Consider the following 57,203-nt stretch of genomic DNA (forward strand, 5'->3'; position numbering starts at 1 on the left):
TTCTTATTGATTGGTGTAGGAACCTCAATAATACACGATTTCGCGTACGATGTTTTTATTTTTCTAAAGTGTTCAACTTGATTCTACTATTCGCCAAAACTTATTTTTAAATAATAATAGTAATAATAATCTGCAGCCTATATTACCTAATTTTAACAGCTCGAGTTGGGGTATCTTGCCAAAGGGGAAATTTAACATTAAATTTAAAGAGATATGGAATGAAGTAATATATATAAATGTGCAAAATCAATATTACGATAGTAATGGGGTTTTGGAAAATGATGGTTCATTATACCGGCAACTGTTTGATAGAAATGTAAATGGAGAGTTTGGATTTTCAGAAAGTGTTAAATTATTTTTATCTTGGTGGAATGGATTCTATGGGAAAATAGCTATAGAAAGATTATTTGAAAGTGAAGGCGGACAAGAAATATATAATGAGTTATCAAAGTCTCTAATATTGTATAATCTTAATAATAGTCAATTTAAGATAAATATTATTTACGATAAACAACAATTATTTTCTACAACTTCCTCTTTATCTTATGCAGTTTTACCGATTCAAGAACTTTTTTTAAATAGAACAGAAATTGTGTCGAATTTATTAGAAGGGTTTGAAAACCCATAATAATACAAAAAAAGGTATTGAGGGAAATTAATTCCCAATACCTTTTTTGTTTATTCCAATAAGGTAGGAAGAGATTTGATGTGGTTGGAATCTAGACTATGCTTTAAGATTCAATATTTAGAGAAAACTGCATCAGGGCCTTTAAGAATTGTATCGTTTAAAGGTTTCGATTTTAATAAAATTCCTGAAAGCAATAACCTATGAATCAGGCGCTAATAAAAAATGTGAGTACCTGGTATTTTTTGTTTAGGTAGGGGGAAAGAAGTACCGACAATTAAATTAGGATAGATAAAGATGAGCCAAATATCCAAGGAGAATAAATGTATCAATCGAAACAAAAGAGGTCGTAAACAGTTTTAAATACACAATGAAAATTCACTCAAATAAAAACCTGAGTGACATTTGTTGTAATTTATACTTTTACATAAAATTATTATGTCACATGATAATATGTAGCCATCTCTTTTAAGTCAGTTGTTTTGAAATTAGCTAAATCAATTTTGTCAAAGTCCTTCTCTTTAAACAGCACAGTCATAGCAGATCCAGGGTTAGTGTTAATAAAGTTAGCTTGCCAATTGATTTGGATATTGTTTAAATCCTCTACATCTTTTAATACTTTAAGTAATTCAACTGTATTTCGTTGAGCATAATCTAGAGCATTCTTTTTTGTTGCTGCTTCGTCATTCATCATCTTTAAATAATAGCTATCTCCCATGCTTTCAACAGTGATATTTCGATCATTTCCATCAGTAGTAGTAGTTCCGAATAAATCAGTAGCTATTTTGGCGATACGTTTTTCTAGAGGGATGCTTTTATCATTTGCAAGTGCCATATCGATATCAATTGCTTTAGCAGAAACAGGTTGTTGCGTATCCTCTGTTTTTGGTTCTTCTTTTGTCTTATCTTCTTCGCAAGCAGCCAGTCCGAGAGATAGAACTAGAGCAGCGCTGAAAATTAGTTTTTTCTTCATTTGTAACATAGTCTCCTTTATGTATAAGTTCTATTAAATTGTATTAATAATGGGAAGTATTGTCAGTGTTTTTAGTGCATAAAGATTAGGATTTATGGAACCCACAATTGCTAAAGAACTAAACGCACTGTGGTTTGTCACACTATGGTGTCATGTATACAGCTTTACTCGATTTAATCATTGTTTTAATGCTTGGCTTTGTTATTATTGACTCGTCGATTATAAAAGTAAATCACAATCCGCTTCGATCGTAATAAAGACCATTGAAAAAGCCTTCTCCATAACGGAGAAGGCTTAATTTTATTTTTGAGTAATGCGCTCGAAAAACGCTTTTGTTTTTTCTATATCCGTTACATGTCGATTGCATGTTTGGCTATCTGCGCAAATGTAATTACTATAGTTCGTGAACGTTCCAACGACTTGCCCTTTTACAGAAGTAGTAAATAGGCCAACTTCAGAATGGCGGTTACATAGTGCACATATTCCTTTAATTGTATTGTTAGAGAAAGTACCTTTAATCGCTTTTAGCTGTTCATCTTGTTCCAATACGACATATTTTCGATGTGTACTGGGATCATCCCAAGCTAAATAACAAATCTGCTGAAAGTCCATTTCTTCAAGCTTCGGTAGCTTGAGCTTTTTTTCCTTTTTAAATAGGCTCTTCAGTGTGCTAGCAGTGACTGCTTTAAAAGGGATGACATATGGTTTTAAGCGCTCTAAATACGCTTCGCCATGAGCGCGATCTGTCACATTAAAAAGCTGTTCAATTAGCTGAGTTTCCGCAGTGGATAGCGCTAATTTTGCTGTAATTTCGCTTTCAACAATACCATGTACGGCTAAGATAACGTTTTTATCCTTTGTCGTTGCAAGTGTTTGTATAATTTTATTCATTTGTTGCTCAAGTAAATGATAGTTTGCGACCGTTAAGAACGGCTGAATTGTTTGTTTTTCCATTTGAATTCACTCCTAAATAGTAGGCTTTTAATAAAGTTTACTGGCCTAAAGAGATCATTCAATTTATGTTAATTGCGTTAACTTTTCTAGACCTCTTTGACCTGTAAAGTGTTTGGTCTAGAGCAAGCATTACAAAAGAATGCGTCCATTTCGATTCCTCCTTGAAAAGAAATTCACCATTATTATAACATTTTTTAGGAATTATATAAAGTTAGAAAATTTAATTTATTTAATGAGAAAAAATGGTATAATAGTTTAATATTTGTTCATTGCTAATAGTTTTGGATGACATTTTAAAAGACGCATGTCGTGTGTATAGGTTGATTGGAGTGGAGATTGGACGCCTACAAAAAAGTGCCCAGTGAAACGGAAAATACCCTACACAGTAAGGTGATGAACTTGAAATTGAAAGGGGGAGTTTTTATGAAACAGGTTATAGGTCATGAAAATTTATATGTATGGAGAGGGATTGTTAGTAACTAACATGGGATATATAGTGCTAATAGACCTTCCGAATTCTTATACTATTGAAACTCTAGGAGGACTATTATGCTAAGTCAACAAGGATTTAATTTATGGGCTGATGGTTACGATCAAACGGTTCAGCTAAGTGAAGAAAGCAACCAATATCCATTTGCAGGATATAAAGAAGTATTAAATACGATTTTTAATGAGGTCATGCACATTCCAAAGTCCACTGTATTAGACATTGGATTTGGCACAGGGGTGTTAACGGCAAAGCTATATGACAATGGGCATATGATCAATGGATTCGATTTTTCCTCAAAAATGATGGAAATTGCCAAAGAAAAAATGCCTGATGCAAACTTAATGGAGTGGGATTTGTCAAAAGGGCTGCCAACGGCACTTCTTCATCAAAAATATGACGCTATTATCAGCACCTATGCGTTGCATCATTTTACTGATGAAATGAAGGTGCAATACATTAAAGAATTATTGCAACATCTAACACCTGAAGGCAAAATTTTTATCGGTGATATCGCGTTTCATACAAGAGCGGACCTTGAAAAATGCCGTGAAGAAAGTATTTGCTACTGGGATGATGATGAAATTTACTTTGTCCATGAGGAAATGAGCTCCTTATTAAAAGGAATATGCCAATTAGAATTTTATCCGATCTCGCATTGTGGTGGGGTTTTTGTTCTTGCAAATTTTGCGTAGGAGATGCGATAGAATTAATTTCATAAGGGTGTATTTGTGAAGATACTTTAATTTTAGGATCTCTATATAACTAGTAAATGGGCTGCCAATAGACAGCCCATTTATTTAGCATGTGGAAAACTTCCTTAATGTTGAATTGCTTTTAAATGGCTACCAAACTATTCGCGCGTTAAAAAAGTTAGAAAATTTCAACTTTTTAAGTTTAGGGGTAATTCTCTTTTAATATATCGTTCATTACGATATAATCGGTTTCGACGATATAATAAAGGAGCAAATTTGATGATTAAAGATATAAATAACTATTTTACATCTATTTTCTACCATCTACATTCAACGCATGAAGATTCAATTTCGCATCAGAGTGTGCGTATTTTACAGATGATTCAAAAGGAAGATGAAGTAGCAGTGCGTGATATTGCAGAGTTACTGAATATTTCCCATAATACAGCTTCTGAGCATATCAAAAAGCTGGAGCGAAATCGTTGGGTGAAAAAGGAGCGGGACATCGATGATCAACGTAAAGTACATATTCATTTAACAACTGAAGGGCTTCATGTTTTAAAGAAAAACACAGAATTAGATGATCAGAAACTGCAACATGCACTAAATCAGCTTTCAGAAGAAGATCAACAAATGGTTTTACAGGCATTTCGATTATTAAGCGAGGTGGCTAAATAATGTACACCTTTTTAAAAATTTTATGCTCGGCTGCCGTAATTGGTATTGTGACGGAGATTGCTAGAAGATTTCCTAGCTATGGTGGCATTATCGCAGCGCTGCCACTTGTCAGTATTTTAAGCATCATTTGGCTTACTGTGCAAAGTGAACCGAGTGAGCATATTCAGCGATTTACGATTGGTGTAATTGTTGGACTACCAGCAACTATGGTGATGCTATTTGTTATTTATATGGCGATGAAATCATCGATCCATATCGTGTTTGCCATTGGACTAGGCGTTGTTTCGTGGGCAGTATTTCTAGGTGTGCAAAAAGTCATAGCTAGTATGTTTAATTTTTCTATTTAGGAGAATGATAAATGACAATAATTCCTATTAAACAATTACCCCAACGTGATGTTTTGCAATTTTTTAAAGAGCATTGGGGAAGTACAGAGATGGTTATTTCCAGTGGGATTTATGACTGTAGTAAATTAGAGGGGTTCGTCTATGTAGATGAACACAACATGATTTTAGGTCTTGTAACGTATATTATGCGTGAGGAAGAATGTGAAATTATATCCCTTGATAGTATTGAAGAAGGAAGAGGGATAGGTTCATTGCTAGTACAAGCAGTTGAAGAAATTGCTTTCGAACAAGGCTGTACGAAAATTACTCTTCTAACGACAAATGATAATTTACACGCATTAAAATTTTATCAAAAAAGAGGTTATCACTTAGTGGGAATTATACAAAACGCGGTCGAACAAGCAAGAGCATATAAACCTGAAATCCCTTTAATAGGCAATGATGGAATTCCAATACGTGATGAAATACGATTAGCAAAGCAATCTGGCTTATAATGAGTCAGGTTGTTTTTAGTTGATTTAAAGAAGTTAGGAGGAGATGAAGAAAAATCCTGATTCTATTTTTCGAGGTTTCATCACCTACGATTTCTCGCTATACTTGATAGGTAGCAAGAAAGTGAGGAATGACATGAAAAAATTACTATTTGTTTTATTGTTTAGTGTTCTAGTAGTGGGAGCTGCCTTCATCATTTATTTAAAAAGCAATCCACCACTCGTCATGAACAGCTATACGAATCCTACAGATGATTCTACTAATAGAATCGTAGAAATAGAAAATAAAGGACTGCATGAGATAGAGCTTCAACAAATACTTGTCAATGATAAAGTGCCTGAAAGTGCCGAGCTTGTCGTGAGTAAATCTGAACCGTTCGAAGCGGAGACGAAGCTGGTTGGTAATCCGAATATTACTTATCATAAATTAAGGCAAATCACCATTTTTCCTAGTCAATACATAGATCGCCAGGCCGTTGGAAAGCAGCCTCAGCATTATGCAGTAAAGGTTGAAGCGCCTTCTATTAAAAAAATAACGATTAAGTACAAATATTTAAAAATACCATTTACTTTAACAGCCGAGTTACAAGAGAAAAAGTGAAGTGAAATTATCATCAGTGGGGTTTTCTTACCCACTGATTTTTTTGTCTTCACCAATGGCTCAGTCTGGATATACTCGTTATTTGTCTTATCCTTTATGCCTATGTCATTTCATAAGATTGTTTGGTGAAAAAATACTGAAACTCCTAAAACATGGTAATCTAATAGTAATAGCTATTGCGATGTCGGGAGGGACTAAATGGGAGTTATAATCGTTAGTATAGTACTTGTTATCTGTATTTTCACTGTGACTTTAGTGGTTATTCAGAAGCATTCGAAGGAGGATATTAAGTTAGAAGTAACAGCTGTATGTGAAGGGGTAAATGAATTAGGTCAAGCTATTATGAAAATATATTTTACATTTTCAATTGGCAAACTAGCACATCGTAAAAAAGAAATAATAGGCAGTATTGATTGGTCACAAGGATGGATGCCTGTTTGCTATAATTTAAAGGGAAATGGGGTCTATCAGGAGCAAAGATTACTCAGTGCTGCAAATGAGACAACCTATACAACCTTCGAAATAAACGCTACAAATGATATTGATCATCTGGGACGGGGTGAGGGATATGTTGTGTTAGTGCTAGAGGACCCAATTGCTACTGATAAGTCTAGAGCAGGTGTGATTCTCGCTGTTACTGCTAATATGGTGACCTATCAGCTATCGGATTCAACTAGCTGGAAAAATGACTTTGCAGTAAATCAATAGATACAGAATAAGCTATTCGTTAGGAGGAAAAGCCTGATGAATAGCTTTTCTATTTGGTAGGAAATAACGGAACCTATTAAAGGGAATTTCGTAAAATATTAAAGGGAAGAGGTGTCTCGGTTGTATTCATTACGATAGGAGATCAACCTTGGATCAAACGATGCTAAATCAATAATCGAAAAGAAGGTACAAGACTTTGGATATTTTAACAAATAAATTGATCATGATTGCTTTATTTATTCTTATCATTCATTCGATAGAAACACTTGCGTATGCAGTTCGATTATCAGGCGCACGTGTAAAATTACTAGCCTCTGCACTATCCTTGTTCAATGTGATGGTTATGGTTTCAAGGTTGGCAAATATGATGCAGCAGCCTTTTACTGGGAGTTTAGCTGACACAGCACCGAAAGAAAACACATTAGTATTTGTGGAGCAGCAATTCCGAGTGCTTATTGGGGCCGCTTCCATAGGTACTTTAGTCGGCATTCTACTATTGCCGACTTTTATAGCGATATTTTCAAGAGCCATTATCCATTTATCTGAGGAAAAAGGTTCTATTCCAGCATTATTTAAAAAAGGTTTTAGTTTAGAGTATGTTAAACGTGGAATAAAACATATCCATTTGCCAAGCTTTTCATACTTAAAGGGAATTAACTGGCGTGATATCCCCGTTAAATTATTTATCGTCAATGTCGTGATAACGGCCATCTATACAATTGGTGTCCTGTCAGCACTTTACGCCTCTTTATTAGTTCCAGAAAGAGGAACAACTGCTGTGATGGCATCAGGACTTATTAATGGGGTAGCAACGATGTTACTAATAATATTTATTGACCCTAAAATTTCTGTTCTTGCAGACGATGTTATTAATCAAAGAGGTAGTTATTTAAGTCTGAAACAAGCATCTGTGATGATGATGGGTTCAAGGCTACTAGGTACATGTTTAGCACAGCTTTTATTTATTCCAGGGGCAAAATATATTGCCTGGTTTACACAATATATGACATAAGGAGGGTTTACACGGATCGTCACAATTGAAGCCGAGTAACAGTTTTCAAAAAGGGGAGCTTGAAGTAGATAACTTTCTAGGGAAGGAAAAACGATATTTAATGAAAAAGTTATGTTTCCTAATTTTGATGATGTTTGTGTTAGTTGCTTGTAGTACGAAGGAGGTACATTATATAGCGAAAAGCGAGCACTGGAAGGCTGTATATCATAGTGAGGGATTACGAATTTTCTATCTAGGGGAAGAGAAAGACTTAGGTGATTTACAAATAATGATAGAAGGGTCAAAAGAATCAATAACTTTCAATGACGTTCGAGTAAATACCGATAAACAGTTTATTTTAACCAAAAAAGAAAGTACGAAAATTTTTAAAAAGGATGCTGCCCCAATTATTCATATTCAGTGGCATTCTGACAATGAGACTTTAGAAGTACGAAGTGGATGAAAACTTAGCTTAGGGATTACGATTATATCGCAACTTTCCTGCAAAAAGTGGAATGTGTAGGTAAGGACATATTTCGATGAGAAATCAAAATAGTTTCATAAAAATTAATATTCAAATTTGACAAGTATTGGAGCATTTGTTACAGTAAATAACAATTTCACAAAGCAATGGAATTGGCGATGAGAAGGACACGAGTTTTGATAAGCGATTTACAGAGAGGGAGGCATGTGCTGAAAGCTTCCTAATGCAGCTAGTGAAACTTACTACCTTTGAGCAGTGCTTGGAAACTTGCACCGTACTTGCAACGTTACTGCATAACAATGAGCCACTAGAGCATCTAGTGGGAATTTGGGTGGAACCACGGGTAATCAACACATGCTCGTCCCTTTATGGGGCGCGAGCATGTGTTTTTTTATTTGTCACTTCTTTCAGTAGAGGACACCAGCCTTTATAGGTTAGAGATGAGTGCGGTTTTAAGTCACTTTTCAGCGTCTTTCGAAACATCAGCTGAAAGAAGTTACAGCCTCCGGCGGATGCCACGGAATCGGTAAGGAGTTCTTTGTGCTAGCACAGAGCCGATTCCGGACGCAATTATGCCGAGGTAGAATTTATAATAAAGGAGTAGAAAACATGTCAAATCAAGTTATTAACATTCAATTTCCAGATGGTAAACAACAAGTATTTTCAAAAGGTGTTACATTAACCGACATTGCACAAGCGATTAGTCCCGCTTTACGTAAAAAGGCAATTGTAGGGAGTGTGAACGGAACCATCATTGATTTGACGCGCCCGATAGTGGAGGATTCACAAATTTCCCTGTACGATGCTTGCACAAAAGAAGGAATTCAGGTGATTCGTCATTCAACAGCCCATTTATTAGCGCAAGCTATTAAGCGTTTATATCCTGATGCTCAATTTGGGGTCGGGCCAGTTATAGAAAATGGGTTTTATTATGATATCGACATTGCGCATTCCTTAGCGCCTAGTGATTTACAACAAATTGAAAAAATGATGAAGCAAATTGTTCAAGAAAATATACAAATACAGCGCAAAGAAGTAACGAGGGCAGAGGCACAACAGTTATTTGCTCATGATGCGCTAAAGCTAGAGTTATTACAGGATATATCTGAGCATGAAGTGGTGACGGTTTATGAGCAAGGAGATTTTTATGATCTTTGTCGTGGACCTCATGTACCTTCCACAGGAAAATTACAACACTTTAAATTAATGAATATGTCAGGTGCTTACTGGCGAGGAGATAGTAATAATCAAATGCTTCAGCGTATATACGGTGTAGCGTTTGCCTCAAAAAAAGAGCTTGAGGAACATTTTGTTTTCCTAGAAGAGGCGGAGAAGCGCAATCACCGAAAGCTAGGAAAAGAACTAGAGTTATTTATGTTTTCAGAGGAAGCACCAGGGATGCCGTTTTATTTAGCAAATGGTCAAATTATTCGCAATGAATTAGAGTCTTATTTACGTCAATTACAAGCAAAATTTGATTACCAAGAAGTACGGACACCATCGATGATGAACCAGCGTTTATGGGAACAGTCAGGGCATTCGGATCACTATAAAGAAAATATGTACTATACTCATGTAGACGACCAAAGCTTTGCATTAAAACCTATGAATTGCCCTGGACATATGCTGATTTTTAAAAATGACTTACATTCATATAGAGATTTACCGATTCGTATGGCTGAATTTGGGCAAGTTCATCGACATGAATTTAGTGGCGCATTAAATGGTCTTTTACGAGTTCGTACTTTTTGCCAGGATGATGCACATATTTTTGTTACGCCACAGCAAATTGAAGATGAGATTGCGCTTGCACTAAAGATTATTGATGAGGTTTACCAGGTTTTTGGCTTCCAATACGATATTGAATTATCAACACGTCCCGCTGATTATATGGGGGAACTTGAACTTTGGAACAAAGCCGAAGCGGCGTTAGAAAACGTACTAACGAATCTAGGATTCCCTTATACAATAAATGAAGGTGACGGAGCGTTTTATGGACCAAAAATTGATATTCATATTAAAGATGCCATTCATCGCAGTCATCAATGTGCAACAGTGCAGCTTGATTTCCAACTACCTGAGAAATTCGACTTAACATATGTCAATGAACAGAATGAAAAAGTAAGACCTGTCGTTATTCATCGAGCGGTATTCGGTTCAATTGATCGCTTTTTAGGCATATTGATTGAGCATTTTGGAGGGGCGTTCCCAACGTGGCTTGCACCTCAACAAGTAAAAGTTATTGGGGTGGCAAATAAGCATCGAGCATATGTACAGCAAGTTGTTGATGCTTTAAAAAACGAACAAATCCGTGTAAGCATTGACGATCGACAAGAAAAGCTAGGTAAAAAAATTCGAGAAGCACAAATGAAAAAAATACCTTATATTGTAGTGATCGGTGATCAAGAAATGGATACTCAACATGTTACTGTTCGTAAATATGGCGAGCAAGCATTAATTGAAAAAACATTACAGCAGTTTATTGAGGAAATAAAGCAAGAAATACAGCAAAAAGCTTTAACTATTAAATGAATTCTATAAAATAATTTAGCTCGACTCTAGGGGAAGTCACTCCCAAGAGTCGAGCTATAACAGTGATGAAATAAATGGTGATTTCAGAATTTGCTTAAAAATGTTAATTTTTTCTTTGAATTTGCTACTATTAATCAATTTTCAAGCATACAATAAATTAAACAACAAACGAAATACAATTATTTAATGGTATTACTTTGGTAATTACTATTTCCTAAAAGGATAGTTTGTGTCTCAGCGTCAATGACCAGGTATTTATGATAAGTCTCCTGATCCAATTGCTTAAAGGATGCTAAAAAATATACTTGTCGATTGGGATGAATAAAAGTATGTTGAGAGAGGTCTGTCTTTTTACGTATAAAATTTGTTTTTAGATTAAATGTTTCCTCAGCCTTCGATACGTCCTTAAAGGCTATTCTTTGACGAATGTTCAAGGTAGCATTGTTATATTCCTCATAGATTGTCCTATTTAATATATAATAAAAATCATTCTCAGTACGAAATGCTTGATATTGATTATTTGGGTATTTATAAGATGTAGTTCTAGAAGGTATGCAAAGAACCGGTGTTGTGTTTTCTACTGAATCTTGAGGTTGCTGTAGTAAAAAGCTTGAAGCGACCAGTGATAAAATAAATACCTGCATTATTTGGCCTCCTTTTTCCTGTCATAAAGAAGATAGCCCATTTCTATGTTATTTATACGTATTTTAACAACAACAATAGGTTTTATAACCAAAAACTAATACAGGGTAAAACTAGACGACTCATCGAAAATAATTTTAGCTAGCTTTATTGATCGTTTTTGAATATTTATTTAGTAGGACATCTAATTCTTGGCTACAATCTACCACACTTGGATGGGTGAAACCTAAATCCATTGCCTTTCTATACATAATTTTTCTTTTAATTTCAATCTCCATCTTCAAGAATTGTTTATGCGTTAAATAATTAACCAAAATCTTTTCCCCCTATTATTTTTTCTCCATATATTCTTGAAATACATTGACCTCGATTCAACTTTTTCATTGTATCTCACCTAAAATGAAAAATATGTCACATTGTGTATAGGTTGAGAAATTCGTAATTTAGTCATAGGAAAATTTTTTTATTCTTATATTGGGAAGTAAATGAAAAATAGTGATGGTGATTATTTTAGACTATTTAAATTACTTTTATTGTATTATTTATATACTTCATTACCCTTCATGCTAAAATATTAGTGTTTTTTTTTGGCTAGATTTTAGAAAAGGGGCAGGGTGATGTTTAATAGATTTGCATCTTTTTTACTATAAAAATATTTGGTGTCATAGACTGAAAATTTCATAGGCTTCATATCTTGTCACAATTTATCAAATAAACTTCTTTGTTGTTTGTAATTGAAGGGATTTTACTTTGGTTGAAAATGTTGAGAATTTTCGAAATATATTGAATGGTGGAAATGCGGGTTTTGAATCTATTGAATAATAGGGGGGATACATTGTTGAAGTTAAGGTCACTATTATTAAGTGTTATGATCGTTTCTTGTTTAATGTTAATCGCATGTTCAGAAGTGAAAACAAAAACAGAAGAGTCTCCAAAATCAACGGTAGTCACTAACCATTCCATTCAACATGAAGAAGAATCTAAACAGAAACCTCCTATTATTGATAGGGACTATGATTTTACATATTTAGAGGAATTGCCAGAGGAAAAAAGAGTTTTATATGATGAATTTTTAAGCAATGGGAATATGAATAGTATAAAGACTTTTACACCAGAGGAAATGGTGTTAATTATGATGAATTTAATATTTGAAAATAAGTTCGATAAATTATATGCAATTACCTACAACAACAATGAACTTCCAGATAAAGAAACCTTTATAGCAGAGTATATAGATTATTTATTAGATGAGGATAAACAAAATTATTTAATGTACAGGTACTACGATAGTATTTCATTGGATAAGGAAACAAGCACAGAAAGTATAGCTGTTGTACAATTGGATATAATTTTTGGAAGCTCTCACTACCTTAAGGTATTTTCTTTACTAAAAGAGGATGATATATGGAAGGTAGATATATATAATTATGTGAAAGAAAAGAAGGCAAAATCTGAAGAAAAATAGAGGAAACGATTATGACTGTACTATACTTTGTAAGACACGCGCATTCTCACTATACAGCTGATGAGTACAATCGTCCGCTTTCTGATAACGGTTTGAAGGATCGGGATCGTGTTACTAGATTATTTATCAATAAAATAATCCATGCTATATATTCAAGTCCATATAAGAGAGCCGTACAGACGGTAGAAGGAATAGCACAAGGGCATAAGTTAGAAATAAGTAAGGTAGATTCTTTAAAAGAAAGAACACTATCTAATGGAAATATAATTGATTTTGACACGGCCATGCAACAAGTATGGAGTCATCCGAATTTCGCATTTGAAGGTGGAGAATCAAATGAAGCCGCCAAGGAAAGAGCTATTACTACGTTGAAAAAAATTATCCTTGCCCATCCAAATGACAATATAGTGATTGGTACACACGGCAATATAATGGTCTTAATGATACAATATTTTGATGTACAATATGATTACTCATTTTGGAATCGACTTTCAATGCCTGATGTTTATCAACTTACATTTCAGCATTTCGTGTTAAGTGATGTTCGAAGAGTTTGGGTAGAATAAGAGAAGGGGCTATCTACTGGCAGCCCCTTGGTTCATTTTATCGAGAAGAAGTATCTGCCTGACGACACCTAGGAAATCATTGAGGCTATGAATGCAATGTTTGTTCTTGACTTATAGTATAAACATTTAGTCATAGGGATACAGTTCACTCGGACAATATTGGTAGGTAGGTTTCCAACGACCATTTCTACAATAATACCTAATATCTCCAATACAAGCTGCGGACCCTTCTTGTTGACATGGTCCCATATCTCCAATAGAACGATATTGTGGCCATGTTGGTGTATTATCACTCGGACAATATTGGTAGGTAGGTTTCCAACGACCATTTCTACAATAATACCTTATATCACCAATACAAGCTGTGGACCCCTCTTGTTGACATGGTCCCATATCTTCAATAGAACGATATTGTGGTGAGAGCTGTGGACCATAACGATATTGTGGCCATGTTGGTGTATTATCACTCTGACAATATTCGTAGGTAGGTCTCCAACGACCATTTCTACATACAAAATACATATCACCAACACAAGTTCTGGACCCTTCTTGTTGACATGGGCCTATATCATCAGGAAAAGAACCATATTGCCAAGTCATCAAAGTCACTTCCTTTTATTTTTTTTAAAACATATATAACCATCAGATAACTTTGAACACTTTACAAAAAAATAATGTTCAGTCTTATTCAGCATTTTCAGGTAAGAAAGTGTTCATTTCACCTTGGAGGTTACATCATATTCTAAGTTATGAAATGGAAATGATTACTATTGGGCCATCCTTTTCGTATTGGCATAATTAGGCCTGATGGCACTCAGGAAGGAGATGGGAGGCTAAATGTCTTTTGTAGGGGAATTGAACGTATAAACAACACTTTTTTAAGAATGAGATGGAAGAATATTTTTTCTTTGATGTTGAGGAGCTTTACATGCCACGAACAATCATAGTGAATAACACGTTTGATCATCACTCAACTGCTGATGATCATTTGTTTTACCCACGAGCTACAATTTATCGACGAAAAATTGTAGCTCGTGGGTTTATCGAGAATGCTGAATTATTTCTACACGGAGGAAAAAGCTTATTTTATTTGATTCCATTCTTCTCGTAAAAGGCCAAATAAAACTACATCATGAAATTGACCGAAACGGAAAAGTTCATTTCGTAAAATACCTTCTTTTGTAAAGCCACATTTTTCATAAGAACGAATAGCTCCTTTATTAAAGCTGAAAACCTGAAGCTTGATTTTATTAATGGAAATATAATTAAAAATAAAGTGAATAAGAGTTTTCATTGCATCCGTTCCAAGCCCTTTACCATGCCATTGTTCTCCAATTGAAATGCCTACAGAGCAAGTACTGTTCTTCCAGTTGATTCCATAGACAGCACAGGAACCGATAAGCTCATTTGACGACTTTTCGAATATGCCGAAGAAAAACTCCTCTTTTTTTCCACTAATACTTTGAAAGAATGAGGAATGATCCTCAAAGGTATTTGGAAAGGGAATGTCGTCATTAGCCAGTAACAACGTCTTCAGTTCACTTTCAATTTTTACAAATGCTTCTTGGTCGGAGGAAGTCATTTGCTGTAATGTAATAGCTTGCCCTGTAAGAAATTCTTTAAAATAGTTTTCCATTTGTTTTCTCCCTTGTTCAAGAGCTGCAGTTAGAGTTTACAACTCTTGGATTATTTGTTGTTTAAACAAAACATCTACTGCACTTTTCGCACTCATTCACTCAACTCCATATGTATAGATAACTTTATAGTAGCATTTTTGGTTATTAGTGGAAATGATATTTTTGTTCAAGTCTGTTGAATAGGGAAATAAAAGGTTATCTGTGACTGGAAGAATGATATTTGTTGATATTATCACCTGGACGATATGGTGATCGTTTTAAAAATGTTTAAGGAAACACTTGATTTTATTTATTATTTTGAAGGGCGCCAATTTGTCTGAATGTCTACATCTTGTTGCTCCATCCAGTTAAGAAATTCCTCTGTACATTGAATATCGTAGTCTAACACTGCTTCATACACATAAATTGAAGGAAGTACTAGGGTTTTCTTAAGAAGTTCTTCTTTAATCGTTAAAATATACTTTCGACTTTCATTTGTTAAGGAATCGTTCATTAACGATACTAAATCTCTTGATAGAGGGCCCTCTCGTGTTTCAGAAAACAGCCACATATCAATATTCCAAATTTCTGATGGCATTTGCTCATATTGTATTTTAAAATAGATACCATTAAATGGTGTTTTCAAATAATTACGATACTTTAATTCTAAAACTTTCGGATTGCTAGTTAAATCAGCTAATATCGCCATAGCTTCTGCTGCATTAGGGTGAGTACAAAATGTTTCGATATCGATATCGTGATCCACTAGTAAATTATATGCTGTAGCGCCGACCACATAAGCTTGTCCAATGGTATTCCATTTTTCTAGCAGCTTCAATTCTTCTAAAATGAGCATGGCAGTTTCTTTTCGTTTTTGAGCTCTCTCTAATAGTTTCAATTTGAACACCTTTTCTAAAACCTAAATTATGTTAGAGTACATCATATTTTCTTTTTTTCAATATATTTTAATAGAAATATACGATATGAAATGTATACTATTGATTCGTCAGTGGCGATTATTTTGTGTGGCAAAAGTAATGTGACAGTTACAATTACGCCAAGGTAGAACGACGACTTAAGATGAAAGGGGAGCTTTGATGAGATTGAAATTTTATGAAAAAAAAGATGATTTCTTAATTGAACGATATACGATCACAGAGGAGCAGCTTCGCTATACGATGTCTCCGAAAGAGAGTATTGAACTAGTAAAGCAGGACAAAAATCGCCATGCCGTTCTTGTTTTTGATGAAGATAAGCTCGTGACATTCTTTGTGTTACATGAAAAAGAGGGCGTTACGCCATATTCCTCAAATGAACAGGCTATTTTAATCCGTGCCTTTTCAACAGACTTTTATGAACAGGGGAAAGGCTATGCGAAAGCGGCATTAAAGCTTTTGCCAGACTTTGTTTTAGAGCATTTTCCAACTATTAATGAGCTTGTGTTAGGGGTTAATCTACCGAATACTGCCGCGCAGTCACTTTATAAAAAATGCGGATTTGTTGATGAAGGAAAGATGGCAAAAGGGTTTAGGGCTGAGATTAAAGTGATGAGTTATTACATAAGTAAAATTAACAGCTAAATGCTTGATAGAAAAACATTGATGAAGCTACTTAATTTTGAACAAAAGTCTTCTCGCATCTAAAGAATGAGGTGAACAAAATGACGCAATTGGTGGAAGCACGTATGGAGCATCTCGATGAAATATGTGCGATTGATCAAGAAGTAATTGGAGATTATTTAAGAAGCGGATATTTGCGTACAGCCATTAACGAAAAACGTTGTATCATTCAACAAACAGAAAAAGGGATTGGTGGTTTTCTTATTTTTACGAATGATTTCTTTGAGAACTGTTTCATCTCATTAGTTATTGTGAAGCCCTCTGAGAGAAGAATGGGCATTGCCACAGCGTTACTAGCTTTTTATGTAGAAATGGCAGCAACTCCAAAAATCTTTTCTTCTACTAACCAATCCAATACTAGTATGCATAAGGTATTTGAAACGGCAGGCTTTGTAAAAAGTGGGTGTATAGAAAACTTAGATGAAGGAGATCCGGAAATTATTTATGTGAAATATAAATAGGGGCAAGGCGTGTCTCGTGATAAGGTTTCTTTAGCCTTATCGAAATGAAGAGCTTATTTAAAAGTATTGTAAATGAAATCTTAACTATAAATAGGATTTCTTTATTCAACAAACGGGCCAGATTATTGAATAACAATCTTTTATGAAATATTACTAAAAGGCGTTTTGGGTACATTTACAAAAAATAAAATGCATCAATTTTTATTTTTCAATTTGTTTTCAATACGTTTAAAGAAATAAGTTAATACATTAATAGAAAAAATAGTCATCATAAAACCGGTAATTGCTCGCATTAAATATGTATCATTTGGATATCCAAAGACAATGTACCCTAAAGAATATATTGCTGCTATCCATTTAATTATAGTAAAAATTTTTTCTTCATAAGTTTCTCAATACCTCTTTATTCTTACTACTTAATCTTTCAGAATTTATAAACTTACTTATAACATAAATTATTTTACAAATATTCCTATATATTTTCAATCAAATATCTTAAACAAAAAGCTTAAAATCTTCGCTAAAGAAAAAATGTCACTAAACGACGCTTTAGGTGTATTCATACTCAATTAATTATCCTAATTTTTTGATATAATTTCATTTAATGCGTTAAATCGTATCGTTTATTCCATTAAAGGGCGCGATTGTGAAACTTAAAATAAAAGGGATGCTACATATTTAGCATATATAATATGTAGCATCCCTGATTTTTAACGATCTAGACCTTGATAAGGTATGATAACCACGATTATCTATGGGGCCCCATTAATAAAGTTTAAGCTTTAGAAACAAATTTTGATAAAACTAGTACACAAGGATTAAAACCGTTGAAATTAGGCTCCGCACTTTTGGTTGTATTGAAAGGACCGACGCCACAATATACCCAAAGGAGCAACTATTCTTCAGACCCACCCTGGTGACCTGCATAGTTGCCCTCACCGGGATCAAGATCAATGACTATGCGGTGCGGAACAGCCATTGCATATTGATGCTCGCAGCGCCAACGCATCTCCTCTGTAAAACCAATCGTTTCTCCATCAGTAATAATATCACCTTGATTAAACAAATAATAAGCAAAGTTAGTCAAGCAGCCTGCAACCTCATTGGTATCCATATCATAGAAGTGGCATTGCACATCAGGGATGCCTAGTGCAGCAAGCCCAATGGAATCCATGAGACCTTCCTGGCGTTCACTGCCAGTACCCTCAACATTGTAGAACCGAATGTTCAATGCTCCATACAACATTTCGCCCTCATCAACAGCAGCCAAAAACACGGATGGCTCGACCAACTTATTGCTTTCTCTAAAATAAATCGCAGCGCAAGGGACCGTTTCCACTATTGCACGAAGAACATTCGTATGTAGCTCCAATCTTTTTTTTGGCTCCAGTCCAGATGCCATCATATCGACAAGTAACAACGCGTGACTACACTCTTGCAACGTTTGCCCTGCTTCATTCCAATGCCAACTTTGCTGCAAAGCGGCTTCGTAATCAGATATCGGACCTACATTCATGCCAGTAAGCGTTGTTTGTGCAGGCATTTCGCCTTCTGCATATTTCACCATATAATTCAAATGAAAGAAGTGAAGCATTTCGCCTTTCTCATGTTGCTCATAGGGCTCCCATACTGCCAGCGACCCACTCTTTTCATTTTGTGGTCGATCTGTTTTCCCCATGTATTGTTCTATCTTGCTGTAGAGTAGTTCGCGGTCCACAACTGGCTTTTCTTTAAACAGCAGTTCAATAGCATAAACTCTAGCAAATCCGAAGTCTTTCTCTTGCTCTATGATTTCATTCATAAGGCACTCTCCTTCAATCTGTATTGTTTTCTTAATCAGATATTGATGTGTTCATCAACTTCATCAAGAATACACGAAAGATTACCAACCGCCCATCATACTTTTTCCCTATCATTGCCAATTGTGAGTGTCTATATGTTTTACATCTTTAAAAAAATGATTGAGTTTAACATATGGTTTTGAAATGATTTGTATTATGCAATCGGACGAGATTGTTGGCGATTCTAGAGAAGATGAAATTTTATTGAAAAGGAGCGAACTTCAATGTTACCAATTGAGTATCGTATTGAAAATGAAGATGATTTAAAAACATAGGAAGAAACCGTATTTGATACCAATAGTATGGTAAATAATTCTGTATGTGCGGAATTTCGTATTCCACAATCGGGCGCTTTTCTTGAATAAGAGGGCGTCTTTTGGAATGCTTCAACTTATAACCTGGCCCAAAAAAGTTAGACATATTTAGTAAAGCCACTTTTAAGACCTTATTCCGGAACTCCACCGGGTATAGGTCTTTTAATTTGTCCCTCAAGATTTAGTTTAGAAATAATTTTTAAAATAGACTTTTATTTCATATTTTAGTAGGATGTAGTTAGAGTTGTGCCATCTATTTGCCTTTATAGATGGTTTATTTTTTTGATATGAGGGCATTTTTTAGAGATTTGTTCTCTACTCTACGCCACAGAATTGTAACAATTCTGAAAAAACAAAACTATTTAAAGGGAAATGATGGCACTTACTTTGATGAATGACGTTGATTTTATTGGAAGCTACTATAAAGTTTCCTCAAAAAATGGTTCATCACAACAGGGAGGGAAGGGTAATACCATTGATATAAGTTGGAGTGGAGGGTGGAAAATCTCAGGAAGCTTTGCTCTGTGCGAAAGCGGCAAATGTTTTATCTGTGCGAAAGCGAAGCGACAGCAACAACAAATGTTTTCTGTAGCGAAAGCAAAGCGGCAGCTACAAATGTTTTAACTGCGCGAAAGCGAAGCGTCAGCGGCAAAGCGTCCAGTAGGAACGAAAATCAACCTCACATTATGGAGATGAGCAAAAAAATACTTTGGAGGATGTTATATTGAGTAACGAAACATTATTAAGTTTAAGTAGTAATTCATTTTTCGTGGCATTTATTTTACTTCTGATCGCCATTATACCGATTGGACTTGCCGTGAAATCAAAAGGAAAGATATTTGGAAAAATCGGGCTTCTACTTACATATATTGCATTTGCTTTACAGTTAGTTTATTTCATTTTAAGGTGGATTGCTGTTGATCATGCACCTGTAAGTAATATGTATGAGTTTATGACGTTCTTTGGCATTATGCTTACTGGTAGTTATTTGATCATTCATTTTTTATATAAGCAAATCGTTGTAGGTTTGTTTACTATCCCTGTGTCATTAATTATTCTCGGTTATGGAAGCGTTTTTACAAAAACAGTGTCACCACTTGTTCCATCACTACAAAGTAATTGGTTAACGATTCATGTTATGACTGTTGCCTTTTCAAGTGCTGTTTTATCGGTTTCATTTGCAACGGGTATTATTTATTTGTTACGAACATTAGATGTTTCTAAATTTTCGATGAGTACAGTTGCTTTGGAATTTGTTATGTATTGCTTAATTGTCGTGATTGGCTTTATTGGAGTGGCAACCTACTTTAACTTAGCAGGAGATAAAATCGAGGTTCAATTTGAAAATAAGCTAGAGAAGAAAGAAACAGCCGAGTATACGATGACGCCTCTAATTGTCAATAAAGGTGCAGTAACAGCTAGTGGGGATCAGGTTGGTGTTTTACAGATTACGAATAAGCTAGATGCGAAGAAATTGAATACGATTGTATGGTCATTTATCGTTGGAACGATTTTATATGGGGTGATTGTGCTCATCACGCGAAGACGATTAATTGTGTTATTAAAGCCATTAACAAACCGTGTACAGCCAGTATTAATAGATGAAATTACATATAGAGCAGTTGTCATAGGTTTCCCGTTATTTGCTCTTGGAGGCTTGTTGTTTGCTATGATTTGGGCACAGATTGCTTGGAGTAGGTATTGGGGTTGGGACCCTAAGGAAGTGTGGGCACTAATCACATTTTTATTTTATGCGGCTTTCCTTCATTTCCGCCTTTCAAAAGGCTGGGAAGGGGAAAAGACAGCTTGGTTAGCGATTATTGGATTTGGAATTATTGTGTTTAATCAAGTATTTGTAAATTTAGTTATTGCAGGTTTACATTCATACGCATAAGGATGTTGTGAATGAATTATTTTTTTAAACTGAATGTAGTGAGTATGTTATATGGGTTAATATTCTTTATTTCTCTTGAAATGCAAGTAAATTATTATCGCATTGTGAGACTCACAGGATGGGAAGGACAATATTTCGATACCGTAGTATTAGTTATACATGCGGTTGGTTTTGTTGTAGCAACTAATGCGTTATACATGCTTACATATAAATGGATAGCGCATCGTCGATTAGTATATTGGACAACAATTTTTTGGATGCCTTATACAGCGTTCTTTATTTTTATATGTGTAAATGTGTATCCAATCACTTATCGGGGGGATATACCAGGGCCAGCTCAAGGGTTCATTCTTTTTGCGATGCTCTTGTTCTATCCGTTTTATATAGGAATTTTGAATATTATATGCTATCATTCAAAATCTGAAGCTGTACAAATTAAATAACCGTAAAAAAGAGACATCCATTAATTTGGATGTCTCTTGTATTTTGCATCTACATGTTAAAGCTATAAATTAAAGCTTTACAACATTAGTAGCCTGAGGTCCGCGGTTACCTTCTTCAACGCCGAACTCTACTTTTTGGCCTTCTTCTAAAGTTTTAAAGCCATCTGATTGAATAGCAGAGAAATGTACAAATACATCATTTCCACCTTCTACCTCGATAAATCCAAAACCTTTTTCTGCGTTAAACCATTTTACTGTACCTTGTGTCATGTGAACAACCTCCCAAAAAAATTAAACAATCATATTGCTTCGATCGCTTGCGAAAATATCACATTTTCAAAAGCTCGTATTACTTTTGAATACGTGATTTTAGCGGATAAGATGAAGTAATGTAATTATTGTTCTGATTATATAACAATTCCGAATATTTATCCAGTATATTCCGATTTTGTCATGTAAAATTTACATTTCCATTATTTTAACCATTCTTTCTCTTTAGCGACAATGACGGCCTCTGCACGAGATTCTACGTTTAGTTTGACAAAAAGCTTGGATAAATAATTTTCAACAGTGCGTTGCGTGACCCCGATGGCTGAAGCAATTGCTTTATTTGTACATCCTTGTGCGACAAGCTGTAAAATTTCTTGCTCCTTTTGACTTAATAATACATCTTGCTGCGCGTTTGGAAGATTGGTACGTTGCTGTACAAAATCTAAAAAATCAGCTGCTAGTAAGATTTCGCCCCTAAGTGCGGCTTCAATGGTTTGAATCACTTGCTGTTTCGTAGCGAGCTTTGATAATAGTCCATCGACCTTCTTCTCAATCAGTAGTTCGTAATAATCGGAAAGTTCATATCCTGTATAGAGTAAAATAAGTGCTTCCGGTTGCTTTTTCTTAATCATTTCAGAAAGTTGGATGCCATTGATTGGCTTCATATTAATATCAATTAAAAATAATTGAAAAGATTGAGCATCCATTCTCGACAGAACAACGGAGCTATCTTGTTCCGTATCTATATGGGCATTTGCTAAATCCTGTAATAATGTTTTCGTACCATCTAAAACGACAGGATGGTCATCTATAATAAGAATATTAATCATCTGAATCCACGTCCTCTTGTATTTGAATAACTATATGCATTCCTTCATTTAAATTGGAGGTTATTGTGATGTCTCCATTAAAAGCACGGACTCGTTCTCGAATACCATTAATGCCCATAGAATTTGAAGATTGCATTAAACTTTCAATATTACAGCCAATACCATTATCATCGTATTGGAGAATGAAACCGCTATTTATCGCTTGTAGTCTTAGTGAAACTTCGGTTGCCTCAGCATGCTTAATGGCATTATTTAAGAGCTCTTGCACAAGGCGATAGACGACTAAATGTAAAGTGGCATCTTGAAATTGTACACGTTCTATTTGTGCTTTTAACAAAAAGTCTGCTCGAATTTTCACCTTTTGAATTAGTTTTTTTAAGGCGATTTGTAGCCCAAATGTGTCCAGTAAAGGAGGGCTTAAATTCTCACAATACTCACGTAAGTCCTTCGATGCATTTAGTAACTGCTCACGAATATCTAATACCTTTTCTTTATCAATAATAGGAGAGCTAGTAAGTACATCTAACTCTCTCGCTAAATGAAGTTGCTCTTGCAAAATAGTGTCATGTAATTCCTGTGCTAAAATACTTTTCTCCTTCTCAATGATATTCCATAATAATTTGTCGAGCCAAGGAAGCTGTGTATCATTGTGATCCTTCATAAGCTTTATTTCATACACTAAATCTTCAATGAGCTTTAAATTCTCAATAAACATAGAGACATAGAGGGCTAGTAACTCTAGCCAAAGAAGCTCTTCTTTTTGTAATACATGTCTAATGTGTAACATGATTTTTTCTTCACCTGTATCATGTAATAGTAGGTGATTCCCCATAATAACTTCATCACGAGTGCTTTCCGTTATTGTTGTAATTGTAAAGGCAGTAGTACCAAGCTTTTCTGTTATTTCATACTTGAATTGATCCAGTAATTCTTGCTGGTTTTTTGCTTTCCCCATACGATTAACCGCAGCATATAAATTATGTACATAATCGCCGGTAGATGAAAATATAATCTTTCGATATTTAAAATCAAGCTGCTCTTTTATATAGAAACTAGCAATGATGACAAGGAAAACTAGTGTAAAGACACCAATAATTTTAACAATTGATAATTTGTCTATAAACAGGAGGGTAATACCCGCAGTTGATAGTAATGCACAAAAAAAGGCAAGTGTTGAATAATAACGTAAACGAGATAATTGATATTCAATATCGAATAATCGTTCATTCACTTGGATGAAAATAAAAGAAAAAGGAATAAACAATAAAAATAATGCAGCTACTTCACTATGTAAAATAGGGTTCCGCCCGAATAATTCAGGAATGACGAAAAACAGTAAAAACGGCAAGAACGGCGTAATAAATGCAATAGTGATTAAACGGATTTTTTCCAGTTTCGTTCGTAAATAACTCGTTAGTAAAATATAAATCGCATAGAGAACAAGTACAGCAAACATTCCTAATTTAATTAAGGTTGTGATCGTCTTAAAGTCAGAATTAACTATTCTTATGAAATCCAAGCAAGGTATAAATAGTAGTGTTAAATAAAGCCATTTTGTATTGAGGTATGGCCATTCTATACATAGGTAACGGTAATAAAATTGTAAGAAGTGAATAAAAAGCACTATGCATAAAATTATACCAATACTTATTACAAATCCGCCAATTAGATTTCCTCTAGCTGAGGCTCCTGTACTTATATAAGCTAAAGAACAGGTTAATAAAAATAAAGTTAGTAGACTAGTTAGTAGATTATCAGTATTTCTTCGCCATAAATAGATAGCAACACCAAATGATAGAACGAAATAAAAAAGTGGAAAAATGATTTGTAAATAAAATTCTTCCGGAATATCTTTATGCTTAATTGAAACAGTTTGAACATCCCCATTAGGCTTCATAATTGTCAGTTTTTTTGCACAACGTACAAAAGAATCGATTTGATTAGAACGAACGGGTTTGTCATCAATTGTCAGAAGTAGATCGCTTTTTTCAATATTATTTTGCTGTGCCCAATTTGGATAATAGAACTCGGTCAGGATTGGTTGTTTGCTAGTTGTGTCTAGTAAAATACCAATAAAAGGAGTTTGTGATGCAACTACAAGTACATAAATCCCGAGGAGTAAGTAGGTTATGAAAATACTATATGTCCATTTACTCATTGTATTCTCTCATTAATTTGCATGATAATAATGCCCCATTTCAATCTTAAGTACCATTATATTATCCATAATTTTTGGTAATTTTGGAATACCGAAAAAGTTGTTTCGGAAAACCACCATTGCTTTTTCGGAATAACGAAGTAGTTTTTTCGGTGTAACCTATGATAGTGTAAAACTATCATGTGTGACGAAAAGGGGGAGCGTTGCATGACAAAGAAAGGATTGTTAATAGTCCTTTTTCTAGTCGTCATAATGTCGTACCCGATGGCAACAATCGCTAAAAACGTTGAAAATGATGCGGTGAAAGTAGATATTTGCATTATTGGGAGTGATAATCGTTTTGTCTATAAGATTCCAAAGAGTTTACATAATGATACGCCGTATGTTGAAATGAAGAATAACATAGAATCCTCCTTAGCAAGTCATTGGAAGGTCGAGGATCCGCGTTATGAAATCCTCCAGACAGATGTAGCGTATACTTTTTCGATTAAAGATTTAATTCATGAAAAACAAGACGGGAAAATAAAGATAGCGGTTCCATATTCTTATTTAATAGGAATGTTTGGCGAAAATGATCCCATTCAATTAAAAATTTTGGCTAGCAAACTAATCGACTGGCAAACGAACTCAAACGATTTGGCAACTCTCGGCTTTGTAGAACCGCTTACTTATTTTAGTGAACAGGAATATGTTTTTGAGGGAGAGGTTAACGAGCTACTACATCAGCGGGTAGGACATTTTAATGGCTCTGTTATGAAAGGGCAAATGCTACTACATATTGTTATATATTTTAGTTTTATTTTGGCGCAGCTTATTGCCTGTTTCATTTTATCGAGGCGCTTAAAAAAGAGAATTATTAAAGATCCTGAAAATATGCATCAGTTCCGAAAGCTAAATTATTTGTATCAAATCATACCGATAATAATTATTGGTATGCAAATTGTTTTTCTAATCAGTTCAGGCTTATTGACCGCGTTTGGTATTTATTTTGACCCAGGGGTTGACCTTTTGTTTGTTATCGTCCCAGTTTTATTTAATATTATTTTGATGCCAATGTTTTTTGTTACGATGGAGAGTGAAATAGCAAGGGAGCTAGAATACGATTCCTTTGGCTCAGACAGGTAAATATTGTTTTTATTTTTGGGCATTCACATGTAGTTATTAGATGATATAATGGTCAACAGCATACTTGAAGGAGCTGTTGATGAACATGGCGCATCCAGAAATCGCGTACTTAAATTTACTACAACATATATTAGAGAATGGTGTTAAAAAGGAAGATCGTACAGGGACTGGTACATATAGTGTGTTTGGCTATCAAATGCGATTTGATTTAAGCAAAGGTTTTCCTCTATTAACGACGAAGCGTGTACCATTCAAACTTGTAGCAAGTGAGCTACTTTGGTTTATTAAAGGGGATACAAATATTCGCTATCTACTGCAAAACAACAATCATATTTGGGATGAATGGGCTTTTAAAAAATGGGTTGAGTCTGATGAATATTCAGGTCCCGATATGACAGATTTTGGTCGTCGCTGCTTAGTGGACGATTCATTCAACGCTGATTATCAAAAAGAGTTAGCCTCATTTTGTGAGCGCATATTAACAGATGATGAATTTGCAAATAAATACGGCGAGCTTGGAAATGTTTACGGTAAGCAATGGCGTAATTGGACAACATCAACAGGGGAAAGTATTGATCAATTGCAAGATGTAATTCATCAAATCAAGAACAATCCAGATTCACGACGCATTATTGTCAATGCTTGGAATCCTGAAGACGTTATCAATGCAGGAGCAAAGGGCAGTAAAGCTGCACTACCTCCATGTCACGTAATGTTCCAATTTTATGTTGCAAATGGAAAATTGAGCTGCCAGCTAATGCAAAGAAGCCTCGATACATTACTCGGCTGTCCATTTAACATTGCCTCATATGCATTACTGACACATTTAATTGCACACGAATGCGGTTTAGAAGTAGGCGAATTTATTCACAGCATTGGGGATGCTCATATATATTCAAATCACGTGGAACAAGTAAAGGAACAACTTTCACGCGAGCCTAAGGACCTACCATCCTTAAAAATCAATCCAAATAAAACGTCAATTTTTGACATCGAGCTCGAAGATCTTTCAATTGAAGGCTACGTTCCACACCCAACAATTAAAGCACCAATTGCCGTTTAACCTAAAGCAGCAGCCGTTTTGGCTGCTGTTTTTTTATGGAAACAAACATTGAAGCGGGTGATATATAGATCGGAGCGACGGATAGAAGAGTCGAAGTGACGGAAAGAGTAGCCGAAGGGACTGAAGGAAGATAGAGCGACGGATAGGACCGCCAAAGCGACGGAAAGAAGAGTCAGAGCGACGGAAGAAAGAGCCGAAGTGACGGAAAGAAGTCAGAGCGACGGAAGAAAGAGCCTAAGTGACGGAAAGAACAGGCAGAGCGACGGATGAAAGAGACTAAGTGACGGAAAGAAGGCAGAGCGACGGATGATAGTGCCAAAGCGATGGAAAGAACAGGCAGAGCGACGGATGGTAGTGCCAAAGCGATGGAAAGAACAGGCAGAGCGACGGATGGTAGTGCCACAAAGCGATGGAAAGGAGGCAAAGTGACGGATGGTAGTGTCAAAGCGACGGAAAGAACCGGCAGAGCGACGGAAGAAAGAGCCTAAGTGACGGAAAGAACAGGCAGAGCGACGGATGAAACAGCCAAAGTGACGGAAAGAAGTCAAAATAATGGATAGAGCCATCGAAATCGTGGATAGAATAGCCAAAATGATGGATAGAACCGCCAAAGCGACGGAAAGAAATCAAAATGATGGATAGAATCGCCAAAGCGTGGATAGAGTGTTCAAAATGATGGATAGAGCCATCAAAATCGTGGATAGAATGGCCAAAATGATGGATAGAACCACCAAAGCGACGGAAAGAAGTCAAAATAATGGATAGAACCGTCAAAACGTGGATAGAGCCATCAAAATCGTGGATAGAATGGCCAAAATAATGGATAGAACCACCAAAGCGACGGAAAGAAGTCAAAATAATGGATAGAACCGTCAAAACGTGGATAGAGTGGTCAAAATGATGGATAGAGCCATCAAAATCGTGGATAGAATGGCAAAAATGATGGATAGAATCGCCAAAATCATGGAAAGATCTTCCGAATAGACAGCAAGAACCACCCAACCGACGAATAAAACATCATAAGAGAGAAACCCTTTAATACATATAAAAGAACCAAAACTTTTTAAAAAATATAAAGGACATTTAATTTTTTGAAATTTTTTCCGATATAAGTTTTAATATGGAAGTTAAAATAACAATTTAGAGGTGAGTGGTGTGAGGAGATCATTGGTTTTTCAAATAGATGGAAGAGAGCGTGAGCAGCGTTTAAGGACAAAATTGCTGACGAATACTCCTCATGGAACAGTGGAATCTGAGCTACCACACATCTCTTCAAAATTAACATTGGAGCAAATACAAATAATGATGGAAGTCGTTGAGGAAATTCGCTTGAAACGTTATAAAGAAAGACTGTAATTGTAAGCGCCTTCTAAGCTATAATAGCTGAGGAGGTGTTTTATTATGAACGTGGTATTTGTAGATTCAGTTTTAGGTACAGAGCTTTTGCATATGGTGTCACATGATGTGGCGGGGACATTAGCTGCGGCCCAGGGGGAAAGTGTGACGTTTCCAGTTGGCCATTTTAAGTATGAATTTCATAACTTAGATTTTTATGAGGAAGATGGAGAAATACGACAAGAATTAGTCATTTACGTTAAGAAAGTATAATACTCCGTAATATGAAAAAAATAAATGCAGGTACAATTAAAGCAATTTATTTGCTTTTATTCAATCCTGTAACTATAATAGTTACAACAGGTGGTGATACATATGGTGAACAGTCGGTTTTCGGTAGCGATCCATATTCTTTCGCTTATTGCTACAACATCTGATAAAAGTCAGTTGACGTCTGAGTACATTGCTGGAAGTGTGAATACAAATCCAGTTGTTGTGCGACGTATGATTGGTGTGCTAAAGAAAGCGGGTTTGCTTACCTCGCAATCAGGTATTGCAGGCTATGACCTTTTAGTAGAGCCAAAAGATTTAACGCTTTTAGCTATTTACCATGCGATTGATGGGCCAGAGCAGCTATTTGCGATTCATGATGAGCCAAATCCAGCATGTTCAGTTGGTCAAAAAATCCAACGGACATTGGAAGGTGTTTATATATCTGTTTGGCATGCAATGGAAGAACAATTACAAGCACAAACTTTACAGGATGTGCTAGATCAACTTCGTAAATAAACGAAGTCGATCTTTTGTATCTAACCTGTAACTAAAAAAGTTACAATCAAAACATAGGAGGAATTATAATGATGAAAATCGCAGTAATTGGTGCAACAGGGAAAGCAGGACAAAAGATAGTAGAGGAGGGACTGCAACGTGGTCATGATGTAACTGCGATTGTACGTTCAGCTTCCAAAGTAACAGGAAATATTTCGGTGATTGAAAAGGATGTTTTTGCATTATCTCAAGAAGATGTGAAAGGGTTTGACGTAGTCGTAAATGCGTTTGGTGCTCCTGCTGGTCAGGAAGAATTGCATGTGAAAGCTGGTCGTCATTTAATAGATATATTCAAGGGTATTGATACAAAATTATTTGTTGTCGGTGGAGCAGGTAGTCTGTTTGTAGACCCAGAGAAAAACGTACGCGTAATGGATACACCTGATTTTCCAGAAATGTTTTATGCAACAGCTAAAAATCAAGGTGAAAATCTACACGACTTACAACAATCTACTATTACTTGGACATTTTTAAGTCCATCTGCTTTCTTTGATCCAGAAGGGCCACGTACTGGTAGCTATACTGCTGGGGAAGATCATTTATTAGTGAATGCTTCTGGCGAAAGTTATGTTAGCTATGCAGATTATGCCGTTGCGGTGTTGGATGAAATTGAAAATCCAAAGCATGTAAACAGTCGTTTTACAGTGACTTCTAATAAATAATGATAAACCGAGCGTAAAAAAATGCGCTCGGTTTTTATCTTTGTGCGAAAGCGAAGCGGCTAAAGGTGATGGAATGAATGAAAATAAAGCCTCTGGAAACAATAACGTAAAGCTAAAAATGATTATTTTTCACTTTACAGACAATTGGCTGTTTACAATACGACAGTTATTAGCTACTATCAAGTGTGAGGATTACATAAAAGGAGACGACAATTATGTCCACACAACGTATAGAAAAAGACTTTTTAGGTGAACGCGCCTTACCAAGCAATGCTTATTACGGAATCCAAACGCTTCGTGCAACTGAAAATTTCCCAATTACAGGGTATACAATTCATTCTGCACTTATTAAAGCAATGGGTATTGTTAAAAAAGCAGCTGCTTTGAGTAATATGGAGGTACACCTACTTTCAAAAGAAATCGGAGATGCAATTGTCGAAGCTTCACAAGAAGTTATTGATGGTGAGTGGGATGCTGAATTTATCGTAGACCCAATCCAAGGCGGTGCTGGCACATCGATTAATATGAATGCCAACGAAGTTATTGCTAACCGTGCTTTAGAGATTTTAGGCAAAGAAAAAGGGGACTATCATACAATTAGCCCTAACAGCCATGTAAATATGTCTCAATCAACAAATGATGCTTTCCCAACAGCTATTCATATTGCTGTGTTGAATTTGATAGATGAACTACTTCTTACAATGGAAAACATGCAAGCAGTGTTCCACCAAAAAGCGGAGCAGTTTGCGCATGTAATTAAAATGGGTCGTACGCATTTACAAGACGCTGTACCGATTCGATTAGGGCAAGAATTTGAAGCATATTGCCGTGTGATCACTCGTGATATTGCGCGTATTCGCCAAACTCGCCCAAATTTATATGATGTAAATATGGGAGCAACAGCTGTTGGAACAGGCTTAAATGCATTCCCTGACTATATTCAAGCAGTTGATCTTCACCTTGCTGAAATTTCAGGATTACCGCTTAAAGGCGCTACACATTTAGTAGATGCAACACAAAATACGGATGCTTATACAGAAGTATCAGGCGCATTAAAAATCTGTATGATTAATATGTCGAAAATTGCTAATGACCTTCGTTTAATGGCTTCTGGTCCACGTGCTGGATTAGGGGAAATCATTTTACCAGCGCGTCAACCTGGATCGTCTATTATGCCAGGTAAAGTAAATCCTGTTATGCCAGAGGTACTTAACCAAGTAGCATTCCAAGTAATTGGTAATGACCATACGATTTCTTTAGCATCTGAAGCAGGACAATTAGAATTAAACGTAATGGAGCCTGTACTTGTCTTTAACTTAATTCAATCTATTAGTATTATGAATAACGTGTTCCGAGCATTTACACAAAATTGCTTGAAGGATATTGAAGCAAACGAAGACCGCATGAAAGAATATGTGGAGAAAAGTGTTGGCATATTAACAGCAGTGAACCCACATATTGGCTATGAAGTAGCTGCACGTCTTGCACGCGAAGCAATTCTATCTGGTCGTTCAATTCGTGAGCTTTGCCTTGAAGAGGGTGTACTAACGAAAGAACAATTAGATTTAATCTTAGATCCATATGAGATGACTCATCCAGGTATTGCCGGATCAAGTATTATGAAATTAAAATAATTTATGTTTGAAAGCACTTTGCCTAGCGCAAAGTGCTTTTTTAGTAGTTCAAAACTCAAATGGTCAAAAGAAATCTTTATGAATGTTGTGTGGGTTAATAGTGATGATTACCGTTTCGTTTACATGCCTGTGTGCGAGTGTTTGTTGGCGCTTCGCTTTCGCGCAAAATACATTTGTTGGCCCGACACCCCCTCTAGAAAACGCCCGATCTTTACGGAAATCACCCTAAACGAAGAGTCGAACTTTTATATCACAACTTCGACACAAAAGTTTCGAACAATACGAAAAAATTTCCTGTTTTATAATTCTATTTTCTTACAAAAGTTGGTGTTTTTTTCTATCAATTTTAGGGATTTTAAACTATAATTGTTTATGGAAATAATATTATAGTTAGGGGAAATTTGTATGAGCTTACGACAAAAAAGTATTATTGGCTTTTCTTTTTTAAATGTAATCATGGGTCTTATTTTGATTATAGACCTAGCAAATTTAAAGTCATTAGAGGGGATGTCCACTATATTAACGATATTAGGATTTACAACGACAATATCGTGTATTTTCTATGTAAAATACAAAATTATTAATCCAATTAAACAATTAGCAGTATCCGCTCAAGCTATAGCTGAAGGAAATTTGAACACTTCTCCTATCGAGATAAAATCCAATGATGAGGTTGCGGCGTTAGGTAAAGCGTTTATTGAGATGAAAGAACAATTACATATGATGACACAAAAAATTGCTAGTAGTTCTACCGATTTATCTGCGAGTATAGAGGAGCTATCAGCAAGTACAAATGAAATTGCAGATGCAGTAAACGAAGTAGATTCACAAATGGAGAATACGACTGAGGGTCTTAAAAAAGCAGCACAGTCTGCAAATGAAAGCGCTATAGCAATGCAAGAAACTGCTGATGGCATTGAACGTATTACCGTGGCTACACAAGATGTATTTGATCATGCGAAAGAAGCAAATGACATTGCAGGCAATGGTGCGGAAATTTTACATGTAGCTAAAAATCAAATGGAATTCATTTCAGATTCTACTGAAAAAACAAGTAACTTAATGCAACAATTATCAGGCAAAATGACAGATATAAAATCTATGACAGACATGATTACGGCCATTACAGATCAAACGAATTTACTTGCATTAAATGCAGCGATAGAAGCGGCGCGTGCAGGAGAGCATGGTAAAGGCTTTGCAGTAGTAGCGGAAGAAGTTCGAAAATTAGCGGAGCAATCCAAGCATTCGGCTATTCAAATTGTCGATCTAGTAGTTGGCATTGAAAGCGATACAAAACAAGTAGCAACCTCTGTAGAAGAAGACTTGAAAAACGTTCAGCAGGGCGTTCACGTCATTGATGAGGCTACAAAATCATTTGGTACGATCTCTCAGCATGTTAGCAAAATGACGAATCAGCTAGAGGATATTTCTGCAACAGCTGAAGAGCTTTCAAGTAGTGCGAATGAAGTTACAAAATTAGTTTCGACAATCGCAAATGGAATGGATAGTTTGACTAATTCCACAGAAGTTATTTTACACTCCGTTGATGAACAAAGTGCCTCGATGCAAGCAATCAACACAGTAGTGTCACAAGACCTATGTGTACAAGCAGAAGATTTACAAAAGCTTACACAGAGATTTAGTAACTAAAGAAAAAAAGCTATTTTGCAGGGATAGATTATCTGCGAAATAGCCTTTTTTATTTAACCAACGTTGTTTTCAATTTCTTCCGAATCAACTATTAAATAAGTCAAAAAAATCAGTCTTTATCGTCAAAAATACTATGCTAATCATAAACATCATTTCTGCAATAATAGCAACAGCATCTTTTTTATTTTCCGCGTACTTCCATTCCGTAAATGCTCGTAACATTTCAGAGGTTACTAAAAAGACAATTATGATAAACCATATCTCAAAATACCAAGCAATTCCAACACTATCATTGTTAAATTGATAATTCGAATAAATTATTACTAGACTCAAATATATGATTCGTATTGATAAATCTAGCTTTTTATGTCTTTCGTTAACGTAATAAAAATAAAACCATTTCTTTCTCTCGACACCTAGCAACTTTCTAATGACAAATCCAAAAATACTAATAATTAAAAGTAGTACAAATAGAAAAAGTATTAATGTTCCTAGTTCGAAATTATTATTATACATTTCGTTCACCTCTTAAGCCTGCTTTTTATTTCTATAAGAAAAAGATGATAGCTAATCTTGTTATACAGGCATGTGTGGAACGATAGCATTACAAATGTTGCTTATTAGATCCAGATTTTTTAAACGTTCTTCTTGCCTGGATAATTAATGAAATTCCTATAATACATAGACTGCCTGATAAAAAATGAAGGGTAATATTCCATCCTTCACTTAGTTTTTGAAAATATTTAATATATAAAGACACACCATATATACACATTAAGACACCCCAAATACATCTAAGCATCTTCTATGATCTCCATCCCGTCCTATTATAAAATAACTGAAAATTGTATCTGTATACAGAGTGTAGCACAGTAAAAAATTATTTGGTAGTTAATTGGATAATAGGAAACAAATGGACTTGCTCATTATAAAATATTTTGAGGATAATTTGATTTTATTGGTATAATTTTGAAAGAAAGGGTGGGGAATTTATATGGGGATGAAGTTTAATAGTTTTCTTAGAGAAGAATTGTCAGTCATTGATATTCAGGTAGCTATGGAACGTGGTGAAATCACATCAAAAGAATTAACTATGTATTATTTACACAGAATTGCTAAGTATGATCAAGATGGACAGAGGATTAATTCCATGCTTGAAATTAATCCTGAAGCGATATTTATTGCTGAAGCATTAGATGAAGAAAGACAAGTAAAAGGGGCTAGAGGGCCTCTACACGGAATTCCAGTTGTTTTAAAAGACAATATCGAAACGAAAGATTTTATGCATACTAGTGCAGGCGTAATAGCATTAGAAAACTATGTAGCTGAGCAGGATGCATTTTTAGTAAAAAAACTCCGTGAAGCGGGGGCTGTTATTTTAGGGAAAGCAAATATGACTGAATTAGCGAACGGTATGTCGAGTACAATGTGGGCAGGTTATAGTTCTCGAGGTGGACAAACACTTAATCCTTATGGAGATCCAAAACTTTATGTAGGAGGATCCAGTTCGGGGTCGGCAGTAGCAGTGGCATCGAATTTTGCTGTTTTATCAATTGGAACTGAAACAGACGCTTCGATTTTAAGTCCAGCTATTCAAAATTCAGTAGTCGGCATTAAACCGACTGTAGGGTTAATTAGCCGTAGAGGTCTCATCCCTTTTACATACAGTCAAGACACAGCGGGGCCAATGGCGAGAACGGTTACAGATGCAGCTATCTTATTGGGCGCATTAACAGGAGTAGATAAAGATGACGTAGCTACATATAAAAGTGAAAGAAGGATCCACCAAGACTACTCAATCTTTTTAGATGCTACAGGATTAAAGGGTGCTAGAATCGGTGTTTATACGAATGCCTCTAAAACTTTTTATGAGTCAGAGGAATATGACGAAACCCTTTTTAATAACGTAATTCAGGTTTTAAGAGAGCAAGGAGCCGTTATTATAGAAGACATCGAAATTCCTTCTTTTCATAGAGACTGGAAATGGGGAGTACCGCAATATGAATTAAAGCATAGTTTAAATAATTTCCTTGTAAATCTACCTTCTCACATGCCTGTACATTCTCTGGCTGATTTAATCCAATTTAATAAATGTTCACAAGAAAAAACGTTGAAATATGGGCAGGACAAATTGGAATTGAGAGATAATTTACCGAACACGTTAAGAGATCCTGACTATCTAAATGCAAAACTAGAGGACTTGTATTTTTCTCAAGAACAAGGAATTGATTATACATTAAAAAAATATAACTTAGATGCGATAATGTTTCCATCATATATAGGCTCGACAATTAGCGCGAAAGCCGGATATCCGTCTATTGCCGTCCCTGCAGGCTATATGAAAAATGGCAGACCGTTTGGCGTAACTTTCGCAGGCACTGCATTTAGTGAGGATGTATTAATAAAACTTGCATTTTCATATGAACAAGCAAGTAAATTACGAAAAGCGCCGGAGTTGTATTAAGATTCTCTGGGCACATATGAAACTGTCCATACCACTGTTTAAATATGGGAAGGTGAAAGGGAGCTCAGGAACTAAGTTCAAAAGAAATGAAGAGAGTTACCTAGAAACTATAAATAATAATTTTATATAACGTATTATGGAAAAGACCGGAAGAAAAGAACAAGAAACTGGGATATATTGACTATGGAAATGCGCTCATTTACAATTAATTTTAATAATCAATAAGGAATGTAGAATTTACTAGATTCCTTTTACAACTGAATAGCGTGGAGTAATAGGTGTAAATTGCGTGCAATTTACTTAAAAGGGAAGTCGGTGCAAATCCGACACTGTCCCGCAACTGTAAATGTGAGCGACTTTTCATATACCACTGTTTAACGACGGGAAGGCGAAAAGTAGTGATGACCATGAGTGAGGATACCTGCCTATTATGAGTACACACCATAACCCTACGAGTAATCAACTAAGTTACTGATTGTGTAAGTCAGATTTACCAACGGTTTGAATCACTTATAGGAATATGTAGTAGTAGATTCCACTTTAGGAGGAATCGCTATGACATTAGTTAAATTTGCTGTACAAGATTTTATGGATGAAAGAGAATTGATGAATGTTAGTAAACACACTATCACCAATTACAGAAGTTTCTTTAAGGGATGGTTAGAATGGTTGAGGGAGAATAACATTCAAGATATAGAAGAGGTCTCTACGAATACACTACGATTATATTTATCATATTGTAAAAATGAACTAGGTAATGGTCAAATACAATCAATAACAAAATTAAACATCTAAGAGCATTCTTTAATCATCTTATGGAAAATGAATTTATAGAACACAATCCATGTTCAAAACTAAAGACAGACAGATGAACGTATAGAAGTTTTTAATGATTTCCATATTCGTATGATGCTCCGATACTTGAGACGTATAAAACGTAAAGACCATGAATTTACAAGTGTGCGCAACACCTGTGCCATCAAAATTTTGCTTGGAACAGGTATACGCTTGGGAGAAATGCAGGGGCTTCGATGGTCTGATATAAACGATACTTACCTCACAGTGTTTGGTAAAAATCGTAAACAGGAGACAGTCCCTATGTCTAAAAAAGTATATGAAGAACTAATGGATTGGAAGAAGTACCAAGAGAAATATTTCAATTCTAATATAGAGTATATATTCGTAGACCGTTCTGGAGTCCAATTGTCATATGAAGCATGCAAAGGTATCTTCAAGGGATTACAGAGTGCGCTAGGATTTAAAGACGTGAGATTATCAGCACACACATTTAGACATACATTTGCACAGCGTTATCTTCTTGCGGGAGGCGACCCATTTTCTCTTCAACGCATTTTGCGTCATACTAATATCAGCATGACCGAAAAGTATACCTCAATGTGGGGAATGGCTTTACAGGAACAAAACGAGAAATACAATCCATTGAATAACATAGATATATAGAAGGGGGTAGCATAGCGCTACCTCCTTTTTTGTGTCTAAATTTAATGTTTAAAAATTGTGGTAGAAATTCCATACATTATATAAAGGTTGCGCCCTCTGGTAGTAGATGATTAAAAAATAAGTTGTCAAAACAGGTCAACTATTGGCTCCCGAGCGCTTACATAGTGGGGGTATTTTTTCAGAGTCAACTCAAATTTGTTAATCGGTCGTCCACAAACGTTATAGAAATATCAATTCAGTGCATGAGTTCTTGTGCCATGGAATCCCCTCGTGCATTGATAGGTGTTCTATTATTAGTCATAAAATTTCTCCCTTACGCAATTTTCACCTCCTAGTTTAGTTGCGTAGTCGGCTGTGAAGTCGATAAGGCACATTTTCGTGGTTGTTAGTGTGTCTTTAGGTTTCACATCTATCTTATGATTGGTTGTCATATTATAGTTTCCTCTTTTTGGGGTCGGTGCTTGTCACACTGACTCCTTTTTCTTATACATAATGATTCAAAAAATATATACATACCACTAACAAATATATGAAATGGAGTGTTTATTAATGGCTGAAATTACAAGTTATGCTTACGGAAAATTACGTGAGTATATGGGGGACAATTTCAAAGCAGTAGCAGTTTTTGACGGTACTACAGAAGTGAAACGCTATACAAACGTAGATATTACTATTGCAGATGGCAAAGTAAAATATAAAGTTTTAGCAGATAATACAGACGGTTCATTGACTGGTAAGAAGGTTAATAAGTTCCGTATTTATGGGAATGGTTTTAATTATCTTTTTTAAAAAAATATAAGTTATACTAAAAAGTTAACCTTTATATAATAAATATTATTAATAAACGTTAACATTTAAATTAGTATTGTCTATACAAAACAAAAAACACGCAAACCATGATAGGTAGCGTGTTTGATATGTATGATGTGCAATTAACTAATAAACCGATTTTTCGAATTTAACTGAATCAGCATTTTCAACTGAATCATAATCCTTTACGTATCTATACGTATCCCCACTTTTTATTCCATCTTCTGGAATGAAAACTAATTCTTCCCATAATACTTCTTCATTTTTATCGAGAATTGTGACTTCTATATATCCATGAATAGTTCTGTCATTAAAATTTGTAATTTCAACAGCAAATGTATCAAAAGAAGTATCCCTTTTAAATTCAACCTTCACTTTATTCAGAAATCTTTCCCTTTCTTGCTCTAATTTTTTTTCATTTTCATCTGCAATGCCCTTATCAAATTGATATTCTTGATATTTATCATATAAATACAGTGCCGTAAATACCGAAAATACTATGGTTAGGGATAAAATAACATATTTCTTAAGATTATCTTTCACACAAAACAACTCCTAATTAATAGAAAGCAATGTTTATATAATAACTCATATCTCGAACAATGAACATAAAAAATCTAAATAGACTTCACTCACTATAATTTGCTTAGAACTAATATTTCTAGCATTATTAATTATGTATTTTCACAAATATACTCCAAACCCTTGATACGACTGAATTTATTATATAGATTGCTTTCCAACTCTTTTTACTGATGTTCCGAAAGGTGCTAAGTTCTTCCGTATTCATACAGCGCCATTCAAGACAAGAGCAGAAGCAAACACACGCTTACAATTATTATTGTCACAGAAATACCTCGGATATGGTGAGGTGTTCGGTAATGAGAAGGATGGTTACCGTATTCAGTCGGGACATTACACTTCACAAGTTCAATGTGAATTTGCATGTAAACTACTTATTGAGGAAGGGCGTTCCGCATTTTGTTCTATCATTGGTAGAATGCAATAGCCGTACCCAAAACAGGTACGCAGATTCACACCCGCGTTAATTTTTGCCTTACAGTTTGTCCAAATGATAACCTTGCAAATTGACCTCACCGACCAATTATGGAGGTCAGGTTTGGGAAAATTAGAATAATTAATAGGGTTATCTCATTAATTTGGGATAGCCCTTTTTTGTCTTTTGACAAATACTAGAATACATATTACAATTTAAACCAGAAATACAAAAGGAATATCTACTCTACATGTATTAGTGTGTTAAATTACAATTTAATATTAATAAATAATAGGTGCGTTTATCTCTTGATAACGCTTAAAAGGGAAGTCGGTGCAAATCCGACACTGTCCCGCAACTGTAAATGTGAGCGACTTTTCATATACCACTGTTTAACGACGGGAAGGTGAAAAGTAGTGATGACCATGAGTCAGGATACCTGCCTATTATGAGTACACACCATAACCCTACGAGGAATAGGAGGTGGCATATTGACAAAACAGAATGCTCTGTTCGTCACCGTACGTCAAACGCCCAAAAAGAAGGTAATCGCTTTCAAGGCAATTCTTTTATGCTTGGGTATCATTTGACATTATGTGATGAATGAAAAAGATAGAATGAAGGATTTCCTCTAGTTGTAGGAAATCCTTTTTTTATGTAAAAGAAGACTTCCGTTTTGAAAAATATGTACGAAAAGAGGATGCAATGATGACGAATATTCATGTAAGTACAGCACAGGATTCGCAATATGTAGAAATGAAAATTTGTAAGCAGCCACGCACTGAAATTGCCAAGAAAGCTACAACAAGAATGGTTGTAGAATCCCTTGTCGATCAATTAATAGCTAGCAATCTTATTAGTAATGAACGATTGTTTGATCAAATTTTATATAACAAAGATATTATTTGGATTCAAAATGAAAGTTTTCATGGCCACCTTTTTGCAAAAGCAATTATTACAGATCAACTTAAAACAAAAACAAATGATTTTATGATGTATATGCCGACAAATCCAATTGTGTACGATGTTAATGGTGAACATTTTCATTTAATTACACGTATCGATTCGACGCGTGCAAAACCAAATCTAGAGCGACTTTCCCAAGCCCCTAAGCCAATACTAAGTGCCGCTCGGGTCAATGATTTATTGTGCTCGATAGTGATGCGCTTTTATGAAGTATATGTAGAGGATTTATCACGAGTAGTTTATAAAAATAAACAACTAATCAATTTTATAGAGCGAGAGTATCATCAATTTCTAAAAGCTGTGAAGGAACTAAATGATAATCATTTAAACTGGCACCCACGTGGAAAAGGTCATGAACTATTGCTTGAACTGATTGATAATTTACAACTTTTGAAAAGTCGACCTGGCAAAGTTTTAATGGATTTCTCACAATCCTATAGCTACGTTGTGGTGGAATCTTCATATCTTATTAATAAACAGGGACAGAAAACGATACAAGCTTAGTAAATTAAAAATGTGCGGGATGAATTTCAATACCCCGAGGTGAAGGTATATGCCTGGCAAGGTAGTAGAATGGAGTTGTCAGTATAGGGTAGATACCCGGGCGAAGCAAGAATACCCGCGGAAGGAAGGTAAATACCCGCGAAAGAAAGGCAAATACCCGCAGAAGGAAGGGGAATACCCGCGGAAGAAAGGCAAATACCCGCAGAAGGAAGGGGAATACCCGCGGAAGAAAGGCAAATACCCGCGGAAGGAAGGTAAATACCCGCGCGAAGCAAGATTACTCACAAAAGTATAGTAACTCTTCATGAAACATAAGAAAACAGGACATTGATCTAACAAATCATGTCCTGTTTTTATGAATTTAGTCAATACAATGCATTGCTGCTTGTGCTTCGTGCCATGGAACGGAGTAGCCCTTGCCTTTTGCGCAAAAAATACTAGAGGATGTATAGTCGGGATCGGCGTTCTTATCGTAGCTTATTTGCGCAATAATTTCTTCTGTATTGTGACATGTATCGTAGCCATCAAATTGTAGGGAAAGTACGCCTTTCCCATTGGTGTAGGCGGCAAAGGTTGTACTGTAGCTCATAAATGTTGAGACAGGGGCCCGGCCGGTTACAATCGCGTCATGTTCAGTTATGATTGGTGCGTCAAATGTACCAGCAGCTTGCTGAATGTCCGTCATCATGCGGCCGATGAAATCACTAGGAGCTTTAAGTTTAAAGCGGTAGTACGGCTCTAGTAATATATTTTCTGCTTGTTCGAGCCCTTGCCGTAATGCACGGAATGTTGCTTCACGGAAATCGCCACCTTCAGTATGTTTATTATGTGCGCGTCCTGTTAAGAGCGTGAAGCGAATATCTGTAACGGGAAAACTGGTTAACAGCCCATGATGATCGCGCTCGAATAAATGTTTTTCAATGAGTCGTTGATGTCCAACTGATAAATCATCGGCGTGGCATGCATTGACAAATGTATTGCCGGTGCCGCGTGTATTTGGCTCCATCAATAAATGGACTTCTGCGTAATGCTTTAATGGCTCGAAATGACCGTAACCTGTTACCGTTGTGGTAATCGTTTCCATATACAAAATCTGTGGTTCGCTAAATGAAATGTCTAGCGAGAACCGTTCATGAAGCACTTCGATAAGAACCTCGAGTTGGATGACACCCATAATATGAACATGAATTTCTTGGAATTTTTCATGCCATAGCACACGTAATGAAGGTTCTTCTGCTTCAAGAATACGGAAAGTTTTTAACACGTCCTTTATATGCTGAGTGCCTTCATAATGTACTTTTGCCTGTAAAGTCGGTACTAACTCAAAGGGCTGAGAATTATTCGAAGAACCAATAATATCGCCGATGTTTGCTTGACTAATCCCTTTTACTGCGAAAATCTCCCCAGCCTCTATCTTTTGAGTAGTTTCATACCGGTTGCCATTGTATAGTCGAATCTCCGTCACTTTTTCAGTCACGTCTCCAAATGAAAGTTCATCACGGACATGTAACGTTCCTTGCAAAGATTTGATAAAAGTTAAGCGTTGATGTCCATCATGACGAATTTTAAACACCTCACCTTGAAACGGAGCGTTGTTATTAAATTGTGTCTCTGTAAGGAGGGGGAGCTGTGTTAGGAATTCCTTTATTCCACTATCTTTTAAGGCAGACCCAGTAAAACATAGAAAGGCCTTTTCCTGTTTAATCATCCGAGATAAATGAGTAAGGCAGCTAGAGCTATCCAATGTTTCATTGAGAAAAGCATCGAGAAGTTGTTCATCACGTTCAGCAAGCCGCTCCATTATGTCGTTTGAAACATAGTCGGAACGGAGCGGTTCGTCTACGAATAAAACATCTGCAGAGCAATCCTTTTGAAGCGCAGCCATTACAGCTTCAACATCTGCTCCTTCACGATCAATTTTGTTAATAAAAAAGAAGGTTGGAACATGATATTGGCGTAAAAGTTGCCACACTGTTTCAGTATGACCTTGTATTCCTTCGACAGCACTAACAATAATAATGGCATAATCCATAACCCGAATGGCACGCTCCATCTCTGGAGAGAAATCGACGTGCCCTGGTGTATCGATCAACGTATATGTATCATCCCCAAACGTCATGCGGCCTTGCTCCGCAAAAATCGTAATGCCTCGCTGACGCTCCAACTCATGATTATCTAGAAATGTGTCCTGGTGATCCACTCGTCCACGAGCTTGAATACTGTTTGTATGAAATAGTAACTGCTCAGAAAATGTTGTTTTACCGGCATCCACGTGAGCAAGTACTCCAATTGTTACATGCATAAAAAGATCCTCGTTTCTATTCATTCATTTAACAACATTGTAACAGAATTGGTATAAAAAATATTTCATATAGTGTTTATGTCGCAATAGTGTTAATATATGTATGATTGCGAATCTACTAGTCAATCAATATATACAACAAAATAAAAACGACGTATTGGTGTAAATGACCTTTGTTATTTGCTTAAAAGGGAAATCGGTGTAAATCCGATGCTGTCCCGCAACTGTAAATGGGGAGTCTATACAAGATGCCACTGTAGCCACGCTATGGGAAGGCGTATAGATGATGAACCTAAGCCAGGATACCTGCCAATATGTATGTATTACTGAATCCACGAGGATGGGGATAGTGAATAGGTTGAAAAACCTTTCTTTTGCTATGCTAACCTCTTGGAAACAAGGGGGTTTTTTTATGCCCTTTTCTAGAATCGCTATCTGGTAGCATAGGAGTCTAAACGATTTCTTTCTATATATTTAACATCAAAGGAGAAGAGGATATGAAGAAATGGAATAGCTTATGGCTAGTCTTTGCGATCGCATTGGTAGCTATATTGGGTGCATGTAGTGAAAAGGACAAACTAGAATCTGCTACACAAAGTGAGAAGGTAGAGCCTTCACAAGCTGAAAAGTCAGACATAACGATTGAAAATAATGGAACAACTCAAGTATATAAGGAAGCCCCAAAAAAAGCGATTAGCTTAAATCAGCACGTGACAGAAATTATGTTAGCTTTAGAGCTAGAAGATTCAATGGTAGGGACGGCGTACTTAGATGACAAAATTTATGAGCCCCTACAAGCGGCCTATGATAAAGTGCCTGTGTTAGCAAAACAGTATCCTACAAAGGAGCAGGTTATTGATGCAGAAGCAGATTTTTTATTAGGTGGTTGGAAAAGCGCCTTTGGAGAGAAAGGTGTTGGAACACAAAAAGAGCTTGAAACATTAGGCATTCACACTTATTTACATACAGCCTCAATCATGACGAAACCAACTTTAGACGATATTTTCACAGATATTCGAAATATCGCAAAAATTTTCCGTGTTGAAGATCGTGGAGAAGCACTAATTGAAAAAATGACAAAGGATGTAGAGGATGTCCGTGCAAAACTACCGCAAAATGGAGAAGAACTGCCTGTTTTAGTGTTTGATAGTGGTGATAAAGAGATCTTCACTGCAGGACAAAACATTATGAATGAACTTGTTACGATGGCCGGCGGTAAAAATATTTTTGGTGATGTGGAATCGGGTTGGACTACGGTGTCCAAAGAAGAAACAGTAGAACGTAATCCAGCGGTCGTAGTTGTCATAGATTACGGAGAAACAACAGCGGAAGCAAAAATAAACTTCTTAAAAAATGATCCAGCCTTGAAGGAAATGGAAGCAGTCAAAAACGAACGCTTTGTGATTCTACCACTTTCTGCTGCATCTGAAGGGGTACGTGCTGCAGAAGCCATTCAAATTTTGGCGAAAGGCTTCTATCCTGAGAGTTTTTAAGTATCCAATAAATGGGGGGCTAGCAATTGGCTAGCTCCTTTTTCATAAGGAGAAGTATTTATGAATGCATTCCGTTCGAATATACCGGACAAAACCTTCGAAAACTTAAACAATAATGGGGATTTTACTCGCCTTGCCGTAAGCCCAGGCATTATTAATAAACATTATACCCCTGCACAATTCCAAACAATAGCAAAGGTTGTAGGGGAAAAGGGTGCCATAAAATACTCTGCCTCTTACAGCATATTATTATCTATCCCAACAGTAGAAATTGAAAAGACGATTGAGGAGCTAGAAGACGCTGGCCTTTATGTGGCAAAGCAAGGTCCGATTGTAGCGATGAAAGCGTGTGATTTTTGTGATGGTGACAAAATGGAGGCAGCACCAATTACAGAAAAGCTATATCATTCATTAAAAGGAATCACTGTCCCTACAAGATTACGTGTAAACGTCAATGGCTGTGCCTCTGCTTGTTATAATGCGGTGTATGATGATATTGGGCTTGTTTATCAAAAGGATAGCTTTGATGTCTATTTAGGAGCAGTGCCGATGGGAGCGAATGCAAAAGCCGGGACACTCTTTGCGAAAAAGGTAGGGGTAGAGCTTATTGAAGGCTTTTTAAAGCAAATCATTGAGCTCTATCAGAAACATGCTCGTCCGAATGAACCCTTTTATAAATTTTATCGCAGAACAAATTCTGCTGATTATTGGAAAGATTTAAACTGACTCATTATCATAATGTGGGTTCGACTTACGTACTGATTGGGTGCTTTACTAGGTGCGTCTGATAAGCCGCTATATGTGAGGATAAGAAGCAAGAAGTGGATTTCATTGGCATATCAATTTACCTTAAAAAGAGGCAAGGACTTACGAAATAAATTATTTTAAATCATAAAAGCGCAAGAAATCATCATTTAAAAAATTGATTTCTTGCGTTTTTTAGTTTTGGCTAATATTGTCCCATCTTCTCGATTTACAAAAATTTTTGTTAAGTTGTTTGGATTTAGAGAGATAGTGTTATGTGTTCTACATAGCATTAGATAACTTTATCATTTCAGACCATGTATTGCAGAAGGACCGTTTAGGAAAAAATCATAACAAGGCTTGTATGTTTCGTTTTCTGATTTTTCAGAAATAATAATGACGATTTAACTATGTCATGATATGGTTGTTGAGAAAACGTTATGTGATTCTGTCTTCTTCATTATTTGATCTCCTAAGGTGATTTATTTCCCCTGGTGTATTCAAGGGAATTGAGTACTCTTTGTCGAATTATCTTATTTAGAAAAGTATAATATTTATGGAGTTAATTGTGATTTTGATTATTTGAAGTTTAAAACGTGATAGGAATGATTAGAATAGTGGCTTTCTAAAGATGAGATTTGCAATATTAAAATTTAGTAAACTGTAAAAGAGAAATTACTTAAGAATGAGGATAAAACTTTGTTTTCGTGTATATTCCAAATAACCTAATTAAGCATATTTCTTTCTATAGACAAAAATAATTTTTGGGGAAGTGTTTGCCACATGGATTCAAAGCAAAAGGAAACACCAGAAGAAAAAAGAGAACGTATAAGACAAAGTGAATTAAAAAATAATCCTACTGGTTCTCTAAACGATGGAGTAAATAGAGGAATTGGTGGGAATTTAGCTGGTATGGGTTGGAAAGATACATTGCTATTGATAGTAGTATTATTTATAGGATATCTAGTATACAAATTTATTTTCAGTTAAAAATAAAAATTATCAGAAAATTCATCCTTTTTCGACAAAAGTGTGTTAATAATATAGAAAATCAAAGAAAGGATGATAATAATATGTTCAAAAAAATCTTTACTACTATTTTTGTACTGTCTCTTTTCGGATTTTTGTCAATAGGTACTAGTTATGCAAGAGATGATTTATCAAACACTAAGTTATTAGATGATGCTCAAGTTAAAGTTAGTATTACTAACGATGAAACGGGAGAAACTAAATTTTTAGATCCAATCATTTTAGAAAATAAGCAGCAGGTTAAATTTTTGGAATATGACGATGAGTCAGTAGTTTTCGGTTATGATGTTTTTATTCCTATAGAAAATCAAAACTCTCTAAATATTACTCCTTTTGATGTTGGTGGGGTATAACAACTGAATCTGGAATCACTGCTAGATTATACGGCGAATATAGTTTAAGATCAAATAACACAGAGATTAAATTAAAAAAAGTATATGGTGGTTGGACTACAAGTCACCAAATGTATGTATTATCAAATAGAACAGTTAACGCTCATTCTGGTTCTGCACTCGGTACTAGCCTTCCTACAAAAAATCCAAAGTCAAATAGTTTTAATTATATTACTGGATTTGGATGGAATATGTTTGGGGGCGGAGATGGTAGTCCAAGAGCATGGTCTTCAGTAAAAGTTTCAATAACTGGAATGACCTCCACATCAACTGTTAAATTGGACGTCATATTCCCTAATAAATAAAAAGATTTTTTGAGTATAGAATTCAAAAAGTTAGAATAACCAGAATGTAGATGCAAAACTAGTGGGTATCCAAAGAAAAAAGAAATCGATGTTCATTCGATTTCTTTTTTTCTTGGATTCATTGATTATTTTATTTTCTATATCCTATTTCTTTGTTAATGGCCGTGTACCTGTTTTTCTTCTAAAAACATTGTTGGCATTATGTGATATCAATTTCTTGAAGTTATATTTCTAAAACTAGCGATAAAACAACTTGATTACATTATATAAACATAAAGGCTCTTCTTTCTAATTGGTTATTTTGCAGTAACACAAACTTTATCAGAAGGTGTCCTTTCTTTTTAATCAAAATTTATATATTTAAATTCAAATCCTATAAAACCTTATTATTTGTATAATTATTGAGGTCATATACCAGAACTTCTGATTTACAAACTCTCAAATATAAATATTAAAAGTAATTCGCAATTCACCCGTTCTAATTCTTTCAACTATAAAATTATCTTTAGAATAAAAAAACAATTTCTCCGAAAAGGAGGAATAATACTTAGTGTATCGAAATATTGTACTAAGTAACCAAATTTTCACACAAAGGGGATAAGGAAATTATGACATTGAAACAAGGGATAAAACCAGAAGATCTATATGAATTAAAATCAGTGGCGGATCCACAAGTATCACCTGATGGAACAGAAGTGGTGTATGTACAGACTCATATTGATGAGAAGAAAAAGGACTATGTGTCTAATTTATTTTACATAAATTTGGATGATAAAAAAACGCAACAATGGACATTTGGGGAAGATAAAACGCATTCACCTGTTTGGTCTCCGGATGGCAGTAAAATCGCGTTTGTGTCATCGAGAAATGGCAAACCACAAATTTTTGTTCTTTCAAAAACAGGCGGGGAAGCGAAACAAGTTACGAATTGTAAAAACGGTGCGACATCGCCTACTTGGTCTCCTTGTGGAGAGAAAATTGCCTTCTCTGTACAGCTTGGTAAAGATGAAAACATTGATGATAAAGTTGAGAACAATCAAAAGGAAGACAAAGAGCTAAAACCACTTGTAATAGATAAGATGAAACATAAATCAGATGGAGCTGGATTTATGGATATGGAGCAATTTTATCAAATTGCGATCGTTCATCTTGCATCAGGAGAATTAGAGCTACTGACGGAAGGGAAACATAATTTACAGCTTGGTACATGGTCTCCGGATGGAAAATATCTTTCGTACATTGCGGACTTAACAGAGGATCTAGACTTTTCATTCATAAGTGATATTTATTTATTGGATTTAGAAACGAAACATGGTCGCAAGCTAACAGATGGGTCAGGGGTGTTTTACCAAACTTCATGGTCTCCGAACAGCCGCTTCATAGCTTATGTTGGAAACGAAAGAGAATTTGAAAATGCAACACAACCAAAGCTATGGATTTATGATTTGGACAATGATAATCAGACATGTGTTACGAGTGAATTTGACGCGCCTGTCGGTGATTTTGCTATCGGTGATTTCCTTCAAGGTGTTGTTCCTCCACGCCTTCAATGGTTAGAGGATAATAAAAGCTTTTACTTCCAATTGACAGATCACGGAAATACAACAATTTATTTTGGCAATCTATCGGGAGAATTGTATCCAGCTATTCATGATGATCAATATGTATATGGTTTTTCGCTTGATGCTAAAAATGATAGAGCGGTAGTCGCAATCAGTACGACTACAAACCCTGGGGATCTATTTTACGTAAATTTAAATACCGGTGAAAAGGAACAGCTTACTACAGTTAATGAAGAATTTTTAAAGACACGAGCATTATCTGTTCCAGAAGCAATTGAATTTGAAGGGGCAGATGGCTGGAAAGTAAACGGCTGGATGATGAAGCCTATTGGATGTGAAGAAGGGGAGAAATATCCACTTATTCTTGAAATCCATGGTGGTCCGCACGCAATGTATGCTAACTCTTATTTTAACGAATTCCAAATCCTTGCTGCAAAAGGCTTTGCGGTTCTATATACGAATCCTCGAGGAAGTCATGGTTATGGTCAAAAATTTGTGGATGCAGTACGTGGTGATTATGGCGGCAATGATTATAATGATCTAATGGCTGCTGTTGATTATGCATTGGAGCAATATGATTTTATTGACCAAAAGCGTCTCGGCGTTACAGGTGGAAGCTATGGGGGCTTCATGACAAACTGGATTGTTGGACAGACAAATCGATTTAAAGCAGCTGTTACGCAACGTAGCATTTCTAACTGGATTAGCTTTTACGGCGTAAGTGATATCGGCTATTACTTCAATGACTGGCAGATTCAAGCGGGACTAGACGATATAGAGAAGCTATGGCAACATTCCCCACTTAAGTATGTGGACAATGTGGAGACGCCATTGTTAATTTTACACAGTGAAAAAGACTATCGCTGTCCGATTGAACAAGCAGAGCAATTGTTTATCGCCTTAAAACATCGTAAAAAAGAAACGAAACTTGTACGCTTCCCTGAAGCCAATCACGAACTTTCAAGGAGCGGAAAACCAACGTTACGAATTAATCGACTAGAATATATTAGAGATTGGTTTGTAGACTATCTATAAGAAAAATATTGGTGGCTTAAGAAGTGGAAATACTTCTTAAGCCACCTTTTTATAGGGAGGGAAAAACCTTTTTTATCTTGAGGAAGGAAATAGATGATTGAAATACTTTTTAGCTATTCATTAATTATTCCGTAATACACCAAATCCTCATATTTTCCGTCTTTAATGATGTGGTCCTTTAAAATTCCTTCTTGTTTCATGCCGATCTTGTCCATTACTTTTCCAGAAGCGGGGTTCGTTGAAAAATATCGAGCAAATACTTTATGCAATTTCTTTTCTTCAAAAGCGAATTGAAGAATCGACTGCGCCGCCTCCGTGGCATAGCCTTTTCCCCAATGCTCCTCGCCAATCCAATAGGCGATTTCACCTTGCTTAAAACGTTTATTATTCGATAATGCAATGGCTCCATATAATTCGCCGGTTTTCTTATCTGTAACTGCAAACTCGTACGAAATATCCTTCGTAAAATTATCGTAATGATGTTCCATCCATGATAATGCATCATCTAAACTATATGGATAAGGTAGGTACATCGTGCTTTTGTATATATTATAGTTATTGCAAAGCTTTGCAACCGTTTTTGCATCAGTTGTTTCAAATAATCTAAGAACGAGTCTTTCTGTAGTAATCATTAATTTTTCATGAACATATCCCATTTAATCATCTCCGTTTATCGATATTTGGTGTTATTTAAGAACCCAAAATTTTAGCAAGGAATAAGAAAAATAAATAGAAACCGAAAGAGGAAACACATAAGCAAATAACAAAGATGGACATTAAGTTGTCAAATAAACTATTTGTTTTATAATTTTTTAAAATAAATAATCCGAAACCGATTCCTAATAGAAATATTAATGGCCAAAAATATGAAATGATATTAAGTGCTAAAACATTAGATGTTGAATTAATAAAATAAGTTGTACAAATTAATCCAAAAGTAACTGAAGTCATTGTCATAATGAATGATTTCATTTTTAAAAATTCCAGTCTAAATCACTCCTTTTTAAGTTTCCTTCCTTTATTTTCCGTCTTGTACTATTTGATATATGCCCCAGGAAAGCACCCAGTTGGAACAAAAATTAACCCCATTATTTAACGATATATCAATAATTTGTAAATGATATTTTATAACATTCTGAGAATTCTAGCAATGTAGCAAGAGGGTTTATCTATATTTTTCTGCCAAACAAAAAGACAGAATCATTTGGGAGTGATTCTGTCTAATTTCATTTAGTTAAGTTTTTGAATGAAAACAACTTTTAAGTAATTGAATTCTGGATATTCACGTGTGGCACGGAAATCCTTTGGTAAGCTAAATTCTTCAACAATTTTATAGGCTGTTTTAGTTTCTTTAAATGCTTGGTCAATAAAGCTCTTGAATTTTTTCATCCCGAAGCTTGCATTGTTCGTTGAGGCAACGATGATACCGTTTTTCTCCGTAATAGCGATTGTATCTACTAGTAATTTAGGGTAGTCTTTCGCAGTTGAGAACGTTCTTTCCTTCGTACGTGCAAAGCTTGGTGGATCTAAAACTACAAGGTCAAATTTTAAATTGTGGCGCTGAGCATATTTAAAATAGTTAAAGACATCCATTACTTTAATGTCCTGTGATTCGTAGTCAATACTATTAACGCTAAATTGCTCAATTGTTTTGGCTAAACTACGCTTTGCAACATCTACACTTGTTGTTTTTACTGCTCCTCCAAGTGCCGCTGCGACAGAAAATGCCCCCGTATAGGAGAACGTATTTAGCATATTTTTACCTTCCGCATAACGTTCACGAATGGCAAGTCTCACTTCACGTTGATCGAGGAAAATACCTGTCATGGCGCCATCGTTTAAATTAACAGCGTAGTTCATATTATTTTCCGATACGATAATTGGGAATTCGCCAGGCGTTCCCATGACAAAATCGTCCTGTTCCATATACTGACCTTTCGTATCGAAACGTTTTTTCTCATAAATAGCCTTGTAGTCTACTGTCTCTGCAAGGGCTTCATACACTTCTTCTTTAAATGAATAAATGCCGGCGCTATACCAGCTCACCATATAGTAAGAATCGAAAAAGTCAATCGTTAGACCGCCAATGCCATCACCCTCGCCATTAAAGATTCGGAAGGCTGTTGTTTGAGGATTGTTGAAAAATGCTTCACGATTTTGTATGGCCTTATTAATTTTTTTCATAAAAAAGGCTTTGTCTATTGTTTCGTTAGCATCGGTCGTTAGCACCCAACCAATACCTTTATTTTGTATGCCATAGTATCCTGTACCAATAAAATGGTTATGATTATCCATAAGTCTTAGTAGTGCACCTTCTTCTTTTGGAAGATGACGTGCATCAACTGCATCTTTCGAAATAAGAGGGTAGCCTTTTTTTAATTGAACAGAAAATGGATTGTTAATTTGTAAAGCAATAGATTGTGTCATGTTGTCATCCTTTAAAAAACGTTTTGCTCTATTATCGCACTATTTTATGCAGATAGACAAATTTATTTCACGAAATTAGCAATTTTTTCAGTAGTTTCAATCGTTGCTTCTTCAAAAAAATTCATTTTACTAAAGTAACTATGGATTAAACCAGTCATATTGACATGTTCAACAGTCACTCCGGCGTCTGTAAGCTTATGCGCGTATGCAAGACCTTCATCGTAGAGGACATCTGCCTCAGCAGCAATAATGATTGTTTTCGGTAAAACACTGAAATCTTCAATCTGAAGTGGAGAGACAAGTGGATTCATATAGTTTTGTTCATCTGTGTAATGACCCGCAAACCATTGCATTCCTTGTTTGTCTAAGCCGAAGTGTTCGCCGTACGCATTGTAAGAAGCCGTTGTAAAATCAACATTGACTACAGGATAAATAAGTGCCTGCGCTTTAATTACTGGTCCATTAAATGTAGCAGCTAAATAGGCAGCTACTGTTGCTAAGTTTCCGCCTGCGCTATCACCAGCGACTGTCAGATTTGTTGCATCTCCACCAAAATTTTGGATGTTTTCGCTAACCCACACTAAAGCGTCATAGGCATCGTAGAGTGGTGTAGGGAATGGGTATTCTGGAGCTAAGCGATAATCAACTGAAACGACGATGGCTTGTGCTTTTTCTGCTAGTAGCTGACAGCCTGCATCGGTAGAGTCAATATTTCCAAATACCCAACCGCCTCCATGATAATAAACAATGACAGGAAGCTTTTCGTCTAAAATAGGTTTATAAATGCGCACATTAATTTGCGCACCATCTCGAACGGTTATTTTTCTATTGTCAATTGCCGCAAGCTGTGGGCTGTGTGGTGACGTCCATTTTGGCACAACTCGAAAGGCTCTCGCTTCTTGTGGTGATAGTTCATAATACTGTTTAGAAGAATCACTTGCTTTTATATAATGGATCGCTTCATCTCTTAACTTCGTCATCTTCATCAATCCTTTTAATTACTTTGATAACTCTATTATAAACTATTCATATAAAATTACTAGGATTTAATATCGAAAATGAAAATAAATTTAATTTCTATGCAGAAATAATCTGATTGTAAAGTTAAATTATGTTTATAATATAATGAACGATAGTATTTGGAGGGACAATATGATTTCTTTAATTGTGGCACATGATAATAATTATGTGATTGGTTATGAAAATGGCATGCCATGGCATTTGCCTGGGGATTTAAAATATTTTAAGGATAAAACGATGGGGAAGCCTATGATTATGGGGCGTAAAACATTTGAATCCATCGGTAGACCGCTTCCTGGTCGACGCAATATTGTCATTACACGTGACGCAAGTTATCATGCGGACGGGATTGAGGTAGTGACAAGCTTAGAGGGTGCCCTCGCTCTTGCTGGGGATGTTCCAGAAATTATGATTATTGGCGGCGAGCAAATTTTCCGCTTATCCATGGATATCGCAGATCGCCTGTACATTACAAAGATCAATCATTCGTTTAATGGGGATACATACTTCCCGAAATACGAGGATTTTACAGAAGTATCCTCAGAGGAGCCAGAAACTGCACCAGAGGGCTACACATTCCAATATCAGATTTTCGAGCGTAAAAACTAAAGAAAATTAGTACTACGGAAGCACGGTTATAAATGACCGTGCTTTTTGTCGTTACTAAATAAAGGTGTTTGGAAATATTTGTGGAATAAAGAATTATTAGGCTCATTCCTGTGAAGTGGAGGTGATTTACCATTCGGGCGGGTGCTTTAAATTCGATAAGTCCACAGAAGCGACGGATCGAAACCTCGAAACGACGGAAAGAGTCATCAAAGCGATGGAAAGAACCGCAGAAGTGACGGAAGAAGAAGTTTTTAAAGAATTTGTGCAATCGACTTTATAAAGGGGCAGCATCTGTGAGAAAAATAACCTTATCCAATGGAGAAACGATAGAAGTTGAATGTTTGAGCTGTGCAATAACGAGCGGACTCATCGAACCGGATGGAGGAGTAGTCATTGAGACTGACTATTTTCATGCCCATCAAGATGTTGCTTATCCGATAAAGGGATTAATCATTCTAGTATCTAAGCGCCATATTAAATGTTTGGATGAGCTAAATGATGAGGAAAAAATGGATTATATAAACCTTTTATCAAAAATTAGAAAGGCTCAAAGGGACGTATTGGGTATAGAGCATGTTTATTATTTTTATAATGAGGATACGACGCATCATTTTCATACGTGGATGGTGCCACGCTATGAATGGATGTACGAATTTGGACGTTCTGTAGAATCGGTTAGACCCGTTCTACTTCATGCGAGAAATAACATGAATAATGAAGAAAATAAGCAAGAAATGATAGGGGCAATAAAGGCATTAACGAAGGAATTAAAAGGGTTTAACAAATAATAAAAATCGCTTCTTTTTTACGGAAGCGATTTTTGTTATTTTATAAGTAAAAATAAACACAAGCATACATCGCGCCACAGCCAGCTAAAACAAATAGATGCCAAATCGTATGATTGTAGGGAAGTGAACGCCATGCGTAAAAAATCGCTCCAATCGTATAGAAAAGGCCACCTGCTAATAATAAAGCAAAACCATGAAAACCTAAGAAAAGATAGACAGGTTTAACGGCAAAAATAATTAGCCAGCCCATACCGATGTAAAAAATTAAAGAAAGCTTCTCGAATCGATTAATAAAAAAGCATTTAAAAATAACGCCTAGTATCGCAAGGGACCAAATAATACATAATAACGTAATACCTAGTGTGCCACCAATTGCGATTAAAAGGAAAGGTGTATACGTTCCAGCAATTAAAATATATATTGATGAATGGTCAAGAATAGCGAAAAAGTGCTTGTATTTTTCAGGCATGCTATGTAGCAAAGTTGACATTAAAAATAAAATGATCACAGAAGCGCCAAAAATAGTGAACGTAGTTATTTGGAGCGCACTTCCGGTTTGAACTGCTGCTAAAATTAGAACAACTAGAGCTGGAATACTTGCGATAAATCCAATGCCATGAGTAATGGCATTCCACAATTCTTCCTTCCATGTTTTGTAGTCAAAAGAATCAATCATATCGAACACTCCTTTCGTGCATACATTTACTATACCCCAATAATTTTCATACGGGTATTTACATTTGTCATGTTTTCAACATCAAAAGTGTCATATAAATGTCGAAATGTATGAGGGACATTGTTAGACAAGGACTGAACAAAGCGCTATAGTATCCAAGGTAGCGGATTCAAAATGGACTAAAACGAGCGAAACCTAATGACAAATGTCATGTTTACATAATGATTCATTAGTCTATATAATATTTTTAATGAAGTAAAAGGATGTGTCGAAGTGGGACGAATTCATATAGTAACGGACTCAACTTGTGATTTAACAAAAGAAGAAGTAGCGCAGCATGATATACATATTGTGCCTTTAACGATTCAAATTGACGATAAAACATATACAGATGGTGTTGATTTAGAACCACAATCTTTTTTAAGCTTAATGAAAAATGCTAAAAATTTACCTAAAAGCTCACAGCCTGCACCGGGGAAATTTAAAGAATTGTACGATGAGCTTGGTAAAGACGGAGATCAAATTATTTCTCTTCATATGACTGGTGGTATGAGTGGAACAGTGGAATCAGCTCGTCAGGCAGCGCAAATGACGGAATCCGATGTAACTGTGATCGATTCACGTTTTATTGCTATAGGTTTAGCTATTCAAATACGTGAGGCTATTAAAATGCGCGACGCTGGCGCTACGGTTGAGGAAATTGTTGAGCGTCTTGAGAAAGTGCGCGAAAATACGTATTTGTATGTTATTGTTGATACACTTGAAAATCTTATTAAAGGCGGACGAATTGGAAAAGGGACAGGTTTTATCGGTTCTTTATTGAACATAAAAGTAATTGCAAACTTAGAAGGTGGCGCATACAATCCGGTATCCAAAGTACGGAGCCATAAACAGGTTGTGAACTACTTATTTAAACAATTCCAAGCAGACACAGCTGGAAAAACAGTAAAATCAGTTGGGATTTCTCACGCAGAGGGTTTAACAACGATGGGTGGACCATTAAAAGAATTAGTTGAAGGAACAGGTTTTAATGAAGTAGAAATTGCCTTTACTTCACCAATCATTTCAACGCATACTGGCCCAGGTGCTATTGGTTTTATTTATTTTGCAGAATAATATATAAGAGCTACTACATAAATAATTGTAGTGGCTTTTTTTTTCATGTAGCTGTTGAAAAATGCATCGCTCTTTATACGAATAAAAGATGTAAACACACATTTTTTACTCAAAACCTAGGTATAGTGACTTTTCATTGCACTATGAACTATTCTATAATAGAAGAAGAAAATGATGGAAGGTGGTCAAATGAACATTTGGCGAATTATGGTTTTGTCATGTTTGACCGTCTTAGTACTAAGTGGTTGTGCAATATCAATAGATGAACCGGATCCGCAAGCAGACCCAGAAGGGGAGCAGGCAAGGACGGAGCAAGATATGAAACAGGATGAGCAACAAACAGAAAATGAGGAAAAGACCTCAAAGAATGTATTGACGCAAATTTATGAACATTTTTTTGAGCCATCACCAGAGGATTTAGGGAAGATTGATGATAATAACGCAAAGCAACTACATTACTTAGCACTCGGAGATTCTTTAACTGCCGGTGTTGGTGATGAGTATAGTAAAGACGGTTATGTTGGAAGATTAACAGATTCATTAATAGCTTGGCCCTCGATTTCTGATGTTGAAGTCGATAATCGAGGAAAAAGAGGAAGACGTAGTGATCAGTTATTAAAATTAGTGGAAAAAGGGCATTATGATGAAGAGTTGCAAAAAGCACAGCTCATTTCAATTACAATGGGTGGAAACGATGTCATGAAGATCGTTAGAAACGATCTATTTAATTTGAAACGAAATGCTTTTGATAAAGAATTGCGGGCATATAAGAAACGTTATAGTAAAATTATTGAAGGCATTCGAGAGAAAAATCCAACAGTCCCTTTATTACTTATCGGTTTTTATAATCCATTCTCCATCGTGACAAATGAAGCGAATGAATTTGATTCGATTATTACGGAGTGGAATAAAGTCATTGAAGTCATAGCTAAGAAAGATAATAATGCGTGCTATGTATCAGTGGAAGACTTGTTTGATTCAAATAAAGAGCTCGTTTATCATACGGATTTCTTCCATCCAAATGCTAAAGGCTATGACAAAATGAATGAGCGAATAATAAAGGCAATGGAGAAATGTAACATGGAACAAATTGTTAACAAGGAAATAGGGTACGAGGAGTGACAAAATGAATAAGTGGAAATTTGCATTTTTTGCTTTAGCGGGCACACTGCTTTTTGCAATCCTCCTCGTCGTTTTTTTAGCAACTAGACCAGTAGATGGAGTAAATTTAGCGGAAAGTACAAAAGCTGAAAGTGAAGTAAAAGGAAATGTACTCGTTGTGCAAACAACAAGGAAGGAATTAGAATCTATATCGAAAAAGTATTTAAAGGATGCGGGGTCACCATTACCGTTGGACTTTACGATTGGTGACGATATTCAATTGAAAAGTACATTAAAGGTTTTCTATACAGAAATCGATATTTCTATGAACTTCGATCCGATAGTGGATGAGAAAGGGAATATTATTTTAAAACAGACAGGAATGAATGTTGGGCTGTTAAATATTCCACCTGAGAC

The 57,203-nt window shown here is 35.7% G+C and carries 62 protein-coding genes and 3 riboswitches (1 of these 65 running past the window's edge); of the genes, 43 read left to right on the forward strand and 19 right to left on the reverse strand.

Translation table 11 applies throughout. The annotated features are described in order from the left end of the window. Window positions 1-175 precede the first annotated feature (175 nt). Window positions 176-628 carry a group-specific protein gene (locus tag ACFTQ7_RS09175; protein WP_386828253.1) on the forward strand — a complete coding sequence of 151 codons (453 nt, stop codon included), beginning with the start codon at window positions 176-178 and terminating at the stop codon, window positions 626-628. A gap of 433 nt (window positions 629-1,061) precedes the next feature. On the opposite strand, the gene ACFTQ7_RS09180 is transcribed toward ACFTQ7_RS09175, so the two are convergent. Beyond that, window positions 1,062-1,598: a hypothetical protein gene (locus ACFTQ7_RS09180; protein WP_386828254.1), complete on the reverse strand. Its 537-nt coding sequence runs from the start codon at window positions 1,596-1,598 to the stop codon at window positions 1,062-1,064. Between the two features lie 300 nt (window positions 1,599-1,898). Next, entirely contained in the window at window positions 1,899-2,552 is a 654-nt protein-coding gene (locus tag ACFTQ7_RS09185; protein ID WP_386828255.1) for a FusB/FusC family EF-G-binding protein, read from the reverse strand. 549 nt (window positions 2,553-3,101) lie between these two features. Here ACFTQ7_RS09185 and ACFTQ7_RS09190 point away from each other — a divergent pair. The 9 genes from ACFTQ7_RS09190 to thrS all read left to right on the forward strand — a co-directional run bounded on the left by ACFTQ7_RS09190 (window position 3,102) and on the right by thrS (window position 10,566). Further along, window positions 3,102-3,734, forward strand: coding sequence for a class I SAM-dependent methyltransferase (locus ACFTQ7_RS09190; protein ID WP_386828256.1), 633 nt, complete (start codon window positions 3,102-3,104; stop codon window positions 3,732-3,734). 279 nt (window positions 3,735-4,013) lie between these two features. After that, window positions 4,014-4,412, forward strand: a complete 399-nt coding sequence (locus tag ACFTQ7_RS09195; protein ID WP_386828257.1) for a MarR family winged helix-turn-helix transcriptional regulator — start codon at window positions 4,014-4,016, stop codon at window positions 4,410-4,412. Next, window positions 4,412-4,759 (forward strand): DUF3147 family protein, encoded by a 348-nt coding sequence (locus ACFTQ7_RS09200; protein WP_386828258.1) that lies wholly within the window; start codon window positions 4,412-4,414, stop codon window positions 4,757-4,759. The genes ACFTQ7_RS09195 and ACFTQ7_RS09200 overlap by 1 nt, the downstream gene beginning before the upstream one ends. An 11-nt stretch (window positions 4,760-4,770) precedes the next feature. Beyond that, a complete protein-coding gene (locus ACFTQ7_RS09205) occupies window positions 4,771-5,253 on the forward strand; it encodes a GNAT family N-acetyltransferase (protein ID WP_386828259.1) in 483 nt (160 codons plus the stop codon). Between the two features lie 133 nt (window positions 5,254-5,386). Next, window positions 5,387-5,851, forward strand: coding sequence for a hypothetical protein (locus ACFTQ7_RS09210; RefSeq protein ID WP_386828260.1), 465 nt, complete (start codon window positions 5,387-5,389; stop codon window positions 5,849-5,851). Between the two features lie 198 nt (window positions 5,852-6,049). Beyond that, on the forward strand, window positions 6,050-6,559 hold the full coding sequence (locus ACFTQ7_RS09215; RefSeq protein WP_386828261.1) for a hypothetical protein: 510 nt from the start codon (window positions 6,050-6,052) through the stop codon (window positions 6,557-6,559). Between the two features lie 223 nt (window positions 6,560-6,782). Beyond that, a complete protein-coding gene (locus ACFTQ7_RS09220) occupies window positions 6,783-7,571 on the forward strand; it encodes a lipid II flippase Amj family protein (RefSeq protein WP_386828501.1) in 789 nt (262 codons plus the stop codon). 100 nt (window positions 7,572-7,671) lie between these two features. Next, a complete protein-coding gene (locus ACFTQ7_RS09225) occupies window positions 7,672-8,013 on the forward strand; it encodes a putative periplasmic lipoprotein (RefSeq protein ID WP_386828262.1) in 342 nt (113 codons plus the stop codon). A 630-nt stretch (window positions 8,014-8,643) separates the two neighbouring features. Beyond that, window positions 8,644-10,566, forward strand: coding sequence for a threonine--tRNA ligase (thrS, locus tag ACFTQ7_RS09230; protein ID WP_386828263.1), 1,923 nt, complete (start codon window positions 8,644-8,646; stop codon window positions 10,564-10,566). Window positions 10,567-10,745: 179 nt separating this feature from the next. Here thrS and ACFTQ7_RS09235 read toward each other — a convergent pair whose 3' ends face one another. After that, window positions 10,746-11,210: a hypothetical protein gene (locus ACFTQ7_RS09235; RefSeq protein WP_386828264.1), complete on the reverse strand. Its 465-nt coding sequence runs from the start codon at window positions 11,208-11,210 to the stop codon at window positions 10,746-10,748. A 135-nt stretch (window positions 11,211-11,345) separates the two neighbouring features. Then, window positions 11,346-11,522, reverse strand: a complete 177-nt coding sequence (locus ACFTQ7_RS09240) for a Spo0E family sporulation regulatory protein-aspartic acid phosphatase (protein WP_386828265.1) — start codon at window positions 11,520-11,522, stop codon at window positions 11,346-11,348. A 524-nt stretch (window positions 11,523-12,046) separates the two neighbouring features. Here ACFTQ7_RS09240 and ACFTQ7_RS09245 point away from each other — a divergent pair. Next, window positions 12,047-12,673 carry a hypothetical protein gene (locus tag ACFTQ7_RS09245; RefSeq protein WP_386828266.1) on the forward strand — a complete coding sequence of 209 codons (627 nt, stop codon included), beginning with the start codon at window positions 12,047-12,049 and terminating at the stop codon, window positions 12,671-12,673. 11 nt (window positions 12,674-12,684) lie between these two features. Continuing rightward, window positions 12,685-13,239, forward strand: coding sequence for a histidine phosphatase family protein (locus ACFTQ7_RS09250; protein ID WP_386828267.1), 555 nt, complete (start codon window positions 12,685-12,687; stop codon window positions 13,237-13,239). Between the two features lie 126 nt (window positions 13,240-13,365). Here ACFTQ7_RS09250 and ACFTQ7_RS09255 read toward each other — a convergent pair whose 3' ends face one another. Continuing rightward, window positions 13,366-13,839: a hypothetical protein gene (locus ACFTQ7_RS09255; protein WP_386828268.1), complete on the reverse strand. Its 474-nt coding sequence runs from the start codon at window positions 13,837-13,839 to the stop codon at window positions 13,366-13,368. A gap of 328 nt (window positions 13,840-14,167) precedes the next feature. Between ACFTQ7_RS09255 and ACFTQ7_RS09260 the strand changes: the two genes are divergently transcribed. Beyond that, the gene (locus tag ACFTQ7_RS09260; protein ID WP_386828269.1) at window positions 14,168-14,350 is read left to right on the forward strand and encodes a hypothetical protein; all 183 of its coding nucleotides are present in this window, start codon (window positions 14,168-14,170) and stop codon (window positions 14,348-14,350) included. On the opposite strand, the gene ACFTQ7_RS09265 is transcribed toward ACFTQ7_RS09260, so the two are convergent. Both ACFTQ7_RS09265 and ACFTQ7_RS09270 read right to left on the reverse strand, forming a co-directional pair. Continuing rightward, window positions 14,321-14,875, reverse strand: coding sequence for a GNAT family N-acetyltransferase (locus ACFTQ7_RS09265; protein WP_349659965.1), 555 nt, complete (start codon window positions 14,873-14,875; stop codon window positions 14,321-14,323). The two genes, ACFTQ7_RS09260 and ACFTQ7_RS09265, sit on opposite strands and share 30 nt — an antisense overlap. A 293-nt stretch (window positions 14,876-15,168) precedes the next feature. Continuing rightward, complete coding sequence (locus tag ACFTQ7_RS09270; RefSeq protein ID WP_386828270.1) at window positions 15,169-15,753, reverse strand: hypothetical protein; 585 nt, start codon at window positions 15,751-15,753, stop codon at window positions 15,169-15,171. Window positions 15,754-15,952: 199 nt separating this feature from the next. Here ACFTQ7_RS09270 and ACFTQ7_RS09275 point away from each other — a divergent pair, with 199 nt between their 5' ends. Both ACFTQ7_RS09275 and ACFTQ7_RS09280 read left to right on the forward strand, forming a co-directional pair. Beyond that, on the forward strand, window positions 15,953-16,435 hold the full coding sequence (locus ACFTQ7_RS09275; RefSeq protein WP_386828271.1) for a GNAT family N-acetyltransferase: 483 nt from the start codon (window positions 15,953-15,955) through the stop codon (window positions 16,433-16,435). An 80-nt stretch (window positions 16,436-16,515) separates the two neighbouring features. After that, window positions 16,516-16,935 carry a GNAT family N-acetyltransferase gene (locus ACFTQ7_RS09280; protein ID WP_386828272.1) on the forward strand — a complete coding sequence of 140 codons (420 nt, stop codon included), beginning with the start codon at window positions 16,516-16,518 and terminating at the stop codon, window positions 16,933-16,935. Between the two features lie 895 nt (window positions 16,936-17,830). Here ACFTQ7_RS09280 and ACFTQ7_RS09285 read toward each other — a convergent pair. After that, window positions 17,831-18,736 carry a DUF4261 domain-containing protein gene (locus ACFTQ7_RS09285; RefSeq protein ID WP_386828273.1) on the reverse strand — a complete coding sequence of 302 codons (906 nt, stop codon included), beginning with the start codon at window positions 18,734-18,736 and terminating at the stop codon, window positions 17,831-17,833. Between the two features lie 741 nt (window positions 18,737-19,477). On the opposite strand from ACFTQ7_RS09285, the gene ACFTQ7_RS09290 reads away from it, so the two are divergent. The 3 genes from ACFTQ7_RS09290 to ACFTQ7_RS09300 all read left to right on the forward strand — a co-directional run bounded on the left by ACFTQ7_RS09290 (window position 19,478) and on the right by ACFTQ7_RS09300 (window position 21,427). Continuing rightward, window positions 19,478-19,714 carry a hypothetical protein gene (locus tag ACFTQ7_RS09290; RefSeq protein ID WP_386828274.1) on the forward strand — a complete coding sequence of 79 codons (237 nt, stop codon included), beginning with the start codon at window positions 19,478-19,480 and terminating at the stop codon, window positions 19,712-19,714. Window positions 19,715-19,814: 100 nt separating this feature from the next. Beyond that, the gene (gene ccsB / locus ACFTQ7_RS09295) at window positions 19,815-20,984 is read left to right on the forward strand and encodes a c-type cytochrome biogenesis protein CcsB (protein ID WP_386828275.1); all 1,170 of its coding nucleotides are present in this window, start codon (window positions 19,815-19,817) and stop codon (window positions 20,982-20,984) included. Between the two features lie 11 nt (window positions 20,985-20,995). Beyond that, window positions 20,996-21,427: a hypothetical protein gene (locus ACFTQ7_RS09300; protein ID WP_386828276.1), complete on the forward strand. Its 432-nt coding sequence runs from the start codon at window positions 20,996-20,998 to the stop codon at window positions 21,425-21,427. Between the two features lie 69 nt (window positions 21,428-21,496). On the opposite strand, the gene ACFTQ7_RS09305 is transcribed toward ACFTQ7_RS09300, so the two are convergent. From ACFTQ7_RS09305 to ACFTQ7_RS09315, 3 genes are all read right to left on the reverse strand, one after another. After that, window positions 21,497-21,697, reverse strand: coding sequence for a cold-shock protein (locus ACFTQ7_RS09305; protein ID WP_053592785.1), 201 nt, complete (start codon window positions 21,695-21,697; stop codon window positions 21,497-21,499). A 203-nt stretch (window positions 21,698-21,900) separates the two neighbouring features. Further along, window positions 21,901-22,527, reverse strand: a complete 627-nt coding sequence (locus tag ACFTQ7_RS09310) for a response regulator transcription factor (protein WP_386828277.1) — start codon at window positions 22,525-22,527, stop codon at window positions 21,901-21,903. Continuing rightward, entirely contained in the window at window positions 22,520-24,685 is a 2,166-nt protein-coding gene (locus tag ACFTQ7_RS09315) for an ATP-binding protein (RefSeq protein ID WP_386828278.1), read from the reverse strand. Before ACFTQ7_RS09315 ends, ACFTQ7_RS09310 begins: the two co-directional genes overlap by 8 nt. A gap of 207 nt (window positions 24,686-24,892) precedes the next feature. On the opposite strand from ACFTQ7_RS09315, the gene ACFTQ7_RS09320 reads away from it, so the two are divergent. From ACFTQ7_RS09320 to ACFTQ7_RS09330, 3 genes are all read left to right on the forward strand, one after another. After that, on the forward strand, window positions 24,893-25,810 hold the full coding sequence (locus ACFTQ7_RS09320) for a hypothetical protein (protein ID WP_386828279.1): 918 nt from the start codon (window positions 24,893-24,895) through the stop codon (window positions 25,808-25,810). Window positions 25,811-25,895: 85 nt separating this feature from the next. Then, window positions 25,896-26,873 carry a thymidylate synthase gene (locus ACFTQ7_RS09325; protein ID WP_386828502.1) on the forward strand — a complete coding sequence of 326 codons (978 nt, stop codon included), beginning with the start codon at window positions 25,896-25,898 and terminating at the stop codon, window positions 26,871-26,873. A 306-nt stretch (window positions 26,874-27,179) separates the two neighbouring features. Beyond that, window positions 27,180-27,302, forward strand: a complete 123-nt coding sequence (locus tag ACFTQ7_RS09330) for a hypothetical protein (protein WP_386828280.1) — start codon at window positions 27,180-27,182, stop codon at window positions 27,300-27,302. 12 nt (window positions 27,303-27,314) lie between these two features. Here the strand turns inward: ACFTQ7_RS09330 and ACFTQ7_RS09335 are convergent, their stop codons facing one another. Then, window positions 27,315-27,875, reverse strand: a complete 561-nt coding sequence (locus ACFTQ7_RS09335; protein WP_386828281.1) for a hypothetical protein — start codon at window positions 27,873-27,875, stop codon at window positions 27,315-27,317. 165 nt (window positions 27,876-28,040) lie between these two features. On the opposite strand from ACFTQ7_RS09335, the gene ACFTQ7_RS09340 reads away from it, so the two are divergent. The 6 genes from ACFTQ7_RS09340 (at window position 28,041) to ACFTQ7_RS09365 (ending at window position 32,985) form a co-directional block, all read left to right on the forward strand. Then, window positions 28,041-28,229 (forward strand): hypothetical protein, encoded by a 189-nt coding sequence (locus tag ACFTQ7_RS09340; RefSeq protein ID WP_386828282.1) that lies wholly within the window; start codon window positions 28,041-28,043, stop codon window positions 28,227-28,229. A 45-nt stretch (window positions 28,230-28,274) separates the two neighbouring features. Further along, window positions 28,275-28,481 (forward strand): thymidylate synthase, encoded by a 207-nt coding sequence (locus tag ACFTQ7_RS09345; protein WP_197143701.1) that lies wholly within the window; start codon window positions 28,275-28,277, stop codon window positions 28,479-28,481. 102 nt (window positions 28,482-28,583) lie between these two features. Next, entirely contained in the window at window positions 28,584-28,997 is a 414-nt protein-coding gene (locus ACFTQ7_RS09350) for an Rrf2 family transcriptional regulator (protein WP_386828283.1), read from the forward strand. A gap of 71 nt (window positions 28,998-29,068) precedes the next feature. After that, a complete protein-coding gene (locus ACFTQ7_RS09355; protein WP_386828503.1) occupies window positions 29,069-29,698 on the forward strand; it encodes an NAD(P)-dependent oxidoreductase in 630 nt (209 codons plus the stop codon). 215 nt (window positions 29,699-29,913) lie between these two features. Then, window positions 29,914-31,332 (forward strand): aspartate ammonia-lyase, encoded by a 1,419-nt coding sequence (gene aspA, locus ACFTQ7_RS09360; RefSeq protein WP_386828284.1) that lies wholly within the window; start codon window positions 29,914-29,916, stop codon window positions 31,330-31,332. A 405-nt stretch (window positions 31,333-31,737) separates the two neighbouring features. Then, window positions 31,738-32,985, forward strand: coding sequence for a methyl-accepting chemotaxis protein (locus ACFTQ7_RS09365; protein WP_386828285.1), 1,248 nt, complete (start codon window positions 31,738-31,740; stop codon window positions 32,983-32,985). 84 nt (window positions 32,986-33,069) lie between these two features. Here the strand turns inward: ACFTQ7_RS09365 and ACFTQ7_RS09370 are convergent, their stop codons facing one another. Then, on the reverse strand, window positions 33,070-33,501 hold the full coding sequence (locus ACFTQ7_RS09370; RefSeq protein WP_386828505.1) for a DUF4181 domain-containing protein: 432 nt from the start codon (window positions 33,499-33,501) through the stop codon (window positions 33,070-33,072). Window positions 33,502-33,979: 478 nt separating this feature from the next. Here ACFTQ7_RS09370 and ACFTQ7_RS09375 point away from each other — a divergent pair, with 478 nt between their 5' ends. The 4 genes from ACFTQ7_RS09375 (at window position 33,980) to ACFTQ7_RS09390 (ending at window position 37,699) form a co-directional block, all read left to right on the forward strand. Continuing rightward, the gene (locus tag ACFTQ7_RS09375; protein ID WP_386828286.1) at window positions 33,980-35,449 is read left to right on the forward strand and encodes an amidase family protein; all 1,470 of its coding nucleotides are present in this window, start codon (window positions 33,980-33,982) and stop codon (window positions 35,447-35,449) included. Between the two features lie 259 nt (window positions 35,450-35,708). Further along, window positions 35,709-35,892: riboswitch (cobalamin riboswitch) on the forward strand. A gap of 112 nt (window positions 35,893-36,004) precedes the next feature. Beyond that, window positions 36,005-36,244 carry a site-specific integrase gene (locus ACFTQ7_RS09380; protein WP_386828287.1) on the forward strand — a complete coding sequence of 80 codons (240 nt, stop codon included), beginning with the start codon at window positions 36,005-36,007 and terminating at the stop codon, window positions 36,242-36,244. Between the two features lie 114 nt (window positions 36,245-36,358). After that, window positions 36,359-36,910 (forward strand): tyrosine-type recombinase/integrase, encoded by a 552-nt coding sequence (locus ACFTQ7_RS09385; RefSeq protein WP_386828507.1) that lies wholly within the window; start codon window positions 36,359-36,361, stop codon window positions 36,908-36,910. A 549-nt stretch (window positions 36,911-37,459) separates the two neighbouring features. After that, a complete protein-coding gene (locus tag ACFTQ7_RS09390) occupies window positions 37,460-37,699 on the forward strand; it encodes a hypothetical protein (RefSeq protein WP_386828288.1) in 240 nt (79 codons plus the stop codon). A 147-nt stretch (window positions 37,700-37,846) separates the two neighbouring features. Here ACFTQ7_RS09390 and ACFTQ7_RS09395 read toward each other — a convergent pair whose 3' ends face one another. Next, window positions 37,847-38,263, reverse strand: a complete 417-nt coding sequence (locus ACFTQ7_RS09395) for a hypothetical protein (protein WP_386828289.1) — start codon at window positions 38,261-38,263, stop codon at window positions 37,847-37,849. A gap of 184 nt (window positions 38,264-38,447) precedes the next feature. Here ACFTQ7_RS09395 and ACFTQ7_RS09400 point away from each other — a divergent pair, with 184 nt between their 5' ends. Beyond that, window positions 38,448-38,729, forward strand: coding sequence for an SPOR domain-containing protein (locus ACFTQ7_RS09400; protein ID WP_386828509.1), 282 nt, complete (start codon window positions 38,448-38,450; stop codon window positions 38,727-38,729). Window positions 38,730-38,993: 264 nt separating this feature from the next. After that, window positions 38,994-39,178: riboswitch (cobalamin riboswitch) on the forward strand. Between the two features lie 244 nt (window positions 39,179-39,422). Next, complete coding sequence (locus ACFTQ7_RS09405) at window positions 39,423-40,187, forward strand: hypothetical protein (protein ID WP_386828290.1); 765 nt, start codon at window positions 39,423-39,425, stop codon at window positions 40,185-40,187. Between the two features lie 361 nt (window positions 40,188-40,548). On the opposite strand, the gene ACFTQ7_RS09410 is transcribed toward ACFTQ7_RS09405, so the two are convergent. Further along, complete coding sequence (locus tag ACFTQ7_RS09410; RefSeq protein WP_386828291.1) at window positions 40,549-42,489, reverse strand: GTP-binding protein; 1,941 nt, start codon at window positions 42,487-42,489, stop codon at window positions 40,549-40,551. A 141-nt stretch (window positions 42,490-42,630) separates the two neighbouring features. Further along, window positions 42,631-42,817: riboswitch (cobalamin riboswitch) on the forward strand. 169 nt (window positions 42,818-42,986) lie between these two features. On the opposite strand from ACFTQ7_RS09410, the gene ACFTQ7_RS09415 reads away from it, so the two are divergent. From ACFTQ7_RS09415 to ACFTQ7_RS09435, 5 genes are all read left to right on the forward strand, one after another. After that, window positions 42,987-43,982 (forward strand): ABC transporter substrate-binding protein, encoded by a 996-nt coding sequence (locus ACFTQ7_RS09415; protein WP_386828292.1) that lies wholly within the window; start codon window positions 42,987-42,989, stop codon window positions 43,980-43,982. A 60-nt stretch (window positions 43,983-44,042) separates the two neighbouring features. Next, on the forward strand, window positions 44,043-44,708 hold the full coding sequence (locus ACFTQ7_RS09420) for a precorrin-3B methylase (protein ID WP_386828293.1): 666 nt from the start codon (window positions 44,043-44,045) through the stop codon (window positions 44,706-44,708). An 801-nt stretch (window positions 44,709-45,509) separates the two neighbouring features. Further along, a complete protein-coding gene (locus ACFTQ7_RS09425; protein WP_386828294.1) occupies window positions 45,510-45,716 on the forward strand; it encodes a DUF6366 family protein in 207 nt (68 codons plus the stop codon). An 83-nt stretch (window positions 45,717-45,799) separates the two neighbouring features. After that, complete coding sequence (locus tag ACFTQ7_RS09430) at window positions 45,800-46,108, forward strand: hypothetical protein (protein WP_386828295.1); 309 nt, start codon at window positions 45,800-45,802, stop codon at window positions 46,106-46,108. Window positions 46,109-47,060: 952 nt separating this feature from the next. Next, window positions 47,061-49,049 carry a S9 family peptidase gene (locus ACFTQ7_RS09435; protein WP_386828296.1) on the forward strand — a complete coding sequence of 663 codons (1,989 nt, stop codon included), beginning with the start codon at window positions 47,061-47,063 and terminating at the stop codon, window positions 49,047-49,049. Between the two features lie 113 nt (window positions 49,050-49,162). Here ACFTQ7_RS09435 and ACFTQ7_RS09440 read toward each other — a convergent pair whose 3' ends face one another. The 3 genes from ACFTQ7_RS09440 to ACFTQ7_RS09450 all read right to left on the reverse strand — a co-directional run bounded on the left by ACFTQ7_RS09440 (window position 49,163) and on the right by ACFTQ7_RS09450 (window position 52,456). Further along, window positions 49,163-49,705, reverse strand: coding sequence for a GNAT family N-acetyltransferase (locus tag ACFTQ7_RS09440; protein WP_386828297.1), 543 nt, complete (start codon window positions 49,703-49,705; stop codon window positions 49,163-49,165). Between the two features lie 574 nt (window positions 49,706-50,279). Next, on the reverse strand, window positions 50,280-51,476 hold the full coding sequence (locus ACFTQ7_RS09445) for a class I SAM-dependent rRNA methyltransferase (RefSeq protein WP_386828298.1): 1,197 nt from the start codon (window positions 51,474-51,476) through the stop codon (window positions 50,280-50,282). A 62-nt stretch (window positions 51,477-51,538) separates the two neighbouring features. Next, entirely contained in the window at window positions 51,539-52,456 is a 918-nt protein-coding gene (locus ACFTQ7_RS09450) for an alpha/beta hydrolase (RefSeq protein ID WP_386828299.1), read from the reverse strand. Window positions 52,457-52,628: 172 nt separating this feature from the next. Between ACFTQ7_RS09450 and ACFTQ7_RS09455 the strand changes: the two genes are divergently transcribed. Both ACFTQ7_RS09455 and ACFTQ7_RS09460 read left to right on the forward strand, forming a co-directional pair. Beyond that, complete coding sequence (locus ACFTQ7_RS09455) at window positions 52,629-53,105, forward strand: dihydrofolate reductase (protein ID WP_079561107.1); 477 nt, start codon at window positions 52,629-52,631, stop codon at window positions 53,103-53,105. A 293-nt stretch (window positions 53,106-53,398) separates the two neighbouring features. After that, a complete protein-coding gene (locus ACFTQ7_RS09460) occupies window positions 53,399-53,893 on the forward strand; it encodes an HIT family protein (protein WP_386828300.1) in 495 nt (164 codons plus the stop codon). A gap of 40 nt (window positions 53,894-53,933) precedes the next feature. On the opposite strand, the gene trhA is transcribed toward ACFTQ7_RS09460, so the two are convergent. Next, a complete protein-coding gene (trhA, locus tag ACFTQ7_RS09465) occupies window positions 53,934-54,569 on the reverse strand; it encodes a PAQR family membrane homeostasis protein TrhA (protein WP_386828301.1) in 636 nt (211 codons plus the stop codon). A 273-nt stretch (window positions 54,570-54,842) separates the two neighbouring features. Between trhA and ACFTQ7_RS09470 the strand changes: the two genes are divergently transcribed. The 3 genes from ACFTQ7_RS09470 to ACFTQ7_RS09480 all read left to right on the forward strand — a co-directional run. Then, entirely contained in the window at window positions 54,843-55,685 is an 843-nt protein-coding gene (locus ACFTQ7_RS09470) for a DegV family protein (protein ID WP_386828302.1), read from the forward strand. Window positions 55,686-55,874: 189 nt separating this feature from the next. After that, on the forward strand, window positions 55,875-56,807 hold the full coding sequence (locus ACFTQ7_RS09475; RefSeq protein ID WP_386828303.1) for a GDSL-type esterase/lipase family protein: 933 nt from the start codon (window positions 55,875-55,877) through the stop codon (window positions 56,805-56,807). 4 nt (window positions 56,808-56,811) lie between these two features. Next, window positions 56,812-57,203, forward strand: the 5' portion of a protein-coding gene (locus ACFTQ7_RS09480) for a YpmS family protein (RefSeq protein WP_349659925.1). Its footprint extends 184 nt past the window's final position; the window shows 392 of its 576 coding nt (coding positions 1-392); the start codon lies at window positions 56,812-56,814; its stop codon lies beyond the right edge, outside the window.

It is taken from the genome of Lysinibacillus sp. NPDC056959 (assembly GCF_042674095.1).
Taxonomy (GTDB): Bacteria; Bacillota; Bacilli; order Bacillales_A; family Planococcaceae; genus Lysinibacillus; species Lysinibacillus zambalensis.

What these genes read in the sequence shown, in the direction of transcription:
- ACFTQ7_RS09455 (WP_079561107.1), top strand. Translation starts at nt 52,629, where the DNA reads ATGATTTCTTTAATTGTGGCACATGATAATAATTATGTGATTGGTTAT.
- ACFTQ7_RS09185 (WP_386828255.1), bottom strand. Translation starts at nt 2,552, where the DNA reads ATGGAAAAACAAACAATTCAGCCGTTCTTAACGGTCGCAAACTATCAT.
- ACFTQ7_RS09220 (WP_386828501.1), top strand. Translation starts at nt 6,783, where the DNA reads ATGATTGCTTTATTTATTCTTATCATTCATTCGATAGAAACACTTGCG.
- trhA (WP_386828301.1), bottom strand. Translation starts at nt 54,569, where the DNA reads ATGATTGATTCTTTTGACTACAAAACATGGAAGGAAGAATTGTGGAAT.
- ACFTQ7_RS09275 (WP_386828271.1), top strand. Translation starts at nt 15,953, where the DNA reads ATGAGATTGAAATTTTATGAAAAAAAAGATGATTTCTTAATTGAACGA.
- ACFTQ7_RS09450 (WP_386828299.1), bottom strand. Translation starts at nt 52,456, where the DNA reads ATGACGAAGTTAAGAGATGAAGCGATCCATTATATAAAAGCAAGTGAT.
- ACFTQ7_RS09205 (WP_386828259.1), top strand. Translation starts at nt 4,771, where the DNA reads ATGACAATAATTCCTATTAAACAATTACCCCAACGTGATGTTTTGCAA.
- ACFTQ7_RS09225 (WP_386828262.1), top strand. Translation starts at nt 7,672, where the DNA reads ATGAAAAAGTTATGTTTCCTAATTTTGATGATGTTTGTGTTAGTTGCT.
- ACFTQ7_RS09300 (WP_386828276.1), top strand. Translation starts at nt 20,996, where the DNA reads ATGAATTATTTTTTTAAACTGAATGTAGTGAGTATGTTATATGGGTTA.
- ACFTQ7_RS09310 (WP_386828277.1), bottom strand. Translation starts at nt 22,527, where the DNA reads ATGATTAATATTCTTATTATAGATGACCATCCTGTCGTTTTAGATGGT.
- ACFTQ7_RS09405 (WP_386828290.1), top strand. Translation starts at nt 39,423, where the DNA reads ATGATGACGAATATTCATGTAAGTACAGCACAGGATTCGCAATATGTA.
- ACFTQ7_RS09330 (WP_386828280.1), top strand. Translation starts at nt 27,180, where the DNA reads ATGATAGTGCCAAAGCGATGGAAAGAACAGGCAGAGCGACGGATGGTA.
- ACFTQ7_RS09200 (WP_386828258.1), top strand. Translation starts at nt 4,412, where the DNA reads ATGTACACCTTTTTAAAAATTTTATGCTCGGCTGCCGTAATTGGTATT.
- ACFTQ7_RS09195 (WP_386828257.1), top strand. Translation starts at nt 4,014, where the DNA reads ATGATTAAAGATATAAATAACTATTTTACATCTATTTTCTACCATCTA.
- ACFTQ7_RS09190 (WP_386828256.1), top strand. Translation starts at nt 3,102, where the DNA reads ATGCTAAGTCAACAAGGATTTAATTTATGGGCTGATGGTTACGATCAA.
- ACFTQ7_RS09235 (WP_386828264.1), bottom strand. Translation starts at nt 11,210, where the DNA reads ATGCAGGTATTTATTTTATCACTGGTCGCTTCAAGCTTTTTACTACAG.
- ACFTQ7_RS09325 (WP_386828502.1), top strand. Translation starts at nt 25,896, where the DNA reads ATGGCGCATCCAGAAATCGCGTACTTAAATTTACTACAACATATATTA.
- ACFTQ7_RS09430 (WP_386828295.1), top strand. Translation starts at nt 45,800, where the DNA reads ATGTTCAAAAAAATCTTTACTACTATTTTTGTACTGTCTCTTTTCGGA.
- ACFTQ7_RS09375 (WP_386828286.1), top strand. Translation starts at nt 33,980, where the DNA reads ATGGGGATGAAGTTTAATAGTTTTCTTAGAGAAGAATTGTCAGTCATT.
- ACFTQ7_RS09435 (WP_386828296.1), top strand. Translation starts at nt 47,061, where the DNA reads ATGACATTGAAACAAGGGATAAAACCAGAAGATCTATATGAATTAAAA.
- ACFTQ7_RS09255 (WP_386828268.1), bottom strand. Translation starts at nt 13,839, where the DNA reads ATGACTTGGCAATATGGTTCTTTTCCTGATGATATAGGCCCATGTCAA.
- ACFTQ7_RS09385 (WP_386828507.1), top strand. Translation starts at nt 36,359, where the DNA reads ATGCTCCGATACTTGAGACGTATAAAACGTAAAGACCATGAATTTACA.
- ACFTQ7_RS09410 (WP_386828291.1), bottom strand. Translation starts at nt 42,489, where the DNA reads ATGCATGTAACAATTGGAGTACTTGCTCACGTGGATGCCGGTAAAACA.
- ACFTQ7_RS09350 (WP_386828283.1), top strand. Translation starts at nt 28,584, where the DNA reads ATGGTGAACAGTCGGTTTTCGGTAGCGATCCATATTCTTTCGCTTATT.
- ACFTQ7_RS09445 (WP_386828298.1), bottom strand. Translation starts at nt 51,476, where the DNA reads ATGACACAATCTATTGCTTTACAAATTAACAATCCATTTTCTGTTCAA.
- ACFTQ7_RS09265 (WP_349659965.1), bottom strand. Translation starts at nt 14,875, where the DNA reads ATGGAAAACTATTTTAAAGAATTTCTTACAGGGCAAGCTATTACATTA.
- ACFTQ7_RS09475 (WP_386828303.1), top strand. Translation starts at nt 55,875, where the DNA reads ATGAACATTTGGCGAATTATGGTTTTGTCATGTTTGACCGTCTTAGTA.
- ACFTQ7_RS09215 (WP_386828261.1), top strand. Translation starts at nt 6,050, where the DNA reads ATGGGAGTTATAATCGTTAGTATAGTACTTGTTATCTGTATTTTCACT.
- ACFTQ7_RS09415 (WP_386828292.1), top strand. Translation starts at nt 42,987, where the DNA reads ATGAAGAAATGGAATAGCTTATGGCTAGTCTTTGCGATCGCATTGGTA.
- ACFTQ7_RS09440 (WP_386828297.1), bottom strand. Translation starts at nt 49,705, where the DNA reads ATGGGATATGTTCATGAAAAATTAATGATTACTACAGAAAGACTCGTT.
- ACFTQ7_RS09345 (WP_197143701.1), top strand. Translation starts at nt 28,275, where the DNA reads ATGAACGTGGTATTTGTAGATTCAGTTTTAGGTACAGAGCTTTTGCAT.
- ACFTQ7_RS09280 (WP_386828272.1), top strand. Translation starts at nt 16,516, where the DNA reads ATGACGCAATTGGTGGAAGCACGTATGGAGCATCTCGATGAAATATGT.
- ACFTQ7_RS09380 (WP_386828287.1), top strand. Translation starts at nt 36,005, where the DNA reads ATGACATTAGTTAAATTTGCTGTACAAGATTTTATGGATGAAAGAGAA.
- thrS (WP_386828263.1), top strand. Translation starts at nt 8,644, where the DNA reads ATGTCAAATCAAGTTATTAACATTCAATTTCCAGATGGTAAACAACAA.
- ACFTQ7_RS09285 (WP_386828273.1), bottom strand. Translation starts at nt 18,736, where the DNA reads ATGAATGAAATCATAGAGCAAGAGAAAGACTTCGGATTTGCTAGAGTT.
- ACFTQ7_RS09315 (WP_386828278.1), bottom strand. Translation starts at nt 24,685, where the DNA reads ATGAGTAAATGGACATATAGTATTTTCATAACCTACTTACTCCTCGGG.
- ACFTQ7_RS09305 (WP_053592785.1), bottom strand. Translation starts at nt 21,697, where the DNA reads ATGACACAAGGTACAGTAAAATGGTTTAACGCAGAAAAAGGTTTTGGA.
- ACFTQ7_RS09260 (WP_386828269.1), top strand. Translation starts at nt 14,168, where the DNA reads ATGCCACGAACAATCATAGTGAATAACACGTTTGATCATCACTCAACT.
- ACFTQ7_RS09365 (WP_386828285.1), top strand. Translation starts at nt 31,738, where the DNA reads ATGAGCTTACGACAAAAAAGTATTATTGGCTTTTCTTTTTTAAATGTA.
- ACFTQ7_RS09390 (WP_386828288.1), top strand. Translation starts at nt 37,460, where the DNA reads ATGGCTGAAATTACAAGTTATGCTTACGGAAAATTACGTGAGTATATG.
- ACFTQ7_RS09355 (WP_386828503.1), top strand. Translation starts at nt 29,069, where the DNA reads ATGAAAATCGCAGTAATTGGTGCAACAGGGAAAGCAGGACAAAAGATA.
- ACFTQ7_RS09420 (WP_386828293.1), top strand. Translation starts at nt 44,043, where the DNA reads ATGAATGCATTCCGTTCGAATATACCGGACAAAACCTTCGAAAACTTA.
- ACFTQ7_RS09320 (WP_386828279.1), top strand. Translation starts at nt 24,893, where the DNA reads ATGACAAAGAAAGGATTGTTAATAGTCCTTTTTCTAGTCGTCATAATG.
- aspA (WP_386828284.1), top strand. Translation starts at nt 29,914, where the DNA reads ATGTCCACACAACGTATAGAAAAAGACTTTTTAGGTGAACGCGCCTTA.
- ACFTQ7_RS09210 (WP_386828260.1), top strand. Translation starts at nt 5,387, where the DNA reads ATGAAAAAATTACTATTTGTTTTATTGTTTAGTGTTCTAGTAGTGGGA.
- ACFTQ7_RS09425 (WP_386828294.1), top strand. Translation starts at nt 45,510, where the DNA reads ATGGATTCAAAGCAAAAGGAAACACCAGAAGAAAAAAGAGAACGTATA.
- ACFTQ7_RS09180 (WP_386828254.1), bottom strand. Translation starts at nt 1,598, where the DNA reads ATGAAGAAAAAACTAATTTTCAGCGCTGCTCTAGTTCTATCTCTCGGA.
- ACFTQ7_RS09250 (WP_386828267.1), top strand. Translation starts at nt 12,685, where the DNA reads ATGACTGTACTATACTTTGTAAGACACGCGCATTCTCACTATACAGCT.
- ACFTQ7_RS09370 (WP_386828505.1), bottom strand. Translation starts at nt 33,501, where the DNA reads ATGTATAATAATAATTTCGAACTAGGAACATTAATACTTTTTCTATTT.